This is a genomic window from Micromonospora sp. NPDC051196, from assembly GCF_040682415.1.
In the GTDB taxonomy this organism is placed as follows: Bacteria; Actinomycetota; Actinomycetes; order Mycobacteriales; family Micromonosporaceae; genus Micromonospora.
On the sequence record NZ_JBFBAY010000001.1, the window covers coordinates 1,157,336 to 1,202,103 of the forward strand.

At 71.6% G+C, this 44,768-nt stretch carries 40 protein-coding genes, 5 tRNA genes and 1 pseudogene (1 of these 46 cut by a window edge); 28 read left to right on the plus strand and 18 right to left on the minus strand.

Features of this window, described 5'->3' with window-relative positions; translation table 11 throughout:
* Positions 1 to 758 carry the 3' portion of a LacI family DNA-binding transcriptional regulator gene (locus AB0M35_RS05325; protein WP_363741634.1) on the plus strand. 289 nt of this gene lie to the left of the window's left edge, so the window shows 758 of its 1,047 coding nt (coding positions 290-1,047); its start codon lies off the left edge, out of view; the stop codon is at positions 756 to 758.
* 124 nt (positions 759 to 882) lie between these two features.
* On the opposite strand, the gene AB0M35_RS05330 is transcribed toward AB0M35_RS05325, so the two are convergent.
* Complete coding sequence (locus tag AB0M35_RS05330; protein ID WP_363741637.1) at positions 883 to 2,100, minus strand: acyl-CoA dehydrogenase family protein; 1,218 nt, start codon at positions 2,098 to 2,100, stop codon at positions 883 to 885.
* Complete coding sequence (locus AB0M35_RS05335; protein ID WP_363741640.1) at positions 2,100 to 3,188, minus strand: phosphotransferase family protein; 1,089 nt, start codon at positions 3,186 to 3,188, stop codon at positions 2,100 to 2,102. Before AB0M35_RS05335 ends, AB0M35_RS05330 begins: the two co-directional genes overlap by 1 nt.
* Before the next feature lie 147 nt (positions 3,189 to 3,335).
* Between AB0M35_RS05335 and AB0M35_RS05340 the strand changes: the two genes are divergently transcribed.
* From AB0M35_RS05340 to AB0M35_RS05355, 4 genes and pseudogenes are all read left to right on the plus strand, one after another.
* Complete coding sequence (locus tag AB0M35_RS05340; RefSeq protein ID WP_363741643.1) at positions 3,336 to 4,037, plus strand: amino acid-binding protein; 702 nt, start codon at positions 3,336 to 3,338, stop codon at positions 4,035 to 4,037.
* Positions 4,038 to 4,149: 112 nt separating this feature from the next.
* A complete protein-coding gene (locus AB0M35_RS05345) occupies positions 4,150 to 5,211 on the plus strand; it encodes a GNAT family N-acetyltransferase (RefSeq protein WP_363741646.1) in 1,062 nt (353 codons plus the stop codon).
* 510 nt (positions 5,212 to 5,721) lie between these two features.
* On the plus strand, positions 5,722 to 8,643 hold the full coding sequence (locus tag AB0M35_RS05350; protein WP_363741648.1) for a glycoside hydrolase family 9 protein: 2,922 nt from the start codon (positions 5,722 to 5,724) through the stop codon (positions 8,641 to 8,643).
* 63 nt (positions 8,644 to 8,706) lie between these two features.
* A pseudogene (locus AB0M35_RS05355) lies at positions 8,707 to 8,961 on the plus strand (hypothetical protein); the annotation flags it as partial.
* 184 nt (positions 8,962 to 9,145) lie between these two features.
* On the opposite strand, the gene AB0M35_RS05360 reads toward AB0M35_RS05355, so the two are convergent.
* The 3 genes from AB0M35_RS05360 to bioB are packed head-to-tail and all read right to left on the minus strand — an operon-like array spanning position 9,146 to position 10,853.
* The gene (locus tag AB0M35_RS05360; RefSeq protein ID WP_363741974.1) at positions 9,146 to 9,652 is read right to left on the minus strand and encodes a GNAT family protein; all 507 of its coding nucleotides are present in this window, start codon (positions 9,650 to 9,652) and stop codon (positions 9,146 to 9,148) included.
* A gap of 5 nt (positions 9,653 to 9,657) precedes the next feature.
* A complete protein-coding gene (locus tag AB0M35_RS05365) occupies positions 9,658 to 9,852 on the minus strand; it encodes a hypothetical protein (protein ID WP_363741651.1) in 195 nt (64 codons plus the stop codon).
* 5 nt (positions 9,853 to 9,857) lie between these two features.
* Complete coding sequence (bioB, locus tag AB0M35_RS05370; RefSeq protein WP_363741654.1) at positions 9,858 to 10,853, minus strand: biotin synthase BioB; 996 nt, start codon at positions 10,851 to 10,853, stop codon at positions 9,858 to 9,860.
* A 159-nt stretch (positions 10,854 to 11,012) separates the two neighbouring features.
* Between bioB and AB0M35_RS05375 the strand changes: the two genes are divergently transcribed.
* Positions 11,013 to 12,149 (plus strand): 8-amino-7-oxononanoate synthase, encoded by a 1,137-nt coding sequence (locus AB0M35_RS05375; protein ID WP_363741977.1) that lies wholly within the window; start codon positions 11,013 to 11,015, stop codon positions 12,147 to 12,149.
* Entirely contained in the window at positions 12,137 to 12,874 is a 738-nt protein-coding gene (gene bioD, locus AB0M35_RS05380) for a dethiobiotin synthase (RefSeq protein ID WP_363741657.1), read from the plus strand. The genes AB0M35_RS05375 and bioD overlap by 13 nt, the downstream gene beginning before the upstream one ends.
* A 12-nt stretch (positions 12,875 to 12,886) precedes the next feature.
* Here bioD and AB0M35_RS05385 read toward each other — a convergent pair whose 3' ends face one another.
* Complete coding sequence (locus AB0M35_RS05385) at positions 12,887 to 14,059, minus strand: cytochrome P450 (protein ID WP_363741980.1); 1,173 nt, start codon at positions 14,057 to 14,059, stop codon at positions 12,887 to 12,889.
* Between the two features lie 13 nt (positions 14,060 to 14,072).
* The gene (locus AB0M35_RS05390; protein WP_363741983.1) at positions 14,073 to 14,741 is read right to left on the minus strand and encodes a 50S ribosomal protein L11 methyltransferase; all 669 of its coding nucleotides are present in this window, start codon (positions 14,739 to 14,741) and stop codon (positions 14,073 to 14,075) included.
* 176 nt (positions 14,742 to 14,917) lie between these two features.
* On the opposite strand from AB0M35_RS05390, the gene AB0M35_RS05395 reads away from it, so the two are divergent.
* A complete protein-coding gene (locus AB0M35_RS05395) occupies positions 14,918 to 15,841 on the plus strand; it encodes a hypothetical protein (protein ID WP_363741660.1) in 924 nt (307 codons plus the stop codon).
* Between the two features lie 27 nt (positions 15,842 to 15,868).
* Here the strand turns inward: AB0M35_RS05395 and AB0M35_RS05400 are convergent, their stop codons facing one another.
* A complete protein-coding gene (locus AB0M35_RS05400) occupies positions 15,869 to 16,444 on the minus strand; it encodes a TIGR03086 family metal-binding protein (RefSeq protein WP_363741663.1) in 576 nt (191 codons plus the stop codon).
* Positions 16,445 to 16,504: 60 nt separating this feature from the next.
* On the minus strand, positions 16,505 to 17,107 hold the full coding sequence (locus tag AB0M35_RS05405; RefSeq protein ID WP_363741666.1) for a TetR/AcrR family transcriptional regulator: 603 nt from the start codon (positions 17,105 to 17,107) through the stop codon (positions 16,505 to 16,507).
* A 263-nt stretch (positions 17,108 to 17,370) separates the two neighbouring features.
* On the opposite strand from AB0M35_RS05405, the gene AB0M35_RS05410 reads away from it, so the two are divergent.
* The 5 genes from AB0M35_RS05410 (at position 17,371) to AB0M35_RS05430 (ending at position 19,617) form a co-directional block, all read left to right on the plus strand.
* Positions 17,371 to 17,443, plus strand: a tRNA-Gly gene (locus AB0M35_RS05410).
* A gap of 34 nt (positions 17,444 to 17,477) precedes the next feature.
* Positions 17,478 to 17,548: transfer RNA gene (locus tag AB0M35_RS05415), tRNA-Cys, on the plus strand.
* Positions 17,549 to 17,561: 13 nt separating this feature from the next.
* Positions 17,562 to 17,636, plus strand: a tRNA-Val gene (locus tag AB0M35_RS05420).
* Positions 17,637 to 17,803: 167 nt separating this feature from the next.
* Positions 17,804 to 18,400 carry a PadR family transcriptional regulator gene (locus AB0M35_RS05425; protein ID WP_363741669.1) on the plus strand — a complete coding sequence of 199 codons (597 nt, stop codon included), beginning with the start codon at positions 17,804 to 17,806 and terminating at the stop codon, positions 18,398 to 18,400.
* Complete coding sequence (locus AB0M35_RS05430; RefSeq protein WP_363741672.1) at positions 18,397 to 19,617, plus strand: FAD-dependent monooxygenase; 1,221 nt, start codon at positions 18,397 to 18,399, stop codon at positions 19,615 to 19,617. Before AB0M35_RS05425 ends, AB0M35_RS05430 begins: the two co-directional genes overlap by 4 nt.
* A gap of 106 nt (positions 19,618 to 19,723) precedes the next feature.
* On the opposite strand, the gene AB0M35_RS05435 is transcribed toward AB0M35_RS05430, so the two are convergent.
* Positions 19,724 to 19,966: a DUF6458 family protein gene (locus AB0M35_RS05435; protein WP_363741675.1), complete on the minus strand. Its 243-nt coding sequence runs from the start codon at positions 19,964 to 19,966 to the stop codon at positions 19,724 to 19,726.
* 150 nt (positions 19,967 to 20,116) lie between these two features.
* Here AB0M35_RS05435 and AB0M35_RS05440 point away from each other — a divergent pair.
* The 3 genes from AB0M35_RS05440 (at position 20,117) to AB0M35_RS05450 (ending at position 21,740) form a co-directional block, all read left to right on the plus strand.
* A tRNA-Gly gene (locus tag AB0M35_RS05440) sits at positions 20,117 to 20,189 on the plus strand.
* A 41-nt stretch (positions 20,190 to 20,230) separates the two neighbouring features.
* Positions 20,231 to 20,305, plus strand: a tRNA-Val gene (locus AB0M35_RS05445).
* A gap of 166 nt (positions 20,306 to 20,471) precedes the next feature.
* Entirely contained in the window at positions 20,472 to 21,740 is a 1,269-nt protein-coding gene (locus tag AB0M35_RS05450) for an MFS transporter (protein WP_363741678.1), read from the plus strand.
* 39 nt (positions 21,741 to 21,779) lie between these two features.
* Here AB0M35_RS05450 and AB0M35_RS05455 read toward each other — a convergent pair whose 3' ends face one another.
* Positions 21,780 to 22,451: a polysaccharide deacetylase family protein gene (locus AB0M35_RS05455; RefSeq protein WP_363741680.1), complete on the minus strand. Its 672-nt coding sequence runs from the start codon at positions 22,449 to 22,451 to the stop codon at positions 21,780 to 21,782.
* A 3-nt stretch (positions 22,452 to 22,454) separates the two neighbouring features.
* Positions 22,455 to 22,820: a hypothetical protein gene (locus tag AB0M35_RS05460; protein ID WP_363741683.1), complete on the minus strand. Its 366-nt coding sequence runs from the start codon at positions 22,818 to 22,820 to the stop codon at positions 22,455 to 22,457.
* Positions 22,821 to 23,080: 260 nt separating this feature from the next.
* On the opposite strand from AB0M35_RS05460, the gene AB0M35_RS05465 reads away from it, so the two are divergent.
* From AB0M35_RS05465 to AB0M35_RS05480, 4 genes are all read left to right on the plus strand, one after another.
* The gene (locus AB0M35_RS05465; RefSeq protein ID WP_363741686.1) at positions 23,081 to 24,373 is read left to right on the plus strand and encodes an extracellular solute-binding protein; all 1,293 of its coding nucleotides are present in this window, start codon (positions 23,081 to 23,083) and stop codon (positions 24,371 to 24,373) included.
* A 61-nt stretch (positions 24,374 to 24,434) separates the two neighbouring features.
* Positions 24,435 to 25,454 carry a LacI family DNA-binding transcriptional regulator gene (locus tag AB0M35_RS05470; protein WP_363741689.1) on the plus strand — a complete coding sequence of 340 codons (1,020 nt, stop codon included), beginning with the start codon at positions 24,435 to 24,437 and terminating at the stop codon, positions 25,452 to 25,454.
* 177 nt (positions 25,455 to 25,631) lie between these two features.
* Complete coding sequence (locus tag AB0M35_RS05475) at positions 25,632 to 26,663, plus strand: LacI family DNA-binding transcriptional regulator (RefSeq protein WP_363741691.1); 1,032 nt, start codon at positions 25,632 to 25,634, stop codon at positions 26,661 to 26,663.
* Between the two features lie 241 nt (positions 26,664 to 26,904).
* Positions 26,905 to 27,918 (plus strand): NAD-dependent epimerase/dehydratase family protein, encoded by a 1,014-nt coding sequence (locus tag AB0M35_RS05480; RefSeq protein ID WP_363741693.1) that lies wholly within the window; start codon positions 26,905 to 26,907, stop codon positions 27,916 to 27,918.
* A 14-nt stretch (positions 27,919 to 27,932) separates the two neighbouring features.
* On the opposite strand, the gene AB0M35_RS05485 is transcribed toward AB0M35_RS05480, so the two are convergent.
* On the minus strand, positions 27,933 to 28,907 hold the full coding sequence (locus AB0M35_RS05485; RefSeq protein ID WP_363741696.1) for a nitroreductase: 975 nt from the start codon (positions 28,905 to 28,907) through the stop codon (positions 27,933 to 27,935).
* Between the two features lie 240 nt (positions 28,908 to 29,147).
* Between AB0M35_RS05485 and AB0M35_RS05490 the strand changes: the two genes are divergently transcribed.
* Positions 29,148 to 29,786, plus strand: coding sequence for a response regulator transcription factor (locus tag AB0M35_RS05490; RefSeq protein ID WP_363741699.1), 639 nt, complete (start codon positions 29,148 to 29,150; stop codon positions 29,784 to 29,786).
* A 105-nt stretch (positions 29,787 to 29,891) separates the two neighbouring features.
* Here the strand turns inward: AB0M35_RS05490 and AB0M35_RS05495 are convergent, their stop codons facing one another.
* Both AB0M35_RS05495 and AB0M35_RS05500 read right to left on the minus strand, forming a co-directional pair.
* Positions 29,892 to 31,520 (minus strand): GAF domain-containing sensor histidine kinase, encoded by a 1,629-nt coding sequence (locus tag AB0M35_RS05495; RefSeq protein WP_363741986.1) that lies wholly within the window; start codon positions 31,518 to 31,520, stop codon positions 29,892 to 29,894.
* A gap of 140 nt (positions 31,521 to 31,660) precedes the next feature.
* Positions 31,661 to 32,686, minus strand: a complete 1,026-nt coding sequence (locus AB0M35_RS05500) for a nitroreductase family protein (protein ID WP_363741702.1) — start codon at positions 32,684 to 32,686, stop codon at positions 31,661 to 31,663.
* A gap of 240 nt (positions 32,687 to 32,926) precedes the next feature.
* Between AB0M35_RS05500 and AB0M35_RS05505 the strand changes: the two genes are divergently transcribed.
* Positions 32,927 to 34,804 (plus strand): heavy metal translocating P-type ATPase, encoded by a 1,878-nt coding sequence (locus AB0M35_RS05505; RefSeq protein WP_363741988.1) that lies wholly within the window; start codon positions 32,927 to 32,929, stop codon positions 34,802 to 34,804.
* Between the two features lie 26 nt (positions 34,805 to 34,830).
* Here the strand turns inward: AB0M35_RS05505 and AB0M35_RS05510 are convergent, their stop codons facing one another.
* The 3 genes from AB0M35_RS05510 to AB0M35_RS05520 form a co-directional block, all read right to left on the minus strand.
* Positions 34,831 to 35,706: a universal stress protein gene (locus tag AB0M35_RS05510; protein WP_363741704.1), complete on the minus strand. Its 876-nt coding sequence runs from the start codon at positions 35,704 to 35,706 to the stop codon at positions 34,831 to 34,833.
* 93 nt (positions 35,707 to 35,799) lie between these two features.
* Positions 35,800 to 38,193 (minus strand): phosphoketolase family protein, encoded by a 2,394-nt coding sequence (locus tag AB0M35_RS05515; protein ID WP_363741706.1) that lies wholly within the window; start codon positions 38,191 to 38,193, stop codon positions 35,800 to 35,802.
* 117 nt (positions 38,194 to 38,310) lie between these two features.
* Positions 38,311 to 39,174, minus strand: a complete 864-nt coding sequence (locus tag AB0M35_RS05520; RefSeq protein ID WP_363741708.1) for a universal stress protein — start codon at positions 39,172 to 39,174, stop codon at positions 38,311 to 38,313.
* 130 nt (positions 39,175 to 39,304) lie between these two features.
* On the opposite strand from AB0M35_RS05520, the gene AB0M35_RS05525 reads away from it, so the two are divergent.
* From AB0M35_RS05525 to AB0M35_RS05550, 6 genes are all read left to right on the plus strand, one after another.
* A complete protein-coding gene (locus AB0M35_RS05525) occupies positions 39,305 to 39,541 on the plus strand; it encodes an HTH domain-containing protein (RefSeq protein WP_363741710.1) in 237 nt (78 codons plus the stop codon).
* Positions 39,541 to 40,155 (plus strand): Clp protease N-terminal domain-containing protein, encoded by a 615-nt coding sequence (locus AB0M35_RS05530; RefSeq protein WP_363741712.1) that lies wholly within the window; start codon positions 39,541 to 39,543, stop codon positions 40,153 to 40,155. Before AB0M35_RS05525 ends, AB0M35_RS05530 begins: the two co-directional genes overlap by 1 nt.
* An 85-nt stretch (positions 40,156 to 40,240) precedes the next feature.
* A complete protein-coding gene (locus tag AB0M35_RS05535; RefSeq protein WP_363741715.1) occupies positions 40,241 to 41,245 on the plus strand; it encodes a diacylglycerol kinase family protein in 1,005 nt (334 codons plus the stop codon).
* Positions 41,238 to 42,293, plus strand: a complete 1,056-nt coding sequence (locus tag AB0M35_RS05540; protein WP_363741718.1) for a YihY/virulence factor BrkB family protein — start codon at positions 41,238 to 41,240, stop codon at positions 42,291 to 42,293. The genes AB0M35_RS05535 and AB0M35_RS05540 overlap by 8 nt, the downstream gene beginning before the upstream one ends.
* 46 nt (positions 42,294 to 42,339) lie before the next feature.
* The gene (locus AB0M35_RS05545; protein ID WP_363741721.1) at positions 42,340 to 43,830 is read left to right on the plus strand and encodes a phosphatase PAP2 family protein; all 1,491 of its coding nucleotides are present in this window, start codon (positions 42,340 to 42,342) and stop codon (positions 43,828 to 43,830) included.
* 6 nt (positions 43,831 to 43,836) lie between these two features.
* Entirely contained in the window at positions 43,837 to 44,628 is a 792-nt protein-coding gene (locus AB0M35_RS05550) for an endonuclease/exonuclease/phosphatase family protein (RefSeq protein ID WP_363741723.1), read from the plus strand.
* Positions 44,629 to 44,768 lie beyond the last annotated feature (140 nt).

A 44,768-nucleotide genomic window follows, 5' to 3' on the forward strand; every position in this document is an offset into this window, starting at 1 on the left:
GTTCGGCACTGCTGGAGACGCCGCTGCAACTCTGGCTGGCCATGGCGCAGTCCCCCCTTGAGCGGGAGCGGGTCGAGCACCACCTGACCAATCAGCACGTCGATGGCGTACTCCTGCTGTCGCTGCACGACGACGACCCGCTGCCGACTCTGCTGGAGGAGCGCGGCCTACCGACGGTGCTCGGCGGTCGGCCCGCCCGGATGCTGCACCCCGAGGCCCAGCCCGCCTCGTTCGTGGACGTGGACAACGTCGGCGGGGCGCGACAGGCCGTGGAGTATCTCGCCGGTCGTGGCCGGCGGCGCATCGCCACCATCGCCGGCCCCCAGGACATGGGCGCCGGCCTGGCCCGCCTGTCCGGCTACCGGGACGCGGTGCGCGCCGCGGGATTCGGCATCAACCCCGACCTGATCGCGTACGGCGACTTCAGCGAGGAGAGCGGCGCGACCGCCATGCGGCAACTGTTGGACCGCTGCCCCGACCTGGACGCGGTGTTCGTCGCGGCCGACCTGATGGCGTTCGGCGCGATGCGCACCCTGCGCGACGCCGGCCGCCGGGTACCGCAGGACGTGGCTGTGATCGGCTTCGACGACGCGCCCATCGCCCGGCAGGCCGTTCCCCCGTTGACCTCGGTCTTCCAGCCGGTGGAGGAGATGGGGCGGCAGATGGCCCGGCTGCTGGTCGCCCGGATCCGTGGTGACGAGATCCCCGCCCCGCACGTCGTGTTGGAAACCCAACTGGTGGAGCGCGCCTCCACCTGAGCGGCGCCCGGCCCTCCGGCAGCGTCGACCAGTGATCAACTCCGTTACGCCGTAATGGCGGTTTCCCACCGCCGTGCACCCCGCCGTTTCGGCGATACGGTGCGCCCACCTGGCTCGATCGCTCTCAGCCTGACGTCCAGCGGCGTAGCTCGCGTCGGGCGAGGCTGGCCCGGTGCACCTCGTCGGGGCCGTCGGCGAGGCGGAGCGTGCGGGCCTGGGCCCAGAGCGCGGCCAGCGGGGTGTCCTGGCTGACCCCGGCGGCACCGTGTGCCTGGATGGCCTTGTCGATCACCCACTCGGCCATGGCCGGGGTGGCGATCTTGATTGCCTGGATCTCGGTGTGCGCGCCCTTGTTGCCGACCGTGTCCATCAGCCAGGCGGTCTTGAGCACCAGCAGTCGGGCCTGTTCGATGCGGACCCGGGACTCGGCGATCCATTCGCGTACCACGCCCTGCTCGGCGAGCGGTCGGCCGAACGCGATCCGCTCGGTGGCCCGTCGGCAGAGCAGTTCCAGTGCCCGTTCGGCCATCCCGACCAGCCGCATGCAGTGGTGGATCCGGCCCGGGCCGAGTCGGGCCTGCGCGATGGCGAAGCCGGCACCCTCGGCGCCGATCAGGTTCTCCACCGGCACCCGTACGCCGGTGAAGTCGATCTCGGCGTGCCCGCCGTGCGGGCCGTCGCGGTAGCCGTACACCGTCATGCCCCGGCGGACCGTGACGCCCGGGGTGTCCCGGGGCACCAGGATCATGCTCTGCCGCCGGTGCCGGTCGGCGCTGGGATCGGTCTTGCCCATCACGATGAACAGCTGGCAGGCCGGGTCCATCGCCCCCGACGACCACCACTTGCGGCCGTCGATCACGTAGTGGTCGCCGTCGCGGCGGATCGAGGTGGCGATGTTCGTGGCGTCGGAGGAGGCCACCTCCGGCTCGGTCATGCAGAAGGCGGACCGGATCTGCCCGGCCAGCAGCGGCGTCAGCCAGCGTTCGCGCTGGGCGGGGGAACCGAACTCGGCCAGCAACTCCATGTTGCCGGTGTCCGGTGCCGCGCAGTTGAGCGCCTCCGGAGCGAGATGTGGGCTGCGGCCGGTCAGCTCGGCCAGCGGGGCGTACTGGAGGTTGGTCAGCCCGGCACCGTAGCGCGGGTCGGGCAGGAAGAGGTTCCACAGGCCGCGCCGACGGGCCTCGGCCTTAAGCTCGGTCAGCACCGGCGGACGGGCCCACGGGTCACCGGCGGCGGCCACCTGCGCGGCGTGCACCGCCTCGGCCGGGTAGACGTGCTGGTCCAGGAAGTCCGTCAGCTCCGCGCGCAGCTGGTCGGTGCGCGCGTCGTACCCGAAGTCCATCATCTCTCCCTTGCCGCGTTCAGCCCGTGGGTGACCAGCGGCGCCACCATGTCGCCGATGGTGTCGAAGCCATCGCCGAGGGTCTGCCCGAGGGTGTGCCGGTAGTGGATGCCCTCGCAGATCACGGCGAGTTTGAAGCAACCGAGCGCGACGTGCCAGTGCAGCGGGCCGACGTCGATGCCGCTGCCCTCGGCGTACCGGTCGATCAGCTCCGCGCCGGTCGGGAAGCCGGCCCGTGGGCCGAGGCCGTCGGCGACCGGGTTGCCGTCGGCGACGTCGCTGCCGCCGAGCACCTCCCAGTACGTCAACAGCAGCCCGAGGTCCGCCAGGGGGTCGCCGATAGTGGCCATCTCCCAGTCCAGCACCGCCGACACGGTGATCGGATCGACGGTCGCGAGCAGGTTGTCCAGCCGGTAGTCGCCGTGCACGATGCGGCCGGCGTACCGGCCCTCGGGTGCGGTGGCGGCGAGGTGGTCGCGCAGTTCGTCGATGCCGGGCAGTGCTCGGCTGCGGGAACGGTCCAACTGCCCGGCCCAGCGACGTACCTGCCGGGCGAGGTAGCCCTCGGGGCGGCCGAAGTCGGCCAGACCGACCGTCTCGGGCTCGACCGTGTGCAGCGCCGCGAGGGTGTCCATCATCGCCATGGCCAGCCCGTGTCGCTGGTCGGCGGTGAGCCGGTCCGTCTGCCGCCGGCTGCGCAACACCTCGCCGGGCACCCGCTGCATGAGGTAGAAGGGCGCCCCGAGCACGTCCGGGTCCGAACACAGCAGCACCGCCTGCGGCACCGGTACGTCGGTCGGGGCGAGTGCCGAGATCACCCGGAACTCCCGGGCCATGTCGTGCGCGGTGGCCAGTACGTGCCCGAGCGGCGGACGGCGCAGCACCAACTCCTGTCCGCCGGCCCGGAGCAGGTAGGTCAGGTTGGACCGGCCACCGGTGATCAGCTGAGCCCGCAGCGGCGCGGTGGCCAGTTCGGGCCGATGTTCGGCCAGGTAGCGGCTGAGCCGGCCGAGATCCAGGCCGGCGGGGGAGTCGTCGACGTCCCGGTGCCGTTCCGGCGTGGGTTGGTGAGCGGCCGGATCGGTCATGCCGACAGTCCAGGGCAGCTCGGACGGCTTGTCAAGGTCACGTTTGACCCTCGGGACATGCCGCCGCAACAGGGGCGAAATGGCCAGCTGTCAGGCTGGAGCAGCCTGCCGGCGGGTGTGCCGGCCCGCCGAGCGGAGGGGTTTGAGATGTTGCTGCGCGTACGGGTCACCCTGCCGGACCGTCCGGGCACGCTCGGCCAGGTGGCCCGCACCCTGGGAGTGTCGGGAGCGGACATCGTCCAGGTGGTCGTGCTGGAGCGTCTCGGCGGGCGGGCGGTCGACGACTTCACCGTGGTGTGGCCCGGCGCCGCCCGGGTGGAACGGCTGCTGGCCGGTCTGGCGGCGATCCCCGGCGTACGGGTGGACGGGGTGTGGCGGGCGATCGGCGCGCCCACCACCACCGGCCAGGACGCCGAACTGCTGGCGCAGGTCGCCGCCAACCCGGTCGACGGGCTGGCCACCCTGGTCGACGCGGTACCCGGACTGCTCGCCGCCGACTGGGCGGTCGCGGCGGTCGTTCCCGTCGACTGGGCCAGCCGGACCGACGGCGGCGGGGCCACGGTCGGACACGCCAGCTGGCGCACCCCGGTGCCGCCGCGACTGCCGGAGGTGACCCCGCTGCGGGCCCGGTCGATGACCATGCGCGACGGTGGGCACTACGCGATCGCGCCCTTCGGCCGGGCGGGGCTGGTCATGGTCGTGTGCCGGGAGCACAGCGAGGCGCTGACCCCGGCCATGTTCCACTCCACCGAGGTGGACCGGTTGGCGCAGCTGGTCCGGGCCAGCGCGGTGATCCTCGGTGATCGGCTGGACCTGGTCGACGCCCCGCCGGTCACCGCCAAGCAGTGACGGCCGGTGGCCCAGCTGTGACGTAGACCGCAGGGCTGGTCGCGGCTCGACACGGCGGGGCAATCGGCCCGCAACAGCCGGGCGTGAGGCTGGTGCGGGAAGGGAGGCGACGATGACCCTGTGGCGGATCCGAGCCACCGTGGACGACCGGCCGGGCTACATGTCGGTGCTCACGGCGAGCCTCGCGTTGCGCGGAGTCAACATCCTCACCGTGCAGGTGCACACCACCGAACGCGGTGCCGTCGACGATTTCCTCGTCGACGCACCGGACACCCTCGACGAGGCGGACCTCATCGCCGCCGTGGAGCGGGGCCGGGGGCGGGACTGCTGGGTGGCGCGTAGTGAGGCGCGTGGCCTGGTCGACCAGCCGACCCGGGTGCTCGGCCTGGCGACCCGGCTGGTTCGTGACCCGGACGCGACCGGGGAGGTGCTTCGGGCCCTGCTCGGTGCGGACGAGGTGACCTGGCGACCCGCGCCCGAGGGGGCCCGGTCCGGGATCGACGGGGCGACGATGTTGCTGGCCGACCCCAACGGGGGGTCGTATCGCCTGCGCCGGGCCGCGCCGAGCTTCACTCCGGCGGAGTACGCGCGGGCGCAGGCGCTGTTGGAGTTGGGAGCCACCGCGGCTGGCCGCTGCGCTGAGCAGATCACCGTGGTCCTGCCCGACGGGGCCGAACTGACCGTACGCCCGGCGGTCGCCGAGGACCTGCCTGCGGTGGTCGAGTTGCACGAGGCCTGTTCGGCCCGCACCCGCCAGCGGCGCTACCTGGGCGGGGCGACGTCACCGGCACCGGCGCGGCTGCGGCGGCTGCTGGAGCCGACCCGTGGGCTGACCCTCGTCGCGGTCACCACCGGCTCGGACCCGGCGGCGGAGTCGGTCGTGGCGATGGCGAACCTGCTCGCCGAGGGCGACGAGGCGGAGTTCGCGTTGCTGGTGCGCGACGACTGGCAGCGGCGAGGGCTGGGTTCGACGCTGCTGCGGCGGTTGACCCGGCAGGCCGAGTCGAGCGGGTACGCGGCCATGGTGCTGCACGTCCAGGCCGACAACACGCCGATGCTGCGTACGCTGCGCCGGCTGCGCCGACCGACCACGGTCGAGCGGGACGGAGGGCTGTTGACCCTGACCGTGCCCCTGGCCACCGAGGTGCCGACTCCGGTGGAGAGCACGGGCTGACCGGGGATCAGACGACCGACCTCCGGTGCGGAGGACGGTGAGAAGGGCAGGACTTCCGGTGCGGAGGCCCTGCCCTTCGCCCTTGGTACGCGACCTTGGTACGTCAAGAAAACGGCCGCCGGAGGGACACCGGCGGCCGTTTTCCTGGTGGTTGGTATGCAGCGAGCTTCCCGACCTGGTCGGGGGATGGCACAAGCTTGCCTGCTGACCGCTCGTGTTGATCTCGGGTGAACGGTCCGACCTGGGCAGACGGGAGGATCTGCTGTCGGGACGGCGGAGACGAATCGGGGGTGCGCGGCGGCGTGTCGACGTAACGCGCGAGGCTCCTGCGACGCTGCGCATCGCTTTGCGATGGCCTTCCCAAACCGGTCGGTGCCAGATTACATTGCTAACTATCCATGGGAGCGCTCCCGGTCCTGCTGGAGCCACCTTGCCACCCCGCCGGCAGCCGTCCACCTCCGACGCGGCACGCGTCGGCGCTGCCCGCCCCGCACCGACAGGAGCAGCCGCATGCATCACATCAGACGGCCGCGTCGCGCTCGCGGCGACGAGTCCGGCCGCGAGCCTTGGTCCCGTCGCCTCCGAACGGCCGGTACGGCCCTCGCCACCGGGCTCGCGCTCGTGCTCGGCGTACCGGGGGCCGCTGTCGCCGCCCCGACCTCCGGCGACGCCTCGACCAGCGCCGCCGCGCCCGCCTTCAACTACGCCGAGGCGCTGCAGAAATCCCTGCTGTTCTACGAGGCGCAGCAGTCCGGAGAGCTACCGGACTGGAACCGGGTCTCGTGGCGTGGCGACTCGGCCCTGCGCGACGGCGCCGACGTCGGGCTGGACCTTACCGGCGGCTGGTACGACGCCGGTGACCACGTCAAGTTCGGCTTCCCGATGGCGTTCAGCGCCACCATGCTCGCCTGGGGTGCGGTCGAGTACCGGGCCGGGTACGCCGCCTCCGGTCAGCTCACCCACCTGCTGAACAACCTGCGGTTCGTCAACGACTACTTCGTCAAGGCGCATCCGGCGCCGAACGTGCTCTACGGGCAGGTGGGCAAGGGCGACGACGACCACAAGTGGTGGGGCCCGGCCGAGGTGATGCCGATGGCGCGGCCCGCGTACAAGATCGATGCGAGCTGTGGCGGCGCGGACCTGGCGGCGGAGACGGCGGCGGCGATGGCCGCGTCGTCGATGGTGTTCCGGCCCACCGACGCCGCGTACGCCGACAAGCTGCTCACCCACGCGCGGCAGCTCTACACCTTCGCCGACACGGTGCGCAAGAGCTACCACGAGTGCATCACCGATGCGACCAGCTTCTACCGCTCGTGGAGCGGCTACCAGGACGAACTGGTCTGGGGTGCGATCTGGCTGTACCGGGCCACCGGCGACGCCGCGTACCTGACCAAGGCGGAGAGCGAGTACGACCGCCTCGGCACCGAGCCGCAGACCACCACCCGCTCCTACAAGTGGACGGTGGCCTGGGACAACAAGCAGTTCGGGGCGTACGTGCTGCTGGCCAACCTGACCGGCAAGCAGAAGTACATCGACGACGCCAACCGGTGGTTGGACTTCTGGACCGTCGGCGTCAACGGCGAGCGGGTCCGGTACTCGCCCGGCGGGATGGCGGTGCTCGACTCCTGGGGGGCGTTGCGCTACGCGGCCAACACGGCGTTCGCCGCGCTGGTCTACAGCGACAAGACCACCGACGCGACCCGCAAGGCGCGCTACAAGGACTTCGCCGTCCGGCAGATCAACTACGCGCTTGGCGACAACCCGCGCAACTCCAGCTACCAGATCGGGTTCGGCGCCAACTCACCGCGCAACCCGCACCACCGCACCGCGCACGGCTCCTGGTGGGACAGCATGACCGTACCCACCGAGACCCGGCACACCCTCTACGGCGCCCTGGTCGGCGGGCCGTCCTCGCCGAACGACGCGTACACCGACAACCGGTCGGACTACGTGATGAACGAGGTGGCCACCGACTACAACGCCGGTTTCACCTCCGCGCTGGCCCGGCTGACCCAGGAGTACGGCGGCACCCCGCTGGCCAACTTCCCGGTCGCCGAGCAGCCGGACATCGACGAGTTGACCGTGGAGACCACGGTCATGCAGAACGAGCCGCGGGCCACCGGGATCAAGGCCATCGTCTACAACAAGTCGGCTTTCCCGGCGCGGGCGCTGACCGACGCCAAGTTCCGCTACTACTTCCGGGTCAGCGGCCTGGGCCTGTCGCCGGTGGTGGTCACCCCCGGCTACACCCAGGGCTGCCCGGCGCCCACCTCCGCCCGCAACGTGGGCGGCGATCTCTATTACGTCGAGGTCGACTGCACCGGGCACACCATCGCGCCGGCCGGTCAGTCGCAGCACCGGATGGAGGTGCAGTTCAAGATCGGCGTCCCCGAGGGTGTCGCGTGGGACCCGAGCGACGACCCGTCGTACCAGGCCACCGCCGGGCCCAACCGCAAGGTGCCGCTGTACGTTGGCGGCCAGCGGGTGTGGGGCGAGGAGCCCGCCACCAGTACGGACACCACACCGCCGACCGTTCCCGGTACGCCGGTGGCAACCTCGGTCGCCTCCCGTTCGGTGAATCTGACCTGGGCGCCGTCGACGGACAGCGGCAGCGGTGTCGACGTCTACATCGTCAACACCCACGTGGTCGGCAGCGACACCTACAGCTGGTACCCCTCCAGCACGAACTCGCTGGTGCTCAGCGTGTCGCCGGGACGCACCTACGAGATCACCGTGCAGGCTCGGGACAAGGCCGGCAACACCTCGTCCCACTCGCCGATGCTGACCGTGACCGTGCCGGCCGTCGACGACGGGGACAACCAGCCACCCACCGCGCCCGGCTCGTTGACGGCTTCGGCGATCACCTCGACCGGGGCGACCCTGACCTGGACGCCGTCGACCGACAACGTGGGGGTGACCGGCTACCGGATCTACCGGGGACCGGCCCTCGGTGACGTCCTGGTCGCCACGGTCACCGGCACCACGTACCAGGTGACCGGTCTACAACCTGACGTGTCGTACTACTTCTACGTGGTCGCGATCGACGCGGCCGGCAACGCCTCGCCACCCTCGGACCGGGTGACCGTGACGACGTCGGCGCCGCTGCCCACCTCGCCCTGCCGGATCACCTACGGCACCAACGACTGGGGCACCGGCTTCACCGCGAGCATCACCATCGCCAACACCGGCACCACCACGATCAACGGCTGGACGTTGGCGTTCACCTTCCCGCACAGCGGCCAGCGGGTCGGCCAGAGCTGGTCGGCCAACTTCCAACAGACCGGCACGTCGGTGACCGCCACCAACATGTCCTACAACGGCACCATCGCGCCCGGTGCCTCGACCAGCATCGGCTTCAACGGCACCCATACCGGCAGCAACCCGAGGCCGACCAGCTTCACCCTCAACGGCAACACCTGCACCATCGCCTGACGTACGCAGCGTGAGGGGGCGGCTCGCCGACCGGCGAGCCGCCCCGCCCTCGTCCGGGTCGTCGCTGGCCGCCGAGCCGCCTACGTCACCGACGGCCGGCTGCGCGACAGCGTTCACTTCGCGGCCGGCATCGCGGTGTGCCAGACGGCCGGCTGTGTGGTCACCGGCATCGACGGGCAGCCGCTCCATACCGGCATCGGCGGTCTTGTCGTAGCTGCTGACGATCCGACGCACGCAGCCCTGCTCACTTGTGTCGGGAACCAAAGGGGCAAGATCACGCTCGATCTGAGATCGAGTGGCCTCCGATCGTCACGGTAACCACTCGATCCGACATCGAGTGCGATCTTGAGGCTGGGCGCAGCCTGCCTTGTCCGGTTACCGTGATCCGCCCCCACCCCTGAGGCCCGGTACGGGCGTGTTGGTGGTCGGGAGGTGGGTGTGGACGCGGAAGAGTCGTTCCGGGCGTACGTCGCCGGGCTGCTCGACCGCCGCCCAGACGACGTCAGTCGGCCAGTTCGTCGGCGAGCAGGTCCATCAGCAGGCCGTCGTGCCAGCGGCCGTCGGCGCCGCGCTCGTAGCGGCGCAGCACCCCGACCGGGCGGAAACCGACCTTGGCGTACGCCCGGATCGCGGGGGTGTTCGCCGCGGCCGGGTCGATGGTGAACCGGTGATGGCCGTGGGCGTCGACCAGGTGCCGGACCAGGGTGCGGATGGCGTCGCCGCCGAGCCCGGCACCGCGTACCGACGGGTCCAGGAAGATGTCCAGGCTGGCGTGCCGGTAGTCGGGATCCTCCTCGGCGTACCACTGGATGGCCCCGACCACCCGGCCGTTGTGCTCGACGGCGTACACCGTCAGGTCCTCGTCGGCGAGATCGGCGGCGACGGCGGCGGCCAGGTCGTCGTCGCCGCGCCACCAACGGCGCACCTCCGGCTCGGCGCGGATCGCCGCGAGGGCGGGCACGTCCGCAGCCGTCACCGGTCGCAGCACCACCGAACGTCCCCGCAGCAGCATGCTCAGCCTCGCAATTCGCCGTGCTCGACGCAGACCGCCGACCAGCCGACCGGCAGCACCTGCACCTTCATCCGACGCCGACAGCGCGCACAGTAGCGGGGTGGCTCCAGCGCGCGGGCCGCCGCGCAGCCGTCGTGCGGCCCGGTCGCGGCGGCCTGCCCGCACCGGTCACACCACGCTTCGACCATTTCGCCCATCGGCGTCACAGCGTCGCCGACAGCGCCTTGACCGGCATCTTCAGGTCGTCGAGCAGCTTCAGGTCGTCGGTGGCGGGCCGACCGAGGGTGGTCAGGTAGTTGCCGACGATCACCGCGTTGATGCCGCCGAGCAGACCGTCACGGGTACCCAGGTCACCCAGGGTGATCTCCCGGCCGCCCGCGTACCGCAGGATGGTGCGCGGCATGGCCAGCCGGAACGCGGCGATGGCCCGCAGCGCGTCCTTGCCCTCGACCACCGGACGGTCGCCCAGCGGCGTGCCGGGGCGGGGGTTGAGGAAGTTCAACGGCACCTCGTGCGGGTCCAGTTCGGCGAGTTGGGCGGCGAACTCGGCCCGCTGCTCCACCGTCTCACCGAGGCCGAGGATGCCGCCGCAGCAGACTTCCATGCCGGATTCGCGGACCATCCGCAGGGTTTCCCAGCGCTCCTCCCACGAGTGCGTGGTGACCACGTTCGGGAAGTAGGAGCGGCAGGTCTCCAGGTTGTGGTTGTAGCGGTGCACACCCATCTCGACCAGTTCGTCGACCTGCTCCTTCGTGAGCATGCCCAGCGAGGCGGCGACCTGGATGTCGACCTCGGCCTTGATCGCTGCCACGCCCTCGCGCATCTGCTTCATCAGCCGGGCGTCCGGGCCGCGCACGGCGGCCACGATGCAGAACTCGGTCGCCCCGGTGGCGGCGGTCTGCTTGGCCGCCTTGACCAGCGACGGAATGTCCAGCCAGACCGACCGTACCGGGGAGGTGAACAGGCCGGACTGGGAGCAGAAGTGGCAGTCCTCCGGGCAGCCGCCGGTCTTCAGCGAGACGATGCCCTCGACCTCCACCTCCGGGCCGCACCAGCGCATCCGCACCTCGTGGGCGAGTTGCAGCGTGGCGGTCAGGTGCTCGTCGGGCAGGTTCAGCACGGCGAGGACGCCGGCCTGGTCGAGGCCGACGCCGTCCTCCAGCACCTGGGTGCGGGCCTGGTCGAGGATCTCTGGCATGGCACGTACCCTACAAGGCCGCCAGACGGGCGGAAACGGGCGCGGCGAGCAAGCCCGGACGGTGGGTCACCGCTTGCCGGCGAGCCGTACGGCGCCACGCCGGGGCCGTCTGTGCGGGTGGTAATTTCGCCCGGCGGTAACGCGGGAGGGGGCGTGACGGTGGCGGACTGGCTGGCGGCGCTGAACCGTCGCGCCGAGCTGCGGGCGAAGGCGGGACTGACCCGCCGGCTGTACCCGCGTACCGCTGCCGACGTCGTGGTCGACCTGGCCGGCAACGACTACCTGGGGCTGTCCGGGCACCCCGAGGTGATCGCCGCCGCGACACAGGCGCTGTCCCGGTACGGGCTGGGGGCGACCGGTTCACGACTGGTCCGTGGCTCCACCGACGCGCACCACGCGCTGGAGGACACCCTCGCCGGTTGGCTCGGCACCGACCGGGCCCTGGTCTTCTCCTCCGGATATCTGGCCAACGTCGGTGCCGTCCGGGCGCTGGTGCGTCCCCGTACGCTGCTGGTCTCCGACGCGCACAACCACGCCAGTCTGATCGACGGGTGCCGCATCTCCGGGGCGGAAACGGTGGTCACCCCGCACGCCGATGTCGCCGCGGTCGCGGCGGCCCTGGCGGCGGCGCCCGGCCGACCGGCGGTGGTGGTCACCGAGTCGATCTTCTCGGTCGACGGTGACCTGGCCCCGCTGGTCCGGCTGCACCGGGTCGCCCGTGAACACGGGGCGTTGCTGCTGATCGACGACGCGCACGGGCTCGGCGTGACCGGACCGGCCGGTGCCGGCGCGGTGGCCGCCGCCGGGCTGGCCGGTGCACCTGACGTGGTGGTCACCGCCACCCTGTCCAAGGCGCTCGGCGGGGCTGGCGGCGTGGTGGCGGGTCCGGCCGAGTTCGTCCGGCATCTGGTGGAGACCGCCCGGACCTTCATCTACGACACTGCGCTGCCGCCGGCCGTGGCCGCCGGGGTACACGCCGCCGTCGAACTGGCCCGCACCGGCGACGACCTGCGCGCCGTGCTGGCCGAGCGGGCCACCCTGACGGTGCGGCGGCTACGCGCCGCCGGACTGGACGTCTCCACCCCCGACGCCGCCGTCGTCTCGGTCACCGCGCCCGGCCCGGAGGCGGCGACCGCCTGGGCCGCTGCCTGCCGGGACCGGGGTGTCGCGGTCGGCTGTTTCCGTCCGCCCTCCACCCCGGACAGCCGTTCCCGGCTGCGGCTGACGATCGGCGCGGGGGTGCCGCAGGCGGACTTCGAGCATGCCCTGGAGGTCATCGTGGAATGTGCGCCATGACGGATCAGTGGCGGGGAGCGGTGCTGGTCACCGGGACCGACACCGAGGTCGGCAAAACCGTGGTGACCGCGGCCATCACGGCCGCCGCGCAGGCGGCCGGGCTGCGGGTCGCGGTGGTCAAACCCGGCCAGACCGGTACGGCCACCGGCGAGACCGGTGACGTCGAGGCGATCACCCGACTGGCCGCCCCGATGACCGGCCGCACCCTGGCCAGCTATCCCGACCCGCTCGCCCCGCTGGCCGCCGCCCGAGTAGCCGAGTTGCCGCCCCTGGAGCTGTACAACGCGGTCGACGCGATTCGCGACGAGGCCGACAAACACGACCTGGTGCTGGTCGAGGGGGCCGGTGGGCTGCTCGTACCGATGGGATTGCGGCCCTCGGGCGAGCCGTGGACGGTGGCCGACCTGGCGGTGTCGCTGGGCGCTCCGGCGGTGGTGGTGGCCCGCGCCGGGCTCGGCACCCTCAACCACACCGCACTCACCCTGGAGGCCCTGGACCGGCGGGCGGTGCCGGCCGGGGTGGTGGTCGGCGCCTGGCCGGCCGATCCGGAACTGGTGCACTGGGCCAACCTCAGCGACCTGCTGCCGAACCTGCTCGGTGCCCTGCCGACCGGTGCCGGCGCGATGGACCCGGGCGTGTTCCGCCGGTCCGCACCGGGCTGGCTGACCCCGGCGCTGTACGGGGTGCTCGACGACTGGCGGGCCTGGGCCGACGAGATCAGCTGAGCGCGTCGGCGCTCAGCGGGCGACGAGCAGGGTGTCCGGCATCCGGAAGGTGAGGTTGTCCGGGTACCAGGGCGCGCGGAGCACGCGGACCTCGGCCAGCAGCGGCGCGGTCTCCGCCACCACCGTGGCGGCCTCCATCCGGGCGAGTTGGTCGCCCACGCAGCGGTGTGCGCCTGCCCCGAAGGCCAGGTGCCGGCGTGACCCGCGTTGCCCCGGCCGGAACTCGTCGGGCAGTTCCACCACCGCCGGGTCCCGCCCGGCGCGGGCCAGCCACAACACGATGCTGGTGCCCGCCGCCACCGCCGTACCGCCCAGCGTGGTGTCCAGGGCGGCCACCCGCCGCCAGGTGACGATCGGCGGCTCCAGCCGCAGCCCCTCCTCGACCACGTCGGCGACCGCGACCGAGCCGTCCCGCAGCCCGGCGAGCACGGCCGGCTCGCCGGTGAGCCGGTGCATCAGCAGGGTGAGGAACTGTGAGGTGGTCTCCTGGCCGGCGACCAGCAGGAAGAACAGCGCGCCGACCACCACGTCGGGCGGGTGCCCGGCGGCGCGCAGGGACGCGGCCAGGCCGCCGCCGGTGGCCGCGAACTCCCGCAGCACCCGGTGGAAGTGGCCCACCTCGGTGGCGAGCCGCTGCTGCCGGTCGACGTCCAACGGAGCCCAGAACAGTTCCAGGGCCGCGCGGGCGAAGTTCTTCACCGCCGTGACCGGGGCGCCGGGCAGTTCGACCAGCCGGGCCAGGACCAGCAGCGGCAGGTCGGCGGCGAGCCCGGCGTGCAGGTCGACGGGCGCGCCCGCGTCCAGGTCGGCGGTCAGCTTCGCCACCCGCCGGCGGACCAGCGCGGTCAGCCAGTCCTGCTGATCGGCCACCCGCTTCGGGTGCAGAGCGTCGGCGACCAGGGCCCGGATGCCCGGGTGGCTGACGCCGCCGTTGTTGGCCAGCGTCGGCGGCAGCCGGAACCGGTGCGCGGCGAGGATCCGCAGCGCGGACACCGGCATCGGGGTCACCGCGTCCAGGGCGTTGTCGGGCCGGTACGTCCTCGGGTCGGTCAGCACCTGCCGGACCAGCGCGTGCCGGGTCACCAGCAGATGCTCGACTCCCAGATGGTCGGCGACGCGGGCCACACCGCTGTCGGCCCGGGCCTCGTCGTGCGCTGCCGGGGCCTGCTCCCAGCTGCGGAACAGCACGGGCGCCACGCTAGTTGGTCGCCTCCGGCCGTCCCGCGCGGAGCTGCCACACGGTGGTGCGCTTCACCCGTACGCTCTCCAACGCCTCGCTGACCGGCACGTCGTAACTGGCGAGTTCGTCGAAGCGGTCCCGGGGCAGGAAGGCCCGTCCGGGGTCACCGACCAGCACCTGCGCCCCGCCGCGCGCGGCGCGCAGCAGGAAACGCAGCACCCGGTTGGCCATGGCCGCGCTGTAGAAAACGTCGCCGGCGAAGATCATCTCGGCGTCCCCGGCGTCGCCGTTGAGGATGTCGCCGAGTTCGGCGTCGACGCGTACCCCGTTGGCCTCGGCGTTGAGCGTGATCGCCGCGACGGCCAGCGGGTCGACCTCCACGGCGCGTACGGCGGTGGCGCCGGCCCGGGCGGCGGCGATGGCCACCAGACCGGAGCCGGACGCCAGGTCGAGCACCCGGCGGCCGGCGGACAGCTGCGGATGGTCGGTGACGTACCGGGCGAGGCCCTGTCCGCCGGCCCAGGCGAAGGCCCAGAACGGCGGCGGCTGGTCGCTGCGGAACTCGCCCTCGGTCAACTCCCACAACCCGATCGGCTCGTCGGCCTGATGCAGCCGCACCTCGGGTACGAAGGCGACGGGCGCGAGCCGGGCGTGCAGCCGGACGAAGGCGGTGGAGAGCGCGGGCATCCGGTGATTGTCCATCGGCGCATTCCACGGCGTGTCGCGGGTCGCCGGTGAGCGGTTCAATACCGTACGTGAAAAGGGGCATCTTGCTTCACACCCCGTGCGAACACACCCGTCTACCGGCTGGTCTCCGGCGCTCCTAGCGTTGCCGATGGAGACGACCAACGGGAGGACGGATCGTGAAGAGGCTGTGGCGCGGCACGCTACGGATCGGGGTGGTGCTGGCCTGTCTCACCGGGGTGGACGTCGCCATGGCCGCCCCTGCGCACGCGGCGTTCGCCACCGAACTCAGCGGTCTGCCGGAGCAGTTCACGGCGGGCGGACGGGCGGCGACGGTTTCCGCCGTGGTGTCCCGCGACGACCCGGGCGGCTGCCTGAAGGTCCGCTGGTCGATGGTGCTCGCGGTGCAGGGGCTGCGACTGGATCAGGTGCGGGTGGACCGGATCGAGGAGACCGGCTCGTTCCCGGTGGAGGTCCGTGTCGACGGTGATGTGGCCCGGTTGACCGACCGTCAGTTGGATCCGGGCACCCTCTGTCGGGGGCGGACGGTGACCGCCCAGTACCGGATCGGGTTCACCGGGGACGTCGAGCAGGGCAGGGTGAGCCTGGCCGCCGAGGCGTACGACCGGAACCTGCGGCTGTTGTCGCGCCAGACGGCGACGCGCGAGGTGGTCGGCCGGGGCGCGGTGACACCACCCACCACCGCGGCGCCGACACCGAGTTCGGTGCCGACGGTGGACCCGACCGATGAGCCCACCGAGGTGCCGACGGTGGATCCGGCCGACGAGGAGCCCGATGCCGTCGAAGACGACGCGATCGCCGGCGGGGCGGCGGATCCGCCGGCCGCCGGTGCGGCCGGCAACCGGGTCTCGCAGTCCGGTAGCGGGATCGGCCTGACCGAGGCCGCCTTCCTGCTCGGTGGACTGCTGCTCTTCCTCGGCGTCGGTCTGCTCATGCGGCTGCGGCAGTTGACCCGCGATCCGGAGGTGGCCGACGGTGCGGCCGTCACGGTCGCCCCGGCAGGGGGCGGCGAATGGGAACGGTCGCCCGGCGAGTGGGAGCGGCAGCCCGACCGGCGGCGGTGGCGGACCGTGCCCCGCTGAATGGGGCAGTCCGTCGGCGTTCGGCGGTCACGGCGCCCAGTCGGGGTCCCGGCCGAAGGCGGCGATGAGCCGGTCCTGTTGGTCGGCGGAGGCGGGGACACCCACTTCGGCGCGGACCAGGCCGTTGCGCCGGTAGTCGTCGGCCTCGCCGGAGAACCAGCGGGCGCACTCGGCGACCGCGTCGGCGTCCAGTAACGGATCGGCGCCGATCGCCACGGCGAGATCCCAGCCGTGTACGAGGTGTTCGGCGATCAGTTGGCGCAGGTACTCCTCGGCCGAGGTGTCGCCGGCCGACAGGTGCACGGTGGCATCCCGCGCCCCGGGGCGGGTGGCGGCCAGTTCGGCCTGTGCTGCCGCGTCGCGGGCGGCCTCGACCGGGTCCGCGCCGAGTTGGTCACCGTCGTACCGGTCGCCGACCTCGGCGATGGTCCGGCCGGCGAGCAGGGCGGCACTCCAACGGTCCTCACCGACCACGTGATTGACCAGCGTACGGACGTCCCAGTCGGCGCACGGGGTGGGCGCCGACCACTGCCCGGGGTCGACCAGTCGCACCCGTTCGGTGAACTCGGCCATGCTGCGCCGATACGTCTCCAGCAGGTCCATGGCGTCATTGTGGCGGCCAGGAGCGCAGGCGGTGACCGGTTCCCGGGAGGGGGTCGGGGCTCAGTCCAGTTGTGCCGGATCGAGCCCGAGTTCCCGGGCGGTCACCAGGCGTACCCATTCGGCGAACTGCCGGCGGGAGATCACCCGGTCGTGCACCGCGAACTGCACCGCCAGGCCGTCCATCACCGCGCTGATCCGCCAGGCCGCCCCGGCCGGATCCGCGCACTCGAAGACGCCCTCGCGCACCCCGTCGGAGATCACCGCGGCGAGGTCCTGCCGCCAACGCAGGTCCAGGCGGCGGGAGACCTTTTCCAGTTCGGGGGTACGCAGTGACTCCGACCAGCCGTCGATCCACATCGACCAGGAGGTGGGCCGCCCGGCCGGGGTGTAGAGCCGAAGGATGCGCCGCAGCTTGGTCAGCGGTGGGGCACTGGACCGGGTGACCGTGTCCAGCCGGGCCAGATCCTGCTCGACGGCGTAGGCGAACGCCTGGGCGAGCAGGCGTTCCTTGGTGGCGAAGTGGTAGAAGACCAGTGCCTGGCTCACCCCGGCGGCCTGCGCCACGTCCGCCGTGCGGGTGTTCGCCAGACCGCGCTGCGCAATCACGTCACACGCGGTGCGTAGCAGGGCATCCAGGCGGATTTCGGCCGCACGTCTCGTCACGTCCGTCACCGTAGCCCATCGAAGCGGATACGGCCTGTCACCGAACCCTGGTTGATCTGTCTTATGACAGTCGGACTCCGGACAGTTGTTACGTGGGGGAGCTTTTCGTTCGTCTTTCACCTTTCCGGCTGGTTAGCTACCCATCCTCCTAGGAAGGTCAGGCGTGGAGGTTTCTGACTCGCCGGAGGGCGGTACCCGATTTGGCAACCGTTCCATCGCTCGGCTAAAGTTCTCATCCGTCACCGGAAACACGCCGGGGGCATGCGGACGTAGCGCAGCTGGTAGCGCATCACCTTGCCAAGGTGAGGGTCGCGGGTTCGAATCCCGTCGTCCGCTCGGAGCTGCCGCCACGCTTGACGGGGGCAACCTCGGTGGGGTGGCCGAGAGGCGAGGCAACGGCCTGCAAAGCCGTGTACGCGGGTTCAAATCCCGTCCCCACCTCGGAAAACAGCAAGGGCGATTGGCGCAGTGGGAGCGCGCTTCCTTGACACGGAAGAGGTCACTGGTTCAAACCCAGTATCGCCCACCAGTTGATTGACACAGGCGAAGCCCGTCACCGGACATCGGTGGCGGGCTTCATCGTTTCCGCTCGACCGTCGTAGATCAGGTCGGTCGCCCAACTGCCTTGATCGTCGATGCAGCCTTGACGTCCCTTTAGTCAGTCCTGCATAGTCAGGATTGACTAAAGGAGTTGCCGTGGAGCGCCGACGCAAGGTCCCCAACCCGCTGGCCCTGGCCGTCCTCGCCTGGCTGCTCTGGGAGCCGATGCACCCCTACGAGTTGGGGCGGCGACTCAAACAGACCGGCCAGGACCGGCAGATCCGCTACACCCGCAGCGCGCTGTACATGGTGATCGAACAGCTCACCCGAGCGGGCTTCGTCGCACCACAGGAAACCGTCCGGGACAGCGCCCGACCCGAGCGGACGGTGTACGCGATCACCGACGACGGCCGGCACGAGGTGCACGACTGGCTGCGTACGCTGCTCGCCCAGCCACGCCAGGAGTACCCACACTTCGCCGTCGCGCTGTCGCTGTTGAGCCTGCTGCCGCCCGAAGAGGCCGTCGAGGTGTTGCGGCGCCGGTCGGCGGCGTTGGCCGGGCGGATCGAGGAGACCCGGACCACCGTGGCGGAGGCCCGCGCCGACGGCGTCGCCTGGATCTTCCTGGTGGAGGAGGAGTACAGCCTCGCCCTGCTGGAGGCGGAGCGGCGTTTCGTCACCGAACTGGTCGAGTCACTGAAGCAGCCGGACTACGCGAAGTCCTGGCAGGAAACCATGGGGGATCGAACATGACCGCTGTGCGTACCGCCCTGGTCGTCGGTGGTGGCATCGCCGGGCCGGTGACCGCGATGGCCCTGCGCCGCGCGGGGATCGAGGCGACGGTGTACGAGGGGCACCCCTCCGCCGCAGACGGTGCCGGCGTCACCCTGACCCTGGCCCCCAACGGGCTGGCGGCGCTTCGTGCAGTCGACGCCGAGCAGGCCGTACGCGAGGTCGGTCTGCCGATGCGTCGGACCGTGGTCACCGACGGCCGTGGTGGGCGGATCGGCGTGCTGCCACACGTCGCCGTCGAGCCGGTCACCATCGGTCTGTGGCGTGACGACCTGGCGCGGGCGTTGCGCGAAAGGGCCGAGGCGCAGGGCGTGCCGATCGTGTACGGCAAGCGCCTGGTGGACGCCGAGTCGACCGTCGACGGGGTGCTGGCCCATTTCGCCGACGGCTCGACCGCCGCCGCTGACCTGCTGGTCGGTGCCGACGGCATCCGCTCCCGGGTGCGTACGCTGATCGATCCGGCCGCCCCCGACCCGCAGGTGCTGCCGCTGCTCAACCTCGGCGGCGCCGCCCGGTACGCGGTGCCCGACGCGGACCCGGAGGCGATGTATCTCGTCTTCGGCTCCCGGGGGTTCTTCGGCTACTGGGTCGAGCCCGACGGCCGGACGGCCTGGTTCGCCAACATGCCCGACCCGCGACCGACCACCTGGTCCGAGGCGAACCGGACCCCGCCGCACCAGTGGCTGCACCGGCTCCGCGAGGTGTACGCCGACGACGTGCCGGCCCGGCAGGTGCTCGCGTACACCGACCCCGCCGACGTGGTGGCGATCGGGTCGATCGAGAGCATGCCGTCGGTGCCGCACTGGTACCGCGACCGGATGGTCCTGGTCGGTGACGCGGTGCACGCACCGTCACCCAGTTCCGGCCAGGGCGCATCACTGGCCGTGGAGAGCGCCGTGCAGTTGGCGCGCTGCCTGCGCGACTGTCCCGACCTGCCGGCGGCGTTCGCCGCCTACGAGCGACTGCGCCGTCCACGGGTGGAGAAGGTCGTCCGGCGTGGTCGGCAGACCACCTCCACCAAGACGGCGGGACCGATCGCGAAGCGGATGATGCGGATCATGATGCCGTTGGCGTTGCGCACCTTCCTCAACCCGGAGCGTTCTCTCGGCGCCGAGCAGCGCTACCGCATCGACTGGGACGCCACGGTCAGCGCGGAACTGGCCGAACGCGCCCGCTGACCGGGCTCGGCTCGGATGCACGGGACTTCGGACCCGCTCTCGGACACGACGATGGCGGCCACCGGCCGGTGGCCGCCATCGTCGTACCAACTCCTTTGGACGCCGGTCACAGCGGCGGCGCGACGTCCCGACGCTCCTCGACCCGGCGGTACTCCACCGGCTCCTCGGTGGTGGCCACCACCTGCCGCCGGCGTCCCCAGACGAGCGTGGTCATGATCAGACCGACCACACCGGCAGCCATCAGAATCCAGCCGACGACGTCCAGGTCCAGACCGCCGATGCTGGCGTTGAGCGCGAAGGTGAGGATGGCGCCCACCGCGAGCAGGAAGATACTGGTGCCGATACCCATGACAGCCTCCTTTTTCGGGGATGCGGTGTGCTGTCGAGGGGGTCTGTACCCCGCCGGTGAGCGGCGCAATCACCGGTGGTGTGGGGTGGCCGTTCGGGCGATCTTGTCATCGGGTAGAGTTGGCCCGTCCCCGGCGGTGCGCCGGGGCAGGCGGACGTAGCGCAGCTGGTAGCGCATCACCTTGCCAAGGTGAGGGTCGCGGGTTCGAATCCCGTCGTCCGCTCGCGATTCGCCCACACCCCGATGGGGTGTGGCGGTCACCACGGGCGATTGGCGCAGTGGGAGCGCGCTTCCTTGACACGGAAGAGGTCACTGGTTCAAACCCAGTATCGCCCACCAGCACGTCATGTCCGTCCGGGCACTTTCTCGCCTTTGAATCTGTGAGCACACCGGTTGGTGAGCCGCGTTCTGCCGGGCGCGAAGTCCGGACCGGATGGATCGGCCTGGCTGCGAGACTTCCCGCATGGCCCCTCCGGCGTTCGTGCGTTCGTCACCTTACTGGCCGGTGCTCCGGCATCCGGTCCTGCGGCGGCTGCTGCCGGGATTCGCGCTGTCCTATGTCGGTGAGGGAATGGGCCTGCTGGCGGTCAGCTGGCTGGCCATTCAGTTGGCTCCCCAGGCGAACGCCGGTGTCTGGGTGGCCGCTGCGGTAGCGGCCTACACGCTGCCGGGTGCGCTCGGAACCGTGTTGTTCGCCCGGGTGCTCAGCGGTCGCAGCGGTGCTCAGCTGGCCGCGTGGGACGCGGTCGTCCGGGCGGTGATGCTCGGGGCGATCCCCGTCGTCCACCTCGCCGGGGCCCTCGACATCAGCTGGTACACGGTGCTGCTGGGGCTCTCCTCGCTGTTGCGGTCGTGGGGGTCGGCAGGCCGGTTCACCCTCATCGCGGAGCTGCTGCCGGCGGAGCATCGGCTGGCGGGCAACGCGCTCATCGGCCTGTTCAGCGAGGCGTCGACCCTGGTCGGTCCGGCCCTGGCGGCACTGCTCATCGCTGCCGGCGGGCCGGTGCTCGTCATCGCCGTCGCCGCCGCGACGTTCGCCGTACTGGCGGTCAGTTACCTGCTCGCCGTGCCGAGGACGGCCCGTGCGCCGATCGAGGAACGCCGGGGGTCGAGCCTCGCCGGCTTCACCGCGATCTGGCGTGACCGCCGGCTGCTCGGTCTGTCCGCCCTCACCTTCGGGTTCTTCTTCCTCTACGGGCCGGTCCAGGTGGCCCTGCCGATCCACGTCGCCGAGGCGCTCGACAACTCCGCCGGCACCCTGGCCGCGTTCTGGACGGCATTCGGCGTCGGGGCGATCATCGGCGGGTTCGCGGCCGGCTACCTGCGCCGTTGGCGGTTGTGGCCGACCACCATCGCCATCGTCCTCGGCTGGGGTGCGGCACTGCTGCCGCTGGGCGTCGGCGCGCCGATCGGCGTGGCACTGGTCGCCATCGCGATCGGCGGACTGATCTGGGCGCCGTATCCGGCGACCACGATGGCGCTGCTGCAACGCAGCACCGACGGCGCCGCAAGAGCGCCGGTCCTCGCCGCGTACGCCGCGATCACGACCCTGTCCGTGCCGCTGGGCACCATCGCCGCCGGGCCGCTGATCACCGGCGTTGGTGCCGAGGCCACCATCCTGGCCGCAGCGGTGCTGACGGTGGCCTTCGGCGTCATCGCCGCGGCCGTCGCGATCTCGCGGGCCGTCCGGGTCAGGTCGGCGTACGACCTGGCCGACGTCGAGACCCCCGGCAAGGAGTCCGTACGCCAACTGGATCCGGAGCCGCTGCCCTGAACGCAGCGCCGCAGCGGCCCGGGGGTGACAACGCGCTGGTCAGTGGCGGGCGGGGGCGCAGGCCGGCGGGGGCAGGGCGAATTGCCAGCCACCTGCCCGCAGCTGTGGGATGACGAGGTCGACGGCGTCGACGGTCTGGCTGCGGTCGCCTCCGCCGTCGTGCAGCAGCACCACCGCACCGGGGGTGACCCCGTCGGTGAGGCGCCGGGCCAGTTCGTCGGTGCCGGGTGGCACCCAGTCGGTCACGGCCAACTGCCAGCCCATCGGCCGCATCCCCAACGCGGTCGCCACCGTCGGGCTCTGCCCCCAGGCACCGTACGGGGCCCGGAAGTAGGGCAGCGGTGCGTGTGGCACGGCCCGGCGGATGATCGCGTTGGTTTCCAGCAGGTCTGAGGCGATCCGGCCGAGAGTCCAGTCGCTCATGTCGTCGTGGTGCATGCTGTGGTTGCCCAGCGCGTGCCCGGCGGCGGTGATCCGGCGGACCAGCTCGGGGTACCTCGCGGCCTGATTGCCCTGGAGGAAGAAGACCGCTGGCACGTCGTGGGCGGCGAGCACGTCGAGCAGGCGCGGGGTGTGCACCGGGTGCGGCCCGTCGTCGAAGGTGAGGCAGAGGACGCGGTCGGTGCCGATCGTCGCTTCGGGGCAGGCCGCGATGCCCGGCCCGGAACTGGCGTGCTGCGGCGCCAGCGGGGGAGAGGTGCGAGATGACATCGCTCAGACCTCTTGGCGGTAGGTGGTGTGGTCGAAGTCGGCGTAGTGGCCGTCGCCACCGAGCGGTTCCAGCCCGGTCCGTCCGTCGTCGGCCCGGGTGAGGTACAGATAGTGCCAGTTCTGGGTGTTGTAATAGCCGGTCAGGCTGGCCAGATGCCGGTGGTTGCCGGGATCGAACTCGACCGTCTCCAGCGAGCAGCGTGCCGCCCCGGCCCGCCGTGCCACCGGGCTCGGGGTCTGCTCGTCGACCGGGGACCGGCCACCGTGGACGCGCAGGTGCGATGGGCGTGACCGCAGGTCGATCCAGCCGGGGAGCACGGGATTGCGGATCGACCGGCTGGTCGTCACGGCTGCGATCTCGGTCGACATGTGCGACTCCTTCCGGCTGATCGCGTAGCTTCTGATCCCGGTGCACTTCCGGAAAATTCATCGATGGACACGCCAGGATTGCCCACACGCTAGCGGCTGGAGTCTGCTTGCGACACCCCTCTTGACCGCGTGTGTCGACGCGTCGTAACGTGCCGGCCATCACCTCGAAAATACCGGCATTGGGCTGAAACTTTCGGGCTGCCGACTGGCCTCTCGCCGATTGTGGTGCTGCTCGCGCACGTCACATGAAGGGATGAGTCATGACAGCGCACGTCTCCCGCAGGTCGCTGCTCGGTCTGGCCGGTGCCGGTGCCGGTGCGCTCCTGCTCGGCGGCTGTGCGGGTGACGAACCCAGCGGGCCCGTCGGTCCACAACGGATCAGGTGGTGGCACATCCAGAACACCGAGCCCATGCTGCCGGTGTGGGCCGAGATGGCGAGGTTGTACGAGACCCGGCACGAGAACGTCACGATCGAGGTGAAGCCGCAGGAGAACGAGGTGTTCAAGGCCGAACTGGCCAAGGTCGTCAAGGCCGGCACGCCACCGGACCTGTTCCAGTCCTGGGGCGGTGGACTGCTGCGCCAGCAGGTGGAGGCGGGGCTGGTCAAGGACCTCACCTCGGAGGTGTCGCCGTGGATCGGCCAGCTGTTGCCGGCCGCGTTGCAGCCGTACACCGTCAACGGCCGGATCTACGGCATCCCGTTCGACATCGGCATGATCGGCTTCTGGTACAACCGTGACCTCTTCGCCGAGGCCGGCATCACCTCGCCGCCGAACACCTGGTCGCAGTTGCTGACGGCGGTCGGCAAGCTCAAGTCCGCGGGCATCGTGCCCATCGCGTTGGCCGGCAAGGACAAGTGGCCCGGGCACTACTACTGGGCGTACCTGGCGATGCGCATCGGTGGCCTCGGTGCGTTGCGGCGCGCGGCCGAGGACGGCAACTTCAACACCCCGGATTTCGTGGCCGCCGGCGATCGCTTCCGTGAACTGATCGACCTGCAACCGTTCCAGCCGGGCTTCCGACGAGCCGAGTACGGTTCGTCGGACGGACAGGCGGCGGCGATGGGTAACGGCGAGGCTGCCATGGAGTTGATGGGCCAGTGGGCCCCCTCCATCCAGGCGTCGTCGTCGACCAGCAAGTTGGGCATCGGCGGGCAACTCGGCTTCTTCACCTTCCCCATGGTGGAGGGCGGCAAGGGCGAGGCCACCGATGCCTTCGGCGGTGGTAACGGTTTCGCGGTCGGCCGTAACGCGCCTTCGGCCACGGTGGACTTCCTGCGCACGTTGCTGCGGTCGGAGAACCAGCGCTGGGCGGCGGAGACCGGTGCCGTGCTACCCACCAACCTGGCGGCCGTCGGCCGGATCAAGGACCCGAACAACCAGGTGGTCGCGGCGCATCTGGCCGTCGCGAGCGGGTTCCAGCTCTATCTCGACCAGGCGTTCCCACCGGCGGTCGGCGAGCAGATCAACAAGAGCGTCGCCGATCTGATCGTCGGCTCCAAGAAGCCGGACCAGATCGTCAAGGACATCACCAGAGTGGCGCAGAAACAGTAGCGATGTCCGCTGGCTGACTGGCCGGCAGCGGTAAGGGAAGTCTGAGCAGAGGGAGGGCCGCGTGGGTGCCAACGACAACCGCACGGTGACCATAGCGGCGATCGCACGCCTGGCCGGGGTGTCGGTGCCGACGGTGTCGCGGGTGATCAATGGTCGTTCGGACGTGGCTCCGCAGACGCGTCAGCGGGTGGAGGAGTTGCTGACCCGGCACGGTTATCGGCGTCGGCCGCCGAGTATGCGGGCGAGTTCGGGTCTGGTGGATCTGGTGTTCAACGATCTGGACAGTCCGTGGGCGGTGGAGATCATTCGTGGGGTGGAGGATGTGGCGCATGCCGCCGGGGTGGGCACGGTGGTGTCCGCCATCCACCGTCGCACCTCGGCCGCCAAACAGTGGCTCGACAACATCCGGACCCGTTCCACCGAGGGGGTCATCTTCGTGACCTCCACCCTTGAGCCACCGCAGCAGGCCGAGTTGCGCCGGCTCAACATCCCCGTGGTGATCGTCGACCCGGCCGGTGTCCCTTCCCAGGACGCGCCGACCATCGGTGCCACGAACTGGGCGGGCAGCCTGCGCGCCACCGAATACCTGATCGGTCTCGGACACCGGCGGATCGGCTTCATCGCCGGACTGCCCCAGTTGATGTGCAGCCGGGCCCGGATGGACGGCTACCGGGCCGCCCTGGAAGCCGCCGGACTGCCCATCGACGACCGGTTGATCCAGCCCGGCAACTTCTACCACGAGGCCGGGTTCGCCGGTGGGGCCCGGTTGCTGGCGTTGGCGGATCCGCCGACGGCGATCTTCGCGTCGAGCGATCAGATGGCGTTGGGGGTCTACGAGGCGGTACGACAGCGGGGGCTGCGGATGCCCGGCGACATCAGCGTGGTCGGCTTCGACGACCTGCCCGAGGTGCGCTGGTGCTCGCCACCGCTGACCACCGTACGTCAGCCGTTGGCCCAGATGGGGATGCTGGCCGCGCGTACGGTGCTGCGGCTGGCCAAGGGCGAGAAGGTGGAGAGTCCCCGAGTGGAGTTGGCCACCGAACTCGTCATCCGGGACAGCGCGGCAGCCCCGAAGAGCTGACTCAACCCTGGCAGGCCGGGCGGCTATTCTGCCCTGGCCGTTGGCTGGGTGTGAAGTGCACCAATTACCGGTAGGCGGCTGGAATTTCTCGGCACTAGGGTAGGGGAGGCAGCCGGCAGCCCGTCCCGGCCGCTCCTCGTCGCCGCGCGGGCTGTCGCCGTACCGGTTGGGAGTGCTGTGGCTGCCAGAGAGACCCGCAAGGTGACCATTTCCGTGATCGCCGACCTGGCCGGGGTGTCGGTGCCGACGGTGTCGCGGGTGATCAATGGTCGTTCGGACGTGGCTCCGCAGACGCGTCAGCGGGTGGAGGAGTTGCTGACCCGGCACGGTTATCGGCGTCGATCGCCGAGTATGCGGGCGAGTTCGGGTCTGGTGGATCTGGTGTTCAACGATCTGGACAGTCCGTGGGCGGTGGAGATCATTCGTGGGGTGGAGGATGTGGCGCATGCCGCCGGGGTGGGCACGGTGGTGTCCGCCATCCACCGCCAGAACACCTCGGCGGAACAGTGGCTCGACGGCATGCGGCGGCGCGGCACCGAGGGAGTCATCTTCGTGACCTCGATGGTGGAGCCCCCGCTACAGGCCGAGTTGCGCCGGCTCGACGTGCCCGTGGTGATCGTCGACGCGGACGGACTGCCGGCCCAGGAGGCGCCGACGATCGGTGCGGCCAACTGGGCCGGCGGCCTGCGCGCCACCGAATATCTGATCGGTCTCGGGCACCGGCGGATCGGGTTCATCGCCGGGCCTTCGCAGTTGATGTGCAGCCGGGCCCGGATGGACGGCTACCGGGCCGCCCTGGAAGCCGCCGGAATCACCTTCGACGAGGAACTCATCTGCCCCGGCGACTTCTACCACGAGGCCGGGTTCGTCGGTGGGGGGCGACTGCTGGCGCTGGCGGATCCGCCGACGGCGATCTTCGCGTCGAGCGATCAGATGGCGTTGGGGGTCTACGAGGCGGTACGACAGCGAGGGCTGCGCATCCCCGACGACATCAGCGTGGTCGGCTTCGACGACCTGCCCGAGGTGCGCTGGTGCTCGCCACCGCTGACCACCGTACGTCAGCCGCTGACCGAGATGGGGATGCTGGCCGCGCGTACGGTGCTGCGGCTGGCCAAGGGCGAGAAAGTGGAGAGTCCCCGAGTGGAGTTGGCCACCGAACTCGTCGTCCGGGACAGCGCCGCGTCAGTGGCCCAAGGAAACTACCGATAATTTTCCGGAAGTTGTTGACCGTCGTGTCGGCCGCAGCCGACGATGGAGTTGGTCACCCCGTTCGTAGAGCGAGGTGATCAGGTGGTCGCCCGCCGTGCCCGCGGCACCGCCGAACCTGGCCCGCGCCGACCGGACAACTGAACGTCCGGTCGGCGCGGGCACCCTTGTTCTGCTGTCGGCAGATCTGCTGACGGTGAACCGGGCTCCCGTCCACCCTCGAGCGAACGGCAGGGTGGACCGCATGCGACTGCTGATGCTGGGCGGGACGGGATTCGTGGGCGGGGCGACGGTCGAGGAGGCGCTTGATCGCGGCTGGTCCGTCACCGTGTTCAACCGGGGGCGGCACGGGGCTCCTCCGGCGGGCGTACGACGACTGGTGGGTGACCGCCTCGCCCTCGACGGGCTGGCCGCGCTCGCCGACGGCGAGTGGGACGTGGTCGTCGACACCTGGGACGGTGCGCCGCAGGCCGCGCGAACGGTGGCGCGGCTGCTGGACGGCCGGATCGGCCACTACGTCTACGTCTCCAGCGGGTCGGTCTACGCGCCGCCGGTGCCGGCGGGGGTGACCGAGTCGGACCCGGTGGTCGACGCCGACCCGGATGCCACCGAAGGCGACTATCCGCAGCTGAAGGCCGGTGCCGAGCGCGCACTGCGTGAGGTGTTCGGCGAGCGCGTGCTGCTGGCCCGGGCCGGGCTGATCCTCGGCCCCGGCGAGGACGTCGGCCGACTGCCGTGGTGGCTGAGCCGCGTCGCGCGGGGCGGCGACGTGCTGGCGCCCGGTCCCGTCGACCTGCCGGTGCAGTACGTCGACGTCCGGGACCTGGCGGCCTTCCTGCTGGACGCCGGTGCGGCACGGCGCGGCGGAGCGGTCAACGTGGTCGGTCGGCCCGGGCAGGCCACCTTCGGTGAACTGCTCGACGCCTGCCTCGCCGCCACCGGCGCCGACGCGCGGCTGCGCTGGGCCGATCCGGAGCGGATCCTCGCCGCCGGGGTGGTGCCCTGGAACGATCTGCCGATCTGGATCCCGCCCGGACACGAGTGGCGGTGGCTGCAACAGATGGACGTCGCCCACGCGTACGCCGACGGACTCAGCTGCCGGCCGCTGACCGACACGGTGGCCGACACCTGGTCGTGGCTGCGCCGGGTCGGTCAGGTGCCGTCCCGGGCCGGTCGTCCGCCCCGGCCGCCGGTCGGCCTGGACCCGCAACGGGAGGCCGCTCTGCTGGCCACACTCACCGTGGACCGGCCGGTCTAGACGCTTGTCCGGCGCTACGCGTGGTGCACCGGTAGGTCCAGCACCTCGTCGACGTGGCGGCGAGGGGTGGGCCAGCCGGGCTGGCCGTACCCGATGCGCATCACCATCTGGGGTGCGCCGAAGCGCCCCAGCGACACGCGCAGCTGTTCCCGTGCCGACGGCACCTCGACCGGTTGGGACAGCATCGACACCGACAGGCCGCATTCGGTGGCGGTGAGCAGCACCCGCTGCAACGCCTGACCGGCGACGACCTGGTCGACGGCGGTGTTGCCGGGCGAGCCGAGCACCGCGACCAGTGGTTCGGGTTCGAAGTCGCGGCCGGGCGGTCGTTGCCGGTCGCCGAAGCCCCGCGCCGGCAGCAGGTCCTGCGGTTCGGCGTGGGGACCGCCGGCAGCGGCCGGTACGCCGTCGAGCGCGTGCGCCCGACGTACCCAGGCCTCCCGTTCCGCCCGGTAGGCCGGGTCGCGTTCGAGGACGCGGTTCGCGCTGTGGGCGAGTTCGGCGAACGCGTTCACCGCGCTGACCCCGATCAGCAGTTCCAACCAGCAGTGCTCGGTACGCGCCGCGTCGCCGAGCCGCCATCGAGCGTCGGCCGGAACCGGATCGGGCCAGAACGGGGCACGGTTGCTGAACCGGCGGGGGATGGCCGCGTACAGGCTCTGTTCGGCGGGGGTGGGCCGGCGTGGCACGTCCGGCACCAGCCTTGCCACCACGTCCGGTTCCGCCGGGTACGGCCGTAGCCGGACCGTCGCCGGGCTACCCGCTACCGCAAGGGCCAGCCGCAGGTTGAACAGGGCTGCTCCGGCGGCGATGCGGGCACCCCAGCCGCTGGGGTCGGTGGCGGGTAGCCGGCGGGCCGGGTCGACGAGGACCTCGATGCCGCCGTCGCGCAGCCGGAACCGCCACGGCTGGACGTTGTGCAGGGACGGCGCACGGATCGCGTCGGTGGCCGCGGCCCGCAACTGTTCGACGGTGTAGCCGGTTTCCATGGTCGTACCCCCTGACACTCACCCGTTACACCCCACGGTGCGCCCCCACTACCCCTTGCGAGCAGGGCCACACGTCCCGAACCCCCGGGACCCCCGCCCGCCCCTTGCCTGTGTTGATCAAGAGCTTTGGGTCGAGATCCGGGCGGAGGCCGACGCAAACTTCTTGATCAACTGGGCTGGGCGGGGGGTTGGGACCTTTGGCCCGTGCGGGGGGTGGGGTGGACGGGGTAGAAACGGGGGATGATCCGGGTGTTCTTGCTCGACGACCATGAGGTCGTCCGTCGTGGCCTCGCCGACCTGCTGCACGCCAGTGGCGACATAGAGGTGGTCGGTGAGTCCGGCTCCGCGCAAGAGGCGGCCCGCCGGATTCCCGCGCTGCGGCCGGACGTGGCGATCCTCGACGCTCGGCTGCCCGACGGCAACGGCATCGACGTCTGCCGGGACATCCGGGCGGTGGACTCCTCGATCAAGGGACTGATCCTGACCTCGTACGAGGACGACGAGGCGCTGTTCGCCGCGATCATGGCCGGCGCCTCCGGCTATGTGCTCAAGCAGATCCGCGGCACCGACCTGGTCGACGCGGTGCGTCGGGTGGCGGCTGGTCAGTCGCTGCTCGACCCGGCGATCACCACCCGGGTGCTGGACCGCATCCGCAGCGGGGTGGAGCAGCCCCGCGAGTTGCAGTCCCTCACCGAGCAGGAACGGCGGATCCTGGAGTACGTGGCCGAAGGGCTGACCAACCGGGAGATCGCCGGCAAGATGTTCCTGGCCGAGAAGACGGTCAAGAACTACGTCTCCAGCGTGCTGGCCAAGCTGGGCCTGGAACGGCGCACCCAGGCAGCCGTGCTCGCCACCCGTCTGCTCGGCAAGAGCCACTGACCCGCTCGGCGAGCGTCACTGACCGGCTCGGCGAGCGCCGCTGACCGGCTCGGCGAGCGCCGCTGACCGGCCCGGCGAGAGCCTGCTGACGGCGGACTGTGCTGGTCAGTCCCGCAACGGGATCGACCAGCACAGTTCGGTGCCGCGCGGCTCGGCCGGGCGTACCTCGAAAACGCCGCCGTGCCGCTCGGCGCGTTCACGCAGGTTCACCAGGCCGCCCCGGGCGGCGGTCGGGTCGCATCCCACCCCGTCGTCGGTGACGACGACGCTGACCCGGGTGGCTTCGACGCTCACGGTCACCGACACGGCCGACGCCTGCGCGTGGCGTACGGCGTTGGAGAGGGCCTCGCGCAGCACGGCGGTCAGCTCGGGACGCACCGGGTCGGGCACGGCGCTGTCGATCGGCCCGATCAGCTCCAGACGGGGTCGGAAGCCCAGCGACTCGGCGGCCACCTCGACGGCCTCGCGGATCTCGGTACGCAGCGCCGCACTCACCGGGCTACGCAGCTCGAAGATCGTGCGCCGGATGTCCTTGATCGTGGCATCCAGGTCGTCGACCGCGGCGTTGATCCGCTTCGCCAACTCGGGGCGCCCGGCCAGCGGCACCGCGCTCTGCAACTGCAGGCCGGTGGCGAACAGCCGCTGGATGACCACGTCGTGCAGGTCCCGGGCGATGCGTTCGCGGTCCTCCAGGACCACCAACTGCTCCCGTTCCTCCTGCCCCCGGGCCCGCTCCATGGCCAGCGCGGCCTGCCCGGCGAAGCTGCCCAGCAGCACCACGTCGTCGTCGGTGGCGCCGTCGTGGTCGACGCTGTGCGCGATCACCAGGACACCGTGCAGCGTGTCGGCGGTGGCCAGCGGCGAGATCACCGCCGGCCCGGTGTGCAGCACCGCCGGCCACGGCGCGGCGTGCGCCAGGTCGTCCACCGAGGTGTGCCGGCCCTCGGTGACCGGGCCGGCGAAACTCGTGTCGTCGGCCGGCAGCACCGTGCCGACCAGCGCGCGGGCCTGCGCGCCGGCACCGTCGACGACCTCCACGGTGAAATGCTCGGCGATGTCGTCGTAGAGCAGCACCAGGGCCAACTCGGCCTCGGCGACCTCCCGGGCGCGGCGGGCCACCAGGGTCAGCGCGTCGGTACGGCGTACCTCACCGAGCAGCAGCGAGGTGATCTCGGCGGTGGCGGCGAGCCAGCGTTCCCGCCGGTTGGCCAGCGCGTACAGCCGGGCGTTCTCGATCGCCACGCCGGCCGCCGCGGCGAGCGCCACGACGATCTCCTCGTCGTCCTCGGTGAACTGCGCGCCGCCCTGCTTCTCGGCCAGGTAGAGGTTGCCGAAGACCTGGTCCCGGATGCGGATCGGCACCCCGAGGAAGGTGTGCATCGGCGGGTGGTTCGGCGGGAAGCCGTACGAGTGGGGGTGCTGGGTGATGTCCGGCATCCGCAGCGGCTTGGGATCGTCGATGAGCAGGCCGAGCACGCCCCGGCCGTGCGGCAGGTCACCGATCTTGGCGTGCAGCTCCGGCGAGATGCCGTGGGTGATGAAGTCGTGCAGGGTCCGGTCGGCGCCGATCACACCGAGCGCGCCGTACCGGGCGCCGGCCAGGTCACAGGCCGACTGCACGATCCTGCGCAGGGTGCTGTGCAGATCCAGGTCGGTGCCGATGCCGACCACCGCGTCGAGCAGAGCCCGCAACCGTTCCCGGCTGGTCACGACCTCGCCGACCCGGTCCAGCATCTCCTGGAGCAGTTCGTCGAGGTGGACCCGGGACAGCGGACTGAGCCCGAGCGAGGGGGGCTCGTGGCGGGGGTTCGGTGCGCCGTCAGTCACCCGGCGATGCTATCCGGCGTACCGCCGGGACAGAACGCCCGCGACGGTCAGCCGTCCACGGCCGAGGTGTCCACCACCTGTTCCCGGGGCAGGCGCGGGGTGTGCGGCGGCCCGGCGTGTTCCGGGTCGGCCATCCCCAGGCGCAGTACGAGGTACGGGTGGCCGAACCCGGCCAGCACCTGACGCAGGATCTGGCGGGTGCCACCGACCTCCACCACCCCGCTCAACGGCACCACGGACACACCCAGCCGGGTGGCGAGCAGCCAGGCCGCGGAGAGCGCCTCCCCGGCGCGTAGCCAGCTGCGTGGATCGTCCTCGTCGCCGTAGAGCACCCCGTACGACGCCGCCCGGTCGTGGCCCGGACCGCCGGGCAGGGCGCCGGGGCGGCCGAAGTCGCGGCCCGGCACGGTGGTCTGCGCGGGCTGCTCCAGCAGCACCTCCGGCGGGAGTCCGCTGCCACCCGCGCGGCTGGTCCAGTACTCCAGCTCCGCCCGCAGCGCGGAATCCTCCGACTCGACCGCGGCGGCGTGCGAGGCCGCGGCGGCCAGTTGCAGCACCTGGTCGCGGTTGAGGATCTCCAGGTGGGTGCCCTGCGCGGCGGCGGCCGACGCGATCGCGGTCAGCGTCTGCTCGCTGACCGGTTCTTCGCTGACCGGGCGCCGGTCGGTGTGCCGCACCTGCATGCACTGCACCATGCGCATCGCGTCCGGGTCGACGCCGGAGGGCTGCGGCTCGGTCAACCGGGCGAGCAGCTCCGGCTCGCCCGGATCGGGCATCCGGTGCACCGTCGCCGTCCAGCCCTCGGCGGCCAACGCCAGTCGCGCGTGGTGCAGCGCGGCGCCGCAGCTGAGCGTGACCAACTCACCCGTCGGGTCGGTGGCCGTCGGGTGACGCTCGCGGACCACCCGCAGCTCCAGTGCGTCGGGGAGCACCCGCCAGCGCCAGGGCTGCGTGTTGTGTACCGAAGGCGCGTGGCCGGCCATCGCGGCGGCCTCCGCGAGGGCGGTGGTCAGCGGGCGGTGGGTAGCCGGCGTCTGGTGGCTCATCGTCACGACCTTTCCGTATGTCCCCATCGTGCCGCACGGCGGTACGGCTGTGGGTCGGGACCAGTTCATCCTGGGGCACGCGTCAGCCGTCCGCACGGACCGCCGGGCCCTCCGGCAGGGGCCCTCCGGCCCGGATTCTGCCCGGAACCGGGCGATTGCGGGGTCTGCTGGCGGGAACCGGCCGACCTGGGGCCCGCAGGTTGGGACGATCCGCTGGTGGGGGCGCAGTCGGAGAGCGGCGGTTCGGGACATGGTGCAGGCGAGTGCCTGCCGGAGCACCCGGCGCGGCGCGGCCGGTCCGGTCGGCTGCACCTGCGGTGGGGGTTGTGGGCGCCGCTGACCGGGCTGACCGCGCTGGTACTGGTCGGGGTGGGGTTGCGGGTGGCCGGGCGGATCGGCGCAGCCGATCTGGTGTGGGCGGGGGTCACCCTGGTCGCGCTGCTGCCCGCAGCCGCCTCGGTGCTGCGTGACCTGTGGCGGCGCCGGTTCGGCGTGGACGTGATCGCCGTCCTGGCGCTGGCCGGTGCACTCGGCGTCGGGGAGTACCTGGCCGGCGCGGTGATCGCGGTGATGCTGGCCACCGGGCGGACGCTGGAGGCGTACGCGCAGCGGCGGGCGACCCGGGATCTGCGGGCCCTGCTGGAACGGGCGCCCCGCACCGCGCGACGGCGTACCGCCGACGGTGGTGTCGAGGTGGTGCCGGTGGACCGGGTGGCGGTGGGGGATCGGCTGCTGGTCGGCCCCGGTGACGTGGTCGCCGTCGACGGCGTCACCGAGGCACCCGCGACGCTGGACGAGTCGGTGGTCACCGGGGAGTCCCGGCTCGTCGAGAAGGGGATCGGCGCGGCGGTGGCCAGTGGCGTGATCAATGCCGGTGCCGGCTTCGGAATGCGGGCCACCGAGAGCGCCGCACGCAGCACGTACGCGGGAATCGTCCGGCTGGCCGAGGAGGCGACCGCCCGCAAGGCGCCGACCGTACGGCTGGCCGACCGGTACGCGGCAGCCTTCGTACCGTTCACCCTGGTGCTGGCCGGGCTGGGCTGGGTGTTGTCCGGCGACTTCATCCGCGCGGTGGCGGTGCTGGTGGTGGCGACCCCGTGCCCGCTGCTGCTGGCCACCCCGATCGCCATCGTCTCCGGGCTGTCCCGGGTGGCCCGCCGGGGCGTGCTGGTGCGCGACGGCGGGTCGCTGGAACTGCTGGGCCGGGTCCGTACCCTGCTGGTGGACAAGACCGGCACGCTCACCGCCGGCCGTCCCCGGGTCGCCGAAACCGTCGTCGCCCCCGGCGACGACCCCGACGAGGTGTTGCGGCTGGCCGCGTCGGTGGAGCAGTTGTCCCCCCACGTGCTGGCCGCGGCGCTGGTCGACCAGGCCCGCGACCGAGGACTGCGGTTGACCACGCCGACCGAGGTGACCGAGGAGCCGGGACGGGCGGTGAGCGGCCGGGTCGACGGACGGCGGATCCGGGTCGGGCAACTCGCCGGTGAACCGCCATCCTGGGTCCGGCCCCGACTCGACGAGCCGGGACACTCCGTGGTCTGGGTGGCCGACGACGCCGGGCCGATCGGGGCCGTGCTGCTGGAAGATCCGGTACGCCCCGACGCCCGCCGAGCCGTGGACCGGCTGCGCGCGGCCGGGCTGACCCGGATCGTGATGGTCACCGGCGACCGGCCGGATGCCGCCCGGCGGGTCGCCGACGCGGTGGGCGTCGACGACGTGCTGGCCCGGTGCACGCCGCAGGAGAAGGTCGCCCGGGTACGGGCCGAGGCCGACCGGGCGGTCACGGTGATGGTCGGCGACGGCGTGAACGACGCACCGGCGCTGGCGGAGGCGCACGTCGGAGTGGCCATGGGAGCCACCGGGGCGACCGCCTCCGCCGACGTGGCCGACGCCGTACTCACCGTCGACCGGCTCGATCCGCTCGCCGACGCGGTCGAGATCGCCCGGTACGCCCGCCGGATCGCCGTGCAGAGCGCCACCATCGGGATGGGGCTCGCCGTCCTGGCGATGGGCTTCGCGGCGGCCGGTCGACTTCCCCCGGTGGCCGGCGCCTTCCTTCAGGAGGGCATCGACGTGCTGGTGATCCTCAACGCGCTGCGCGCCCTGCACGGTGGCTCGCGCGCCACCGGCTCCCCGCCGGCCTGACGACCGGCGGGGAAGGTGGTGGACGCTCAGCGTTCCCGTACGACTACCACCGGGCTGTGGGCGTGTTGGATGAGCTGTTGGCTGACCGAGCCGAGCAGCATGCCGCGCAGGCCGCCACGGCCTCGGGTACCGACCACCATGAGCTGCGCGTTACGACTGGCGTCGATCAGCAGTCCGGCGGGTGCGGCGGCCACCGTCTCGACGCTCACCTCGACGTCGGGGAAGGTCGCCTGCCAGCGGCGCAGCGGCTCGTCCAGGTCGGCGCGCTGTGCGGCGAGTGCCGCCTCCCGGGCCTGCTCGCCGGTCAGGGTCCACTGCTCCCGGCCGGGCTGCCAGGCCCGCACCACGTGCAGCGGCACCCGCCGCAACGCCGCCTGCTCGATGGCGAAGCCGAGCGCCAGCAGCGACTGTTCCGAACCGTCCACGCCGACCGCGACGTGTCCGGCCCGGGTGCCGACGGCGGTCTCGCGGCGGACCACCACCACCGGACAGTGCGCGTGTGCGGTGACGCTGACGGCGGTCGAGCCGGCGAGCAGACCGGCGAAGCCGCCGTGCCCACGGCTGCCCAGCACCACCAGGCCGGCCTCGGTGGAGCACTCCTCCAGCACCAGGGCGGGCGGACCGTCGAGCACCTCGCCGCTGACCGTCAGGTCGGGGTGCGCGGCGGCAGCCTCGGACGCCGCCTTGCGTACCAGCTCCTCGACCTGCTGCCGGGCCTGCTCGTCCGGCCACATCCCGGGCGTCATGCCGGGCCCGATCCAGCCGGCCACGGTGAGCCATTCGAAGATGTACGCCAGCCGCACCGGTCGGCCGTCCAGCCTGGCCTGCGCCAGCGCCCACTCCAGGGCCGCCGCCGCGTCCGGTGAACCGTCGTAACCCACCAGAATCTGCGCGTCGCTCATGACAGCACTCCGCTGCGCTGCGTGCTGCCATGAGGCACCGCCGCACAGTGCCTGATGATTCGCTCGCTCTGCTCGCTCATGAGGTCACCTCGCCTACGGGTTCGTCTGGTCGGTTTCGCGGACCCAGCGCCACTCGGCGACCCGCGGGTCGTCCTCGCCGTACTGCCGGGTGTAGTCGCGGCAGGACTGCCGGGCGTCGGTCATCTCCTGACGCAGGTGTGCGGCGCGGGCCGCCAACCCGGGCACCCGATCGATCACGTCGATCACCAGGTGGAACCGGTCCAGGTCGTTGAGCATCACCATGTCGAACGGGGTGGTGGTGGTGCCTTCCTCCTTGTACCCGCGTACGTGCAGGTTGTCGTGGTTGGTCCGCCGGTAGGTGAGCCGGTGGATCAGCCACGGGTAGCCGTGGTAGGCGAAGATGATCGGCTTGTCGCGGGTGAAGAGCGTGTCGAACTCGGAGTCCGGCAGGCCGTGCGGGTGCTCGGTCGGTGGCTGGAGCCGCATCAGGTCCACCACGTTGATCACCCGGACCTTGAGTTCGGGCAGGTGCTGGCGCAGCAGGTCGGCGGCGGCCAGGGTCTCCAGCGTCGGTACGTCACCGGCGCAGGCGAGCACCACGTCCGGCTCGCTGTCGATGTCGGTGCTGGCCCAGTCCCAGATCCCCAGGCCGCGTCGGCAGTGTTGGACGGCCTCGGTCATGGTCAGCCAGTTCGGTGCGGACTGCTTGCCGGCCACCACCACGTTGATGTAGTGCCGGCTGCGCAGGCAGTGATCCATGGTGGAGAGCAGGGTGTTGGCGTCCGGCGGCAGGTAGACCCGGACCACCTCGGCCTTCTTGTTCATCACGTGGTCGATGAAGCCCGGATCCTGGTGCGAGAAACCGTTGTGGTCCTGCCGCCAGACATGGCTGGACAGCAGGTAGTTCAGCGACGCGATCGGCAGCCGCCAGGGGATGCCCCGGGTCACCTTGAGCCATTTGGCGTGCTGGTTGAGCATCGAGTCGACGATGTGGATGAACGCCTCGTAGCTGGTGAAGATGCCGTGCCGGCCGGTCAGCAGGTAACCCTCCAGCCAGCCCTGGCACAGGTGCTCGGAGAGGACCTCCATCACCCGTCCGTCGGGGGAGAGGTGGTCGTCACCGGGTACGGTGCCGGCCATCCAGGCGCGGTCGGTGACCTCGAAGGCAGCTTGAAGCCGGTTGGAGGCGACCTCGTCCGGGCCGAACAGGCGGAAGGTCTGCGGGTTCGCGGCGATCACGTCGCGGATCCACTTGCCCAGCTCGCCGGTTGCTCCGGCGACCGTCGCGCCGGGGCGGGGCACCTCGACGGCGTAGTCGCGGAAGTCCGGCAGGACCAGGTCGCGCAGCACCTGACCGCCGTTGGTGACCGGGTTGGCGCTCATTCGCCGGTCGCCGGAAGGGGGCAGCGCGGCCAACTCGGCGACCGGGGCACCGGTGGCGTCGAACAGCTCCTCCGGCCGGTAACTGCGCAGCCAGCGTTCCAGCTCGGCCAGGTGAGCCGGGTTGGTGCGTACCGCCGACAGCGGAACCTGATGGGCGTGGAAGGTGCCCTCGACCTGCTTGCCGTCGACCTCGTGCGGGCCGGTCCAGCCCTTCGGCGTACGCAGCACGATCATCGGCCAGCGGGGGCGTTCCACGGTGGCGCCGGACCGGGCCCGACGTTGGATCGCCGAGATCTCGTCGAGCGCCCGGTCGAGCGTGGCGGCCAGCAGCTCGTGTACGGCCGCGGGCTCGTCACCGGCCACCACGTACGGCTGGTAGCCGTAGCCGCGCATCATGTCGATCAGGTCGGACTCGGGTATCCGGTCCAGTACGGTCGGATTGGCGATCTTGTAGCCGTTGAGGTGCAGGATGGGCAGCACCGCACCGTCGCGGGCCGGGTTGAGGAACACGTTGGACAGCCAACTGCCGGCCAGCGGGCCGGTCTCCGCCTCCCCGTCGCCGATGACGCAGGCGACCAGCAGATCGGGGTTGTCGAAGGCCGCGCCGTAGGCGTGGCCGAGCGCGTACCCCAGCTCGCCGCCCTCGTGGATCGAACCCGGCACCTCCGCCGCGACGTGGCTGGGGATGCCACCGGGGAAGGAGAACTGGCGGAACAACCGGGCCATCCCGGCCTCGTCGCGGCCGATGCCGTGGTAGCGCTCGCTCCAGGTGCCTTCCAACCAGGTGTTCGCCACCAGGGCCGGGCCGCCGTGCCCGGGGCCGGTGATGTAGATCGCGGACAGATCGCGGGCGACGATCACCCGGTTCAGGTGCGCGTAGATCAGGTTCAGGCCGGGGGAGGTGCCCCAGTGGCCGAGCAGCCGGGGTTTGACGTGTTCGGGGGCCAGCGGTTCGCGCAACAGTGGATTGTCGAGCAGATAGATCTGGCCGACGGTGAGGTAGTTCGCCGCCCGCCAGTACGCGTCCAGCCGGCGCAACTCCTCATCGGTCAGGGTGCTCTTCGGGTTCAGGGCGGTGTCCATACTGGGTGAGCCTCTCCCTGTTCGGTGGATTCTGCATCCGCAACACTCGGTTTCCTCCTTGAGTCTGGCGATATCGGTGGCGGTGAATCAGGGTCATTGGTCCCGCCCGTCCGGGTGTCACGACCCGTCGGCGCCCGGTGCGCCGGTCACGCCGCGCACCACGATCACCGGCGAGGGGGCGTGGTAGAGCAGCGCCTGGCTGACCGCGCCGAGCATGCCGCGCCACGGCTCGTCGCCGCGGGCGGCAACCACCGTCAGCTGCGCCGAACGTGACTGGTCGACCAGCACCGTGCCGGGATCGCCGCAGATGACATGGCATTCGGCCGTGGTCTCCGAACGGTCGGCGCCCACCCGGCCCACCAGTTCGTGGAGCCGATGCGTGGCTGTCCCGATCGCGGCCTCTGTCTCGACCACCCAGATGGCCAGCAGCCGGGCCCGGAGATCCTCGGCGGCGGCGAAGGCCCAGGCCAGTGCGATCTCGGCGGGGGCCGAGCCGTCCAGCCCGACGAGCACCGGGCCCTGCGGCGGTGGTTCCCGTCGGACGACCAGCACCGGGCAGTCGGCTCTGGCGGCCACCTGCACGGCGGCGCTGTCCGCCGGGATGCAACGGTCGCAGTGGGCCATTCCGCCGTCACCCACGGCCACCAGGAATGCCGACTCGGACTTGCGTACCAGATTCGCCACCGCCGAACCCTCGATGATCTCGGTGGTGAGCGGGACGTCCGGCTCACTGAGGCGGACCGCCTCGGCGGCCTCGGAGATCAGCCGCTCGGCGTCGGCCCGCGAACCGGAGACGGCCGGTGCCGCCATCGCCGCCCAGTTGAAGGCGTGCAGCAGATGCAGGCTGCGACGTTGCGCGGCGGCCACCCGCGCGGCCACCCGGGCCACCGGCAGGGCGTCCTCCGGGCCGATGCCGGCTAGTACCGGCGCATCGCTGGCTCGGTTGTCGGCCAACACCGGCGCATCGCTGGCTGAGGCCATCGGACCTCACCCCCTGTCGTGCCTGACCTGCGTCTGAGGCTAGTCGTGGTGGTGCCGCTCGGGAGTGCGATCGGAAGACTGGCCGTCAACTTCGGTTGACATGACCCTTGCGTCAATGTAAGTTGACAGCATGAGTCAGGCAACGGAACTCGCGGCCGCCGCCGGCAGCACCGACCCCCGGGTCGGCCTGCGTGCGGTCCGCGCACTACGCCGGCTACTCGAACGGCTGGAGGTGATCCAGGTGGACAATGCTCGACGGCAGGGCTGGTCCTGGCAGGAGATCGCCGAGGCACTTGAGGTCAGCCGGCAGGCGGTCCACAAGAAGCACGCCGGGCGTCCGGCGGTCGAATCCTCCTGGGAGGCGTGATGTTCGAACGGTTCACCGACCGGGCCCGCACTCTGGTGCGTCAGGCCCGCGACGAGGCCCGGGTCGAGGCCCGGGTCGAGGCCCGGGTCGAGGGCCGGGTCGAGGGCCGACGGCCCGTCGGCACCGAGCACCTGCTGCTCGCCCTGCTCGCCGACGGCGACAGCCTGGCGGTCCGGGTGTTGCGCGACGTCGGCGTGACCGGCGACGACCTGCGCGAGCGCATCCGCCGACACACCGAGACCAGCAGTACCGGTCTGGCCGAGGCCGACGCCGCGGCACTCCACGAGATCGGCATCGACCTGGCCGCCATCGTGGCCCGGATCGAGGAGTCCTTCGGACCCGACGCGCTGCGTGAAGCCGTACCACCGCCACGACGCCGCTGGGGTCGTCATCAGTGGACGGGCGGTGTGTTCTCGCCCCGCGCCAAGAAGGTGCTGGAGTTGTCACTGCGCGAGGCGATGGGCCTGCGGCACCGGCACATCGGCACCGAACACATCCTGCTCGGCCTGCTCCGCGAGGGCGGCGGGCTGGGCGCCCTGGTCCTCGCCGAGGCCGGCGTCGATCTGGACGACACTCGCCGACGGGTGCAGGCCGCACTACGCACCGCCGCTTGAACCATCCGCCGCGATTCCAAACGTGATCGGCCGAGTGGGCTGGGTGAACCTGCCCACTCGGCGCCGAGTCGCCGAACCTCGTACCATGCCGCACACTGACGCCGTGGAAGCTGGAGAGCAGGCGCGGTCGCTGCGCAGCGCGGTGGTGGTCAACCCGGTGAAGGTGGCCGACCTGGACGCGCTGCGTCGTACCGTCGAGGACACTCTCGCCGCCGCCGGTTGGCCCGCGCCGCTGTGGTACGAGACCACCGTCGAGGACCCCGGCCGGGGTCAGACCGAGCAGGCCGTCGCCGCCGGCGTCGACGTGGTCTTCGCCTGTGGCGGGGACGGCACCGTACGAGCCTGCGTCAGCGCGCTGGTCGGCACCGAGGTGGCGCTCGCCGTGCTGCCGCAGGGCACCGGCAATCTGCTCGCCGCCAATCTGGGACTCTCCACCGACCTGGCCGCCGGGCTGGCGGTCGCCGTGGAGCAGGGGCGGCGGCTGCTCGACGTCGGCGAGGTGGACGGGCAGTACTTCGCGGTGATGGCGGGCATGGGCTTCGACGCGCAGATGCTCGCCGCCACCAGCGAGACCACCAAACGGCGTATCGGCTGGCCGGCGTACGTGGTGGGGGCGGTGCGGCACCTGCGGGACCGGCCGATGCGGGTGTCGATCCGGCTGGACGACCAGCCGCCGCTGACTCGCCGGGCCCGTTCGGTGCTGGTCGCCAACGTCGGCCGGCTCCAGGGCGGGGTCACCCTGCTCACCGACGCCGCACCCGACGACGGCTACTTCGACATCGCCGTGCTCAGCCCGCGTACGCTGCGGCACTGGCTCGCCCTCGGCTGGGGCGTGCTGCGTCGCCGTGACCGGGTGCCCCGGATGGAGGAGTTCCGCGCCCGACGGGTCGAGATCACCAGCAACCGGGCCCAGCCCCGCGAGCTGGACGGCGACCTGATCGAGCCGGGGCGCACCCTGCGGGCGCAGATTCACCGGCGGGCGCTGTGGTTGTGCGTACCGCGCCCGGAGCAGGCGCCGGACCTCACCGAGGACGCTGCTGCCGCCGCCGAGCGAGGTGAGCAACTCGTCGAGGAGGGTGCCCGTGAGTAGCACCAAGTTGGTGCCGGAGACCCGGCTCATGTCCGACGAGCAGCTCTGCGCCGACCATGCCTGGCAGACCCTGCGCCGGGAGGGCGGGTGGCATCTGCTGCGCGACGCCTTCACCCGGTTCCGCTACGGCGACGGGTTCAGCCACTCCCGAGCCTTCGCGTTCCAGCTCTGCCTGGCCGTGGTGCCGTTCCTGATCGCGTTGACCGGGCTGATCGCCGAGCTGGGTGCGGCCGAGGGCGGCGAGGTGGTGGCCGACACCGTACTGGCGTTGACCCCGGGGGCCAGTGAGCAGGTGGTCGCCGAGCTGCTCGGCGACGGCGACGGTGCCGGCGCAGAGCGGGCCGAGGACGTCGGCGAGGTGGCCCTGACCCTGGGGCTGATCACCGGACTGGTGGCGTTGACCAGCACCATGGCGCAGATCGAACGCGGCGCCAACCGGATCTACGGTGTCGAACGTGACCGGCCGGCGGTGCGGAAGTACCTGCGGGCGGCCGTGCTCGCCGTCACCGCCGGCCTGCCGGCCCTGGCCGGGTTCCTGATCCTGGTCGGCGGTGGGCCGATGGGTGACTCGGTGCAGCGGCACTACGCCTGGGGCGAGGTGGCCAGCGCCGGCTGGGACGCGGTCCGTTGGCCGCTCAGCCTCGGGCTGACCGTGCTGGCCGTCGCGGTGCTGTTCCGGCACGCACCCCGCCGCCACCAACCGGGCCTGTCCTGGCTGTTCTTCGGCGCCGGTATCGCCACCGTGCTGTGGTGGCTGGCCAGCCTGCTGCTCGCCGGGTACGTCCGGTTCAGCGGGGACTTCGGGCAGACCTACGGCGCGCTGACCGGGATGATGGCGCTGCTGCTGTGGGCCAACCTCACCGGCATGGCGCTGTTCGGTGGTCTCGCCTTCGCGGCCCAGTTGGAGGCGGTGCGCATCGGCGTACCGGAACCCGCCCAGCCGGACCGGTGGCAGCCGGAGGCGCAACGCGGCGGCCTGCTCGACACCGGCGGGACGACCGCCCGGTCACCCGAACGCGTCGACACGCCGACGCGCGGGTGTACGTGACACATCGACCGGGTACAGCGGCACGCCAGAGGCGAAGGAGGCTGCCGTGGGCGCGGTCAGGGACGTACTGCGTCGACCCCTCGGGCACTTCACCGAACGTACGCTCGCCGGCCTGGTGCTCGTACTCGGTGCCGGGGTCGGCTTCGGGTTGGTGCTGGTGCTGGTCCGCGTGCGATGGTCCCCGCTGTACGACGTCGACCACGGCGTGGCGCAGTGGCTCAACGCCCAGGTCTCGCCGATCGGCCCGCTGGTCACGGTGCTCAACGCGATCACCGACCTCGGCGGCCGACCGGTCATCGTCTGGCTGGTCACCGTCGCTGTGGTGGGGTTGCTGATCCGGCGGCAGGGCCGGCTCGCGGTCTTCGTGATCGTCACCGGTGCTGGCGCGCTGATCCTCGACCCCACCCTCAAGACCCTGGTGGACCGGCTGCGTCCGGAGGTGGCGACGCCGATCGGCACGTACGCCGGCCAGAGCTTCCCCAGCGGACACGCGCTCGGGTCGATGGTGGCCTACGGTGCGCTGCTGCTGGTCTTCCTGCCGGCGATGGCTCCACGCTGGCGCCGACCGGCGATGGGCCTGGTCGGCGTCGTGGTCTTCCTGATCGGTTTCACCCGGGTCGCGCTCGGCGTGCATTTCCTCTCCGACGTGATCGGTGCGTGGCTGCTCGGCGCGGCCTGGCTCGGCGTCACCGCGTACGCCTTCCAACTGTGGCGGGTGGAGCGGGGCCGGCCCACCACGTCGCTGACCGAGGGGCTGGAACCGGAGGCGGCGCACGAGGTGGCACCGGCGCCGGACGAGCAGAAGTTGCTACCGCACGCCCGCGCCGGCATCGCCGAGATCATCGTCGGTTGGGTGCTGGTCTTCGGCGCGCTGTACGCCTTCGGCATGTTCGTCAGCTACCACGCCAAGGGCACCTTCCTCGCCACCTGGGACGAGGTGGTGCCGACCTGGTTCGCGCAGCGGCACACTCCTGCGTTGAACGACCTGAGCTGGTGGTGGAGCAAGGTCGGCGACACCCACGCCATCCTGCTCGTCTCGATGGTCTTCTGTCCGCTGGTGCTGGCCGTCTGGCGGCGCTGGCGGCCGGTGCTGTTCGTGGCGCTGGTGATGTTCGGCGAGCTGACCCTGTTCCTCGCCACCGCCGCCGCGGTGGACCGCCCGCGTCCGCCGGTGGAGAACCTGGACGGCCCGATGCCGACGTCGTCCTTCCCGTCCGGTCACATCGCGGCCACGCTGTGCCTGTGGGTCGCCATCGCGGTCATCGTCTTCCCCCGTACCGACCGGTGGTGGCGGTGGATGTTCGTGGCGCTCGCGGTGGTGATGCCGGTCGGGGTGGCCGTCTCCCGGATGTACCGGGGCATGCACCATCCGACCGACTTCATGGGCGCCATCCTGCTCACCAGCTGCTGGATCGGGCTGCTGTACTGGGTGCTGCGCCCCAACGAGGACGTCCACGAGGGCAACCAGCCGACGATCGAGTCGGAGGAGGTCGACACCCTCGACGACGAGTTGGCCAAGGCCGGCCGGTCGGGCTGAGTCGCCGTGCTGCGCGTGGTCACCTGGAACATCCGCAACGGCGGTCGGGATTCTGGTGGCCCGGATCGACGCGACGCGCTGGCACGGGTGGTCGCCGATGCGTGCCCCGACGTGCTCGCCCTTGAGGAGTTGCGTGGGTTGGACGTGACGGCCTTCGCGGCCCGGCTGGGCCTGCGGCCCTACGTGGCGGGCAGTTGGTTCGGACAGCCGGTCGCGGTGCTGGTCCGGCCCGCCTGGCCGGTGCTGGCCGCCGCGCCGGTCCGCCGTCCGTTCCACCACGGCGCTCAACGGGTGACGATTGGCACCGACGTCGGCCCGCTGACCGTGCTGGGCACCCACTTCTACCCGTACTCCGGCCGACGCCGCCTGGTCGAGGCCGGGTGGGCGGCCGCCGCGCTGCGCCGGGCCCGCGCCGGCCTGGCGCTGCTCGCCGGTGACCTGAACACCCTCGACCCGTACGCCGAGCACGCCGAGCAGATCGCCCGGCTGCCGGTGGCGTACCGTCGCCGGCACCTGCGCCGGGACGGTCGAACGCCGGACACCCGTGCGGTGGCCCGGCTGCTCGCCGCCGGCCTGGTCGACCTGGGTGCGAGCGCTGGTCCCACCGTGCCCACCGGCTACGGCGGCGCCGAGTTCTCCGACATGCGCCTGGACTACCTACTCGCCACCCCCGCTCTCGCCACCCGGTTGACTGCGGTCCAGGTGCTCCGCACCCCCGACACCCACCAGGCCTCCGATCACCACCCCCTCCTAGCCACCTTCACCCTCACCCCACCCCGCTCTAGCCCTCCGCCCTAGCCCCCGCGCTCGCCCCGCTCTGGCCCCGGCTGATCAAGAAGTTTGGTCACGGCACGCCGGGGGGCGGTCGACGACAGATGTACGATAAGAGCCCGCCGGGTGGCGGTGGGCCCCCGAAAACGGAGGCGGGGGGCGGGTGC

Bases quoted from the DNA above. Each gene is read 5' to 3' on its own strand.
- AB0M35_RS05365 (WP_363741651.1), bottom strand. From the start codon at position 9,852: ATGGGCGAAATGGTCGAAGCGTGGTGTGACCGGTGCGGGCAGGCCGCC.
- AB0M35_RS05390 (WP_363741983.1), bottom strand. From the start codon at position 14,741: ATGCCCGCGCTCTCCACCGCCTTCGTCCGGCTGCACGCCCGGCTCGCG.
- AB0M35_RS05495 (WP_363741986.1), bottom strand. From the start codon at position 31,520: ATGCTGGACCGGGTCGGCGAGGTCGTGACCAGCCGGGAACGGTTGCGG.
- AB0M35_RS05455 (WP_363741680.1), bottom strand. From the start codon at position 22,451: ATGTCATCTCGCACCTCTCCCCCGCTGGCGCCGCAGCACGCCAGTTCC.
- AB0M35_RS05510 (WP_363741704.1), bottom strand. From the start codon at position 35,706: ATGAGCGACGCGCAGATTCTGGTGGGTTACGACGGTTCACCGGACGCG.
- bioD (WP_363741657.1), top strand. From the start codon at position 12,137: ATGTGCGCCATGACGGATCAGTGGCGGGGAGCGGTGCTGGTCACCGGG.
- AB0M35_RS05500 (WP_363741702.1), bottom strand. From the start codon at position 32,686: ATGGGGACATACGGAAAGGTCGTGACGATGAGCCACCAGACGCCGGCT.
- AB0M35_RS05460 (WP_363741683.1), bottom strand. From the start codon at position 22,820: ATGTCGACCGAGATCGCAGCCGTGACGACCAGCCGGTCGATCCGCAAT.
- AB0M35_RS05400 (WP_363741663.1), bottom strand. From the start codon at position 16,444: ATGGACCTGCTGGAGACGTATCGGCGCAGCATGGCCGAGTTCACCGAA.
- AB0M35_RS05480 (WP_363741693.1), top strand. From the start codon at position 26,905: ATGCGACTGCTGATGCTGGGCGGGACGGGATTCGTGGGCGGGGCGACG.
- AB0M35_RS05485 (WP_363741696.1), bottom strand. From the start codon at position 28,907: ATGGAAACCGGCTACACCGTCGAACAGTTGCGGGCCGCGGCCACCGAC.
- AB0M35_RS05435 (WP_363741675.1), bottom strand. From the start codon at position 19,966: ATGGGTATCGGCACCAGTATCTTCCTGCTCGCGGTGGGCGCCATCCTC.
- AB0M35_RS05525 (WP_363741710.1), top strand. From the start codon at position 39,305: ATGAGTCAGGCAACGGAACTCGCGGCCGCCGCCGGCAGCACCGACCCC.
- AB0M35_RS05430 (WP_363741672.1), top strand. From the start codon at position 18,397: ATGACCGCTGTGCGTACCGCCCTGGTCGTCGGTGGTGGCATCGCCGGG.
- AB0M35_RS05490 (WP_363741699.1), top strand. From the start codon at position 29,148: ATGATCCGGGTGTTCTTGCTCGACGACCATGAGGTCGTCCGTCGTGGC.
- AB0M35_RS05330 (WP_363741637.1), bottom strand. From the start codon at position 2,100: ATGGACTTCGGGTACGACGCGCGCACCGACCAGCTGCGCGCGGAGCTG.
- AB0M35_RS05465 (WP_363741686.1), top strand. From the start codon at position 23,081: ATGACAGCGCACGTCTCCCGCAGGTCGCTGCTCGGTCTGGCCGGTGCC.
- AB0M35_RS05340 (WP_363741643.1), top strand. From the start codon at position 3,336: ATGTTGCTGCGCGTACGGGTCACCCTGCCGGACCGTCCGGGCACGCTC.
- AB0M35_RS05350 (WP_363741648.1), top strand. From the start codon at position 5,722: ATGCATCACATCAGACGGCCGCGTCGCGCTCGCGGCGACGAGTCCGGC.
- AB0M35_RS05535 (WP_363741715.1), top strand. From the start codon at position 40,241: ATGCCGCACACTGACGCCGTGGAAGCTGGAGAGCAGGCGCGGTCGCTG.
- AB0M35_RS05530 (WP_363741712.1), top strand. From the start codon at position 39,541: ATGTTCGAACGGTTCACCGACCGGGCCCGCACTCTGGTGCGTCAGGCC.
- AB0M35_RS05345 (WP_363741646.1), top strand. From the start codon at position 4,150: ATGACCCTGTGGCGGATCCGAGCCACCGTGGACGACCGGCCGGGCTAC.
- AB0M35_RS05520 (WP_363741708.1), bottom strand. From the start codon at position 39,174: ATGGCCTCAGCCAGCGATGCGCCGGTGTTGGCCGACAACCGAGCCAGC.
- AB0M35_RS05515 (WP_363741706.1), bottom strand. From the start codon at position 38,193: ATGGACACCGCCCTGAACCCGAAGAGCACCCTGACCGATGAGGAGTTG.
- bioB (WP_363741654.1), bottom strand. From the start codon at position 10,853: ATGCCAGAGATCCTCGACCAGGCCCGCACCCAGGTGCTGGAGGACGGC.
- AB0M35_RS05335 (WP_363741640.1), bottom strand. From the start codon at position 3,188: ATGACCGATCCGGCCGCTCACCAACCCACGCCGGAACGGCACCGGGAC.